The organism is Pseudomonas sp. FP198 (assembly GCF_030687895.1).
Classification (GTDB): domain Bacteria; phylum Pseudomonadota; class Gammaproteobacteria; order Pseudomonadales; family Pseudomonadaceae; genus Aquipseudomonas.
Genome location: NZ_CP117452.1, coordinates 5,244,187 through 5,301,857, shown reverse-complemented (window position 1 = coordinate 5,301,857; position 57,671 = coordinate 5,244,187). Strand labels below are relative to the sequence as shown.

At 62.4% G+C, this 57,671-nt stretch carries 47 protein-coding genes and 1 riboswitch (2 of these 48 only partly in view); of the genes, 35 read left to right on the top strand and 12 right to left on the bottom strand.

Annotated features, from left to right (window positions below):
- From PSH78_RS24105 to aceE, 4 genes are all read right to left on the bottom strand, one after another.
- Positions 1-1,248: the 5' portion of a bifunctional diguanylate cyclase/phosphodiesterase gene (locus PSH78_RS24105; RefSeq protein ID WP_305497286.1), read on the bottom strand. The gene continues 1,446 nt to the left of window position 1, outside the view; the window shows 1,248 of its 2,694 coding nt (coding positions 1-1,248); it begins with the start codon at positions 1,246-1,248; its stop codon lies off the left edge, out of view.
- Between the two features lie 194 nt (positions 1,249-1,442).
- Entirely contained in the window at positions 1,443-2,834 is a 1,392-nt protein-coding gene (locus PSH78_RS24100) for an alkaline phosphatase D family protein (RefSeq protein ID WP_305497284.1), read from the bottom strand.
- Between the two features lie 401 nt (positions 2,835-3,235).
- Positions 3,236-4,879, bottom strand: a complete 1,644-nt coding sequence (aceF, locus tag PSH78_RS24095) for a dihydrolipoyllysine-residue acetyltransferase (RefSeq protein ID WP_305497283.1) — start codon at positions 4,877-4,879, stop codon at positions 3,236-3,238.
- A gap of 11 nt (positions 4,880-4,890) precedes the next feature.
- Positions 4,891-7,536 carry a pyruvate dehydrogenase (acetyl-transferring), homodimeric type gene (gene aceE / locus PSH78_RS24090; protein ID WP_305497281.1) on the bottom strand — a complete coding sequence of 882 codons (2,646 nt, stop codon included), beginning with the start codon at positions 7,534-7,536 and terminating at the stop codon, positions 4,891-4,893.
- Between the two features lie 382 nt (positions 7,537-7,918).
- On the opposite strand from aceE, the gene glnE reads away from it, so the two are divergent.
- The 11 genes from glnE (at position 7,919) to PSH78_RS24035 (ending at position 22,892) form a co-directional block, all read left to right on the top strand.
- The gene (gene glnE, locus PSH78_RS24085; RefSeq protein WP_305497280.1) at positions 7,919-10,858 is read left to right on the top strand and encodes a bifunctional [glutamate--ammonia ligase]-adenylyl-L-tyrosine phosphorylase/[glutamate--ammonia-ligase] adenylyltransferase; all 2,940 of its coding nucleotides are present in this window, start codon (positions 7,919-7,921) and stop codon (positions 10,856-10,858) included.
- Between the two features lie 765 nt (positions 10,859-11,623).
- The gene (gene waaF, locus PSH78_RS24080; RefSeq protein ID WP_305497279.1) at positions 11,624-12,658 is read left to right on the top strand and encodes a lipopolysaccharide heptosyltransferase II; all 1,035 of its coding nucleotides are present in this window, start codon (positions 11,624-11,626) and stop codon (positions 12,656-12,658) included.
- A gap of 1 nt (position 12,659) precedes the next feature.
- Positions 12,660-13,718 (top strand): lipopolysaccharide heptosyltransferase I, encoded by a 1,059-nt coding sequence (gene waaC / locus PSH78_RS24075; RefSeq protein WP_305497278.1) that lies wholly within the window; start codon positions 12,660-12,662, stop codon positions 13,716-13,718.
- Positions 13,718-14,839: a glycosyltransferase family 4 protein gene (locus tag PSH78_RS24070; RefSeq protein ID WP_305497277.1), complete on the top strand. Its 1,122-nt coding sequence runs from the start codon at positions 13,718-13,720 to the stop codon at positions 14,837-14,839. The genes waaC and PSH78_RS24070 overlap by 1 nt, the downstream gene beginning before the upstream one ends.
- Entirely contained in the window at positions 14,839-15,645 is an 807-nt protein-coding gene (rfaP, locus tag PSH78_RS24065; RefSeq protein WP_305497275.1) for a lipopolysaccharide core heptose(I) kinase RfaP, read from the top strand. Before PSH78_RS24070 ends, rfaP begins: the two co-directional genes overlap by 1 nt.
- Positions 15,645-16,379, top strand: coding sequence for a lipopolysaccharide kinase InaA family protein (locus tag PSH78_RS24060; protein WP_305497274.1), 735 nt, complete (start codon positions 15,645-15,647; stop codon positions 16,377-16,379). Before rfaP ends, PSH78_RS24060 begins: the two co-directional genes overlap by 1 nt.
- Entirely contained in the window at positions 16,376-17,128 is a 753-nt protein-coding gene (locus PSH78_RS24055; RefSeq protein ID WP_305497273.1) for a lipopolysaccharide kinase InaA family protein, read from the top strand. Before PSH78_RS24060 ends, PSH78_RS24055 begins: the two co-directional genes overlap by 4 nt.
- On the top strand, positions 17,128-18,588 hold the full coding sequence (locus PSH78_RS24050; protein WP_305497271.1) for a lipopolysaccharide kinase InaA family protein: 1,461 nt from the start codon (positions 17,128-17,130) through the stop codon (positions 18,586-18,588). Before PSH78_RS24055 ends, PSH78_RS24050 begins: the two co-directional genes overlap by 1 nt.
- Positions 18,589-18,962: 374 nt before the next feature.
- Positions 18,963-20,711 (top strand): carbamoyltransferase, encoded by a 1,749-nt coding sequence (locus tag PSH78_RS24045; RefSeq protein WP_305497269.1) that lies wholly within the window; start codon positions 18,963-18,965, stop codon positions 20,709-20,711.
- Entirely contained in the window at positions 20,704-21,609 is a 906-nt protein-coding gene (locus PSH78_RS24040; protein ID WP_305497267.1) for a glycosyltransferase family A protein, read from the top strand. Before PSH78_RS24045 ends, PSH78_RS24040 begins: the two co-directional genes overlap by 8 nt.
- A 23-nt stretch (positions 21,610-21,632) precedes the next feature.
- Positions 21,633-22,892, top strand: coding sequence for a capsule biosynthesis protein (locus PSH78_RS24035; RefSeq protein ID WP_305497265.1), 1,260 nt, complete (start codon positions 21,633-21,635; stop codon positions 22,890-22,892).
- 16 nt (positions 22,893-22,908) lie between these two features.
- On the opposite strand, the gene PSH78_RS24030 is transcribed toward PSH78_RS24035, so the two are convergent.
- Positions 22,909-23,541 (bottom strand): toluene tolerance protein, encoded by a 633-nt coding sequence (locus tag PSH78_RS24030; RefSeq protein WP_305497263.1) that lies wholly within the window; start codon positions 23,539-23,541, stop codon positions 22,909-22,911.
- Between the two features lie 154 nt (positions 23,542-23,695).
- Between PSH78_RS24030 and PSH78_RS24025 the strand changes: the two genes are divergently transcribed.
- The 7 genes from PSH78_RS24025 to hldE all read left to right on the top strand — a co-directional run bounded on the left by PSH78_RS24025 (position 23,696) and on the right by hldE (position 31,746).
- Positions 23,696-24,457, top strand: coding sequence for a hypothetical protein (locus PSH78_RS24025; protein WP_305497261.1), 762 nt, complete (start codon positions 23,696-23,698; stop codon positions 24,455-24,457).
- A complete protein-coding gene (locus PSH78_RS24020; RefSeq protein ID WP_305501379.1) occupies positions 24,393-24,818 on the top strand; it encodes a hypothetical protein in 426 nt (141 codons plus the stop codon). Before PSH78_RS24025 ends, PSH78_RS24020 begins: the two co-directional genes overlap by 65 nt.
- A gap of 77 nt (positions 24,819-24,895) precedes the next feature.
- Positions 24,896-25,978 (top strand): O-antigen ligase family protein, encoded by a 1,083-nt coding sequence (locus PSH78_RS24015; RefSeq protein ID WP_305497259.1) that lies wholly within the window; start codon positions 24,896-24,898, stop codon positions 25,976-25,978.
- A 73-nt stretch (positions 25,979-26,051) separates the two neighbouring features.
- Positions 26,052-27,842: a lipid A export permease/ATP-binding protein MsbA gene (msbA, locus tag PSH78_RS24010; RefSeq protein WP_305497257.1), complete on the top strand. Its 1,791-nt coding sequence runs from the start codon at positions 26,052-26,054 to the stop codon at positions 27,840-27,842.
- Positions 27,839-28,738 carry a GNAT family N-acetyltransferase gene (locus tag PSH78_RS24005; RefSeq protein ID WP_370871024.1) on the top strand — a complete coding sequence of 300 codons (900 nt, stop codon included), beginning with the start codon at positions 27,839-27,841 and terminating at the stop codon, positions 28,736-28,738. Before msbA ends, PSH78_RS24005 begins: the two co-directional genes overlap by 4 nt.
- 37 nt (positions 28,739-28,775) lie before the next feature.
- On the top strand, positions 28,776-30,209 hold the full coding sequence (locus PSH78_RS24000; RefSeq protein WP_305497255.1) for a PIG-L deacetylase family protein: 1,434 nt from the start codon (positions 28,776-28,778) through the stop codon (positions 30,207-30,209).
- 115 nt (positions 30,210-30,324) lie between these two features.
- Positions 30,325-31,746, top strand: coding sequence for a bifunctional D-glycero-beta-D-manno-heptose-7-phosphate kinase/D-glycero-beta-D-manno-heptose 1-phosphate adenylyltransferase HldE (hldE, locus tag PSH78_RS23995; RefSeq protein ID WP_305497253.1), 1,422 nt, complete (start codon positions 30,325-30,327; stop codon positions 31,744-31,746).
- Between the two features lie 165 nt (positions 31,747-31,911).
- Here the strand turns inward: hldE and PSH78_RS23990 are convergent, their stop codons facing one another.
- From PSH78_RS23990 to PSH78_RS23975, 4 genes are all read right to left on the bottom strand, one after another.
- Positions 31,912-32,877, bottom strand: coding sequence for a metal ABC transporter ATPase (locus PSH78_RS23990; RefSeq protein ID WP_305497250.1), 966 nt, complete (start codon positions 32,875-32,877; stop codon positions 31,912-31,914).
- Between the two features lie 33 nt (positions 32,878-32,910).
- Positions 32,911-33,723: an aldo/keto reductase gene (locus tag PSH78_RS23985; RefSeq protein WP_305497249.1), complete on the bottom strand. Its 813-nt coding sequence runs from the start codon at positions 33,721-33,723 to the stop codon at positions 32,911-32,913.
- Positions 33,720-34,895 carry an FAD-binding oxidoreductase gene (locus tag PSH78_RS23980; protein ID WP_305497248.1) on the bottom strand — a complete coding sequence of 392 codons (1,176 nt, stop codon included), beginning with the start codon at positions 34,893-34,895 and terminating at the stop codon, positions 33,720-33,722. The genes PSH78_RS23985 and PSH78_RS23980 overlap by 4 nt, the downstream gene beginning before the upstream one ends.
- Before the next feature lie 217 nt (positions 34,896-35,112).
- Positions 35,113-35,445 carry a multidrug efflux SMR transporter gene (locus tag PSH78_RS23975; protein WP_305497247.1) on the bottom strand — a complete coding sequence of 111 codons (333 nt, stop codon included), beginning with the start codon at positions 35,443-35,445 and terminating at the stop codon, positions 35,113-35,115.
- A gap of 103 nt (positions 35,446-35,548) precedes the next feature.
- On the opposite strand from PSH78_RS23975, the gene PSH78_RS23970 reads away from it, so the two are divergent.
- Together PSH78_RS23970 and waaA are read left to right on the top strand one after the other, a co-directional pair.
- Entirely contained in the window at positions 35,549-36,439 is an 891-nt protein-coding gene (locus tag PSH78_RS23970) for a LysR family transcriptional regulator (RefSeq protein ID WP_305497246.1), read from the top strand.
- 22 nt (positions 36,440-36,461) lie between these two features.
- Positions 36,462-37,736: a lipid IV(A) 3-deoxy-D-manno-octulosonic acid transferase gene (waaA, locus tag PSH78_RS23965; protein WP_305497245.1), complete on the top strand. Its 1,275-nt coding sequence runs from the start codon at positions 36,462-36,464 to the stop codon at positions 37,734-37,736.
- 159 nt (positions 37,737-37,895) lie between these two features.
- On the opposite strand, the gene PSH78_RS23960 is transcribed toward waaA, so the two are convergent.
- Positions 37,896-39,335 carry a TolC family outer membrane protein gene (locus PSH78_RS23960; protein ID WP_305497244.1) on the bottom strand — a complete coding sequence of 480 codons (1,440 nt, stop codon included), beginning with the start codon at positions 39,333-39,335 and terminating at the stop codon, positions 37,896-37,898.
- Between the two features lie 157 nt (positions 39,336-39,492).
- Positions 39,493-39,598: riboswitch (TPP riboswitch) on the top strand.
- Positions 39,599-39,773: 175 nt separating this feature from the next.
- Here PSH78_RS23960 and thiC point away from each other — a divergent pair.
- The gene (thiC, locus tag PSH78_RS23955) at positions 39,774-41,663 is read left to right on the top strand and encodes a phosphomethylpyrimidine synthase ThiC (protein ID WP_305497243.1); all 1,890 of its coding nucleotides are present in this window, start codon (positions 39,774-39,776) and stop codon (positions 41,661-41,663) included.
- 191 nt (positions 41,664-41,854) lie between these two features.
- Complete coding sequence (gene cytX / locus PSH78_RS23950) at positions 41,855-43,147, top strand: putative hydroxymethylpyrimidine transporter CytX (RefSeq protein WP_305497242.1); 1,293 nt, start codon at positions 41,855-41,857, stop codon at positions 43,145-43,147.
- On the opposite strand, the gene PSH78_RS23945 is transcribed toward cytX, so the two are convergent.
- Complete coding sequence (locus PSH78_RS23945) at positions 43,116-43,862, bottom strand: DUF3298 domain-containing protein (RefSeq protein ID WP_305497240.1); 747 nt, start codon at positions 43,860-43,862, stop codon at positions 43,116-43,118. The genes cytX and PSH78_RS23945 overlap by 32 nt on opposite strands.
- 214 nt (positions 43,863-44,076) lie before the next feature.
- On the opposite strand from PSH78_RS23945, the gene PSH78_RS23940 reads away from it, so the two are divergent.
- The 12 genes from PSH78_RS23940 to PSH78_RS23885 all read left to right on the top strand — a co-directional run bounded on the left by PSH78_RS23940 (position 44,077) and on the right by PSH78_RS23885 (position 55,655).
- Positions 44,077-44,694: an NUDIX domain-containing protein gene (locus PSH78_RS23940; protein ID WP_305497238.1), complete on the top strand. Its 618-nt coding sequence runs from the start codon at positions 44,077-44,079 to the stop codon at positions 44,692-44,694.
- On the top strand, positions 44,685-45,137 hold the full coding sequence (locus PSH78_RS23935) for a DUF1249 domain-containing protein (protein WP_003186471.1): 453 nt from the start codon (positions 44,685-44,687) through the stop codon (positions 45,135-45,137). The genes PSH78_RS23940 and PSH78_RS23935 overlap by 10 nt, the downstream gene beginning before the upstream one ends.
- A 99-nt stretch (positions 45,138-45,236) precedes the next feature.
- Positions 45,237-46,052 (top strand): 3',5'-cyclic-AMP phosphodiesterase, encoded by an 816-nt coding sequence (cpdA, locus tag PSH78_RS23930; RefSeq protein WP_305497236.1) that lies wholly within the window; start codon positions 45,237-45,239, stop codon positions 46,050-46,052.
- 470 nt (positions 46,053-46,522) lie between these two features.
- A complete protein-coding gene (locus tag PSH78_RS23925; protein WP_305497234.1) occupies positions 46,523-46,882 on the top strand; it encodes a DUF6124 family protein in 360 nt (119 codons plus the stop codon).
- Positions 46,883-47,088: 206 nt separating this feature from the next.
- On the top strand, positions 47,089-47,277 hold the full coding sequence (locus tag PSH78_RS23920; protein ID WP_305501437.1) for a nucleoid-structuring protein H-NS: 189 nt from the start codon (positions 47,089-47,091) through the stop codon (positions 47,275-47,277).
- A 712-nt stretch (positions 47,278-47,989) separates the two neighbouring features.
- Positions 47,990-48,196, top strand: a complete 207-nt coding sequence (locus PSH78_RS26770) for a DUF6124 family protein (RefSeq protein WP_370871023.1) — start codon at positions 47,990-47,992, stop codon at positions 48,194-48,196.
- Positions 48,197-48,439: 243 nt separating this feature from the next.
- Positions 48,440-49,048: a YqiA/YcfP family alpha/beta fold hydrolase gene (locus tag PSH78_RS23910; RefSeq protein WP_305497232.1), complete on the top strand. Its 609-nt coding sequence runs from the start codon at positions 48,440-48,442 to the stop codon at positions 49,046-49,048.
- A 41-nt stretch (positions 49,049-49,089) separates the two neighbouring features.
- Positions 49,090-50,994: a DNA topoisomerase IV subunit B gene (gene parE, locus PSH78_RS23905; protein ID WP_305497230.1), complete on the top strand. Its 1,905-nt coding sequence runs from the start codon at positions 49,090-49,092 to the stop codon at positions 50,992-50,994.
- The gene (locus PSH78_RS23900; RefSeq protein WP_305497228.1) at positions 50,994-51,980 is read left to right on the top strand and encodes an esterase-like activity of phytase family protein; all 987 of its coding nucleotides are present in this window, start codon (positions 50,994-50,996) and stop codon (positions 51,978-51,980) included. The genes parE and PSH78_RS23900 overlap by 1 nt, the downstream gene beginning before the upstream one ends.
- Positions 51,977-52,498 (top strand): TIGR02281 family clan AA aspartic protease, encoded by a 522-nt coding sequence (locus tag PSH78_RS23895; RefSeq protein ID WP_305497227.1) that lies wholly within the window; start codon positions 51,977-51,979, stop codon positions 52,496-52,498. Before PSH78_RS23900 ends, PSH78_RS23895 begins: the two co-directional genes overlap by 4 nt.
- 10 nt (positions 52,499-52,508) lie before the next feature.
- Positions 52,509-54,773 carry a DNA topoisomerase IV subunit A gene (gene parC, locus PSH78_RS23890; RefSeq protein ID WP_305497226.1) on the top strand — a complete coding sequence of 755 codons (2,265 nt, stop codon included), beginning with the start codon at positions 52,509-52,511 and terminating at the stop codon, positions 54,771-54,773.
- 177 nt (positions 54,774-54,950) lie between these two features.
- Positions 54,951-55,655 carry a membrane integrity-associated transporter subunit PqiC gene (locus PSH78_RS23885; protein WP_305497225.1) on the top strand — a complete coding sequence of 235 codons (705 nt, stop codon included), beginning with the start codon at positions 54,951-54,953 and terminating at the stop codon, positions 55,653-55,655.
- A gap of 236 nt (positions 55,656-55,891) precedes the next feature.
- Here PSH78_RS23885 and PSH78_RS23880 read toward each other — a convergent pair whose 3' ends face one another.
- Positions 55,892-57,409, bottom strand: coding sequence for an AhpA/YtjB family protein (locus PSH78_RS23880; RefSeq protein ID WP_305497224.1), 1,518 nt, complete (start codon positions 57,407-57,409; stop codon positions 55,892-55,894).
- A 133-nt stretch (positions 57,410-57,542) separates the two neighbouring features.
- Between PSH78_RS23880 and serB the strand changes: the two genes are divergently transcribed.
- Positions 57,543-57,671, top strand: partial view of a phosphoserine phosphatase SerB gene (gene serB / locus PSH78_RS23875; RefSeq protein ID WP_305497223.1) — the beginning only. The gene runs 1,086 nt beyond the window's last position; 129 of the gene's 1,215 nt are visible here — the first part of the coding sequence; it begins with the start codon at positions 57,543-57,545; its stop codon lies off the right edge, out of view.

Genomic DNA, 57,671 nt, shown 5'->3' with positions numbered 1-57,671 from the left:
CTGCCAACTGTTGCTCTGGGCCAGGGCCGACGGTGCGTCGAAGAGCAGTTCGCTGAGATTCTCCAGGGCCGGCAACTCGGACAGGCGCTGACCGTGGACTTCTTCGGTGGTGTACTGAGTGATGGCGGTGAAGCTCGGGTTGACGTATTCCACCACGCCGTCGCAGTTGACCAGCAGAAACGCGTTGGCGCTCTGTTCCACCGCGCGCTGGAACAAGTGCAGGGCACTGGTGGCGGTGCGCCGGTTGTGGTTGTTGATGACCTGGGCGAACTGGTCCGCCAGTTCGCCGGCGAAGGCGATTTCGTCCGATTGCCAGGCGCGGGTGACGCCTACTTGCTCAAGGCACAGGACGCCCACCACCTGGCCGTCGATACGGATACTGGCGTCGAGGATCGCGTTGACGTCGCGGGCGCGCAGGTTCTCGGCCATCTCGCGGGTGCGCGGGTCGCGCATCGCGTTGTGGGCGTCAATGGCGCGGCAGGTCTGCAAGGCCTCCATGTAGGTTGGAAACTCGCTGGCATTGATCACTTCCGGCAGGAAATAGTCCTGGGAGGCGCGGTTATAGGCCGAGATCGGCAGCAGTTTGCCGTCCTCCAGATTCCAGATGCTGGCGCTGTCGATCTGGTAGATATCGCAGGCGCTGCGGGTAATCAGCTCGGCGGCTTCCTGCAACGAATTGTTGGCGCTGTAGCGCTGGCGGGTCAGCAGCAGGATCAGGTCTTGTTGGGCGCGCACCCGGTCAAGATGCTGGAGCTGCTCCTGCTGGGCGCGCTGGTTCAGTTCCAGAGCGATCTGCAGGCGCGAGTTCTGGGTTTCCAGATCGAGCGCCGGCACGGAGGGCTCGGTCGGCAGCAGGCTGTCCACCACCAGCAGATAGCCGCGCAGCAAATGGCGGTTGTGCTGTTTGTAGGTTTCACCTGTTTCCAGGAGGTGCAACGGTCCCCTGGCGGTGTGCAGTGTGTAGCTGATCTGGTAATGAGGGGCCTGGGTCAACTGCTGCTGGATCGCGTCGTGCAGCTGGTAGCGTGCTTCCGGCTCCATGAGGCTGGCGTAGGGCGAACTCACCAGCGAGCACAGCTCGACGGCCGGCAGGCCAAAGTAACGTTCGCAGTTGGGATCGAGAAACAGCAGCGCCCAGCTTGCTTCATTCAGCCGTTCGAAACGCAGCATACCGAGCCGCGAGGGCACCGGTAACTGCGTCACTACCTCGGCCGCCATACGGCTGGCGGCATCGGGTTGGCTTTTCATGAGGGAAACTCGCTTCGAAGATGCTGATCGCGCCGGGCTGACGCCCTCGTTATTACGGATTGCCGCAAGGTTGCATCATTGCGGCACTGGCTGACAAGAGACATGAAGGCCAAGTGCTATAAACCTTTTATCGGCCGAACAGCGGATTTCTCCAGTGGCCGGCCGATCAGAGGCATTTGTTGTGCCACCGCTGGTCAGCGCAACGGTATATCGACGACCTCCAAGAGGCCGCCGTCACGGTCATGAAAGGTCACTTGGATGCTCTGGGTCGTTACTCGCAGCTGAGCAAAATTGTCCTGGCTGATGACCTTGCTGGTCAGTTCATATCGATATTCGCCGCCCGCTGCCTTGGCCATGGGCTCGCCGATAATGAAACTCGAGGCTGTGGCGTAGGGCAGCAGCAGGCTGTTGCACAGCGGCGAGGAAACGATGGTGTGAACTACGAAATCAGGATCCTGGCTGTGAACCAGGCGGCTGGTCAGGGAGCCGTGCACGTCGCCGGAGACGAAAATCACGTTTTTGATCCGGTGCGTGCGGATGGCTTCGATCAGGCGCAGGCGTTGCTGCGGGAAGGCTTGCCAGGCGTCCCCGTCATCAAGTCTGCGATCGGGGTAGAACATGACGCTGGTCACGACAAACTTGACCCTGGCAGTGCTGCCGATGAGCCATTCGAGCAGCGCCTGCTCCTGTTCTTGATCAAGGATGCGCCGGTCAGCCGCCGACAGGTTGCGTCGGGTCCGGCTGTCGGTGACGAACCATTGGATATCCCCATGAGCGAACAGGTACCAGAATCGTCGCGGCGGTCGGCCTGGGCTTGCGTCGTCCAGGTCTTCGCCAGCCGGGCCATGGCTGGCCTGATACAGCGCATAGGCATCCAGGGCGTTGGCGTATAGACGCTCATCGTCCGGTTCTTTATTGGCGGGCCAGTTGTCCTCTATTTCATGGTCATCGAGGATCATGTAGGTCGGTACGCTGGACATCAACCGCCTGATATGCGGCTGGGAAAAGGCCGTGCGGTACTTGAACAGAATGTCCCGGGCGCTGCGGTCCGGGGCGACCTTGTTCAGGTCATCGAGGTAGACCTGGTCACCGGTCATCAGCACGGCACTGATCGGCGGATCAGCCCGCTTCACGAGGTGGTTGATGCTCGCGAAGATGCGGTCACCGAGCCCGGGCAACAACGGCACGTCGCCGGCAATCTGCAGATAACGACAGGAGCCCACGATATAGCTGCGCGCAGCGTTATCCGTGACGGACGGCGTGCGCAAGTGGTAAACCTCCCCGGGCCATGGCAATGGCAACTGCTGCACGGTCGCCGTGGTATGGGTCGGGCGCAGGGGGCTGAACCAGCCCGCCTGGTATTCGTAGGCGGTATCGGCGCGAAGACCCTTGAGCACGATCACAGCGGTCATGTCGCGGTAAGCCTTCAATTGCACGAACTGGCCTTGCGACCAGCGGGTGTCACCTTGGCGCCTGTGGCGAATCCCGGCGAAGACCCTGTTGTTGGCGTGGTCGCCTCGCAGGAATATCCGGGCGTGATGGGACGTGGTATGGCCGACGATAGGGCCGACGGTAGGTTTGAACATATTCGAATCCATTCGAAGTTTTAATGGGGCACGTATCAAGATGCCTTGGCGGTTCGATGCTAAGGCCCTGCGCGCGGAAAATGTTGATGGGGAAGGGGGCGCAGGTTGTGGGGAATAAGCAGCAGAGGGCGTAGTCATTCAATGCTTGCGGGGTAGGAAGATTGCCGCGATGCCTGACATTCCGCCATCGCGAGCAGGCTCGTTCCCACAGGAGTAGTCCTTCAGACCGTGCAAGCCCCACCGATCCATTGTGGGAGCGAGCCTGCTCGCGATGGGGATGGCAACTGCCTGACTTGAATCGCAGACAAAAAAAGCCCCGCCAGACGGGCGGGGTTGAGGTACGAGCGTGGCGCTCGGAAAACGAATTCCAAAGGGCCCTCCGTGAGGAGGGCCATTCGGTGTCACAGCAGGATGGTGCGGATGTCGCCCAGCAGGTCGCTCAAGCGCTTGGTGAAGCGTGCAGCGGCCGCACCATTGATCACACGGTGATCGTAGGACAGCGACAGCGGCAGCATCAGCTTGGGCTGGAAGGCTTTACCGTCCCAGACTGGCTGGATGGTGGCCTTGGAGACACCCAGGATCGCCACTTCCGGCGCGTTGACGATCGGCGTGAAGCCGGTGCCGCCAATGTGGCCGAGGCTGGAGATAGTGAAGCAGGCGCCCTGCATGTCGTCGGCGGTGAGCTTTTTGTTCCGGGCTTTTTCGGCCAGGGCAGCGGCTTCGCCAGCCAGTTGCAGCAGGCTCTTCTGGTCGACGTTGCGGATGACCGGTACCAGCAGGCCTTCCGGGGTGTCGACGGCAAAGCCGATGTGCACGTACTTCTTGCGGATCACAGCCTTGCCGCTTGGGGCCAGGGAGGCGTTGAAGTCCGGCAGTTCCTTGAGCAGGTGCGCGCAAGCCTTGAGCAGCAGCGGCAACACGGTCAGCTTCACGCCGGCCTTTTCGGCCACGGCTTTCTGTGCGACGCGGAAGGCTTCCAGTTCGGTGATGTCAGCCTGGTCGAACTGAGTCACGTGTGGAATGTTCAGCCAGCTGCGATGCAGGCTCGACGCGCCGATCTGCATCAGGCGGGTCATCGCGACTTCTTCGGTTTCACCGAAGCGGCTGAAGTCCACCGCCGGAATCGGCGGGATACCCGCGCCGCCAGTGGCGCCTTCGGCCGGTGCGTTCTTGGCCTTCTGCATCATGGCCTTGACGTAGGCCTGCACGTCTTCCTTCAGCACGCGACCGTGAGGACCGCTTGGGCCGACGGCCGACAGCTCGACGCCGAACTCACGGGCCAGCTGACGCACGGCTGGGCCGGCGTGCACCTTGGCGCCGCTTGGCGCAGGCGCAGCGGCGACGGGGGCTGGAGCCGCTTCGGCCTTGGCGGCAGGCGCGGCGGCTGGAGCCGGAGCCGGGGCCGACTCAGGCTTGGCAGCAGGCGCAGCCGGGGCTGGCGCGGCAGGTGCCGAGGCACCGGCTACCTTCAGCTTGAGGATCAAGTCACCGGTGCCGACTTCGTCGTCCAGCTTGACCTCGACGCTTTCCACCACGCCGGCAGCCGGCGAAGGGATTTCCATACTGGCCTTGTCGGATTCCAGGGTGATCAGCGACTGGTCGGCTTCGACGGTGTCGCCAGCCTTGACCAGTACTTCGATGATCTTGGCCTTGCCCGACGAACCGATGTCCGGGACATGAATGTCCTGGACAGAGGCTGCCGCAGGTGCAGCCGCGGCCGCCGGAGCGGCTTCTGCAGCCGGTGCAGCGGCAGGCTTTTCAGCCGCCGCCGGGGCCGCAGCGGGCGCTGGCGCTTCAGGTGCCGCAGCGGCGCCTTCGACTTCCAGTTCCAGCAGCTCGTCGCCCTCTTTCAGGCGGTCGCCCAGCTTCACTTTCAGGCTCTTGATGACACCGGCCTTCGGCGCGGGCACTTCCATGCTGGCCTTGTCCGATTCAAGCGTCAGGATGCTCTGGTCGGCTTCGATACGGTCGCCGACCTTCACAAACAGTTCAATTACTTCACCTTCACCGCTGCCGATGTCAGGTACGCGAATGAGTTCGCTCACGAAAATTCTCCTCAGCAGTCCAGTGGGTTGCGTTTTTCCGGATCGATGCCGAACTTGACGATGGCCTCGGCCACCACCTTGGGTTCGATATCGCCGCGGTCAGCCAGTGCTTCCAGGGCTGCCAACACAACGAACTTACGGTCGACTTCGAAGAAGTGACGCAGCTTCTTGCGGCTGTCGCTACGGCCGAAACCGTCGGTGCCCAGTACCTTGAATTCCTTGGACGGAACCCACTGGCGGATCTGCTCGGCGAACAGCTTCATGTAGTCGGTAGAGGCGATGACCGGCCCTTTGCGACCGTTCAGGCATTCTTCGACGTAGCTCAGTTTCGGCTTCTGGCCAGGGTGCAGGCGGTTGCTGCGCTCTACAGCGAGGCCGTCGCGACGCAATTCGTTGAAGCTGGTGACACTCCAGACGTCGGCGCCGACGTTGAATTCTTCGCGCAGGATCTTCGCCGCTTCACGCACTTCGCGCAGGATGGTGCCGGAGCCCATCAGCTGGACGTGGTGCGCCGCTTCGCGGGTGTCTTCCTCGAGCAGGTACATGCCCTTGACGATACCTGCCTCGACACCGGCCGGCATGGCTGGCTGCTGGTAGGATTCGTTCATCACGGTGATGTAGTAGAAGACGTCCTGTTGCTCTTCGATCATCTTCTTCATGCCGTCCTGGATGATCACCGCCAGCTCGTAGCCGTAGGTCGGATCATAGGTGCGGCAGTTCGGGATGGTCCCGGCCAGCATGTGGCTGTGGCCATCTTCGTGTTGCAGGCCTTCGCCGTTCAGCGTGGTCCGGCCGGCGGTACCGCCGATCAGGAAGCCACGGGTACGGCTGTCGCCAGCGGCCCAGGCCAGGTCGCCGATACGCTGGAAGCCGAACATCGAATAGAAGATGTAGAACGGCAGCATCGGCTGGTTGTGGCTGGAGTACGAAGTACCGGCGGCAATGAACGAGCTCATGGCGCCCGCTTCGTTGATGCCTTCTTCGAGGATCTGGCCCTTCTTGTCCTCGCGGTAGAACATCACCTGGTCTTTATCGACTGGCTCGTAGAGCTGGCCGACGGACGAGTAGATGCCCAGCTGGCGGAACATGCCTTCCATACCGAAGGTACGGGCTTCGTCCGGGATGATCGGAACGATGCGCTGGCCGATCTCCTTGTCCTTGACCAGTTGTGCGAGGATCCGCACGAAGGCCATGGTGGTGGAGATTTCACGGTCGCCCGAGCCGTCCAGGATCGCCTTGAGGGTTTCCAGTGGCGGGGTCGGGATGCTGAAGCTCTTGGCGCGGCGCTGCGGCACGAAACCACCCAGGGCGGCGCGGCGCTCGGCCAGGTAACGGGCCTCGGCGCTGCCTTCTTCCGGCTTGAAGAACGGCAGGTTTTCCAGCTCGCTGTCCTTGACCGGAATGTCGAAGCGATCGCGGAACAGCTTCAGGCTCTCTACATCGACCTTCTTGGTGTTGTGCGCGGTGTTCTTCGCTTCGCCGGCACCGGTGCCATAACCCTTGATGGTCTTGGCCAGGATGACGGTCGGTTGCTCTTTGTGGTTGACCGCCTGGTGGTAGGCCGCATAGACCTTGTACGGGTCGTGGCCGCCACGGTTGAGCTTCCAGATCTCGTCGTCGGACAGGTCGGCAACCATCGCCTTGAGTTCAGGCGAGTTGAAGAAGTGCTCGCGGACGAACGCGCCGTCCTTGGCCTTGTAGTTCTGGTACTCGCCGTCGATGACTTCGTCCATGCGACGCTGCAGGATGCCGTCGACGTCCTTGGCCAGCAGTGGGTCCCAGAAACGGCCCCAGATGACTTTGTTGACGTTCCACTGGGCGCCACGGAACACGCCTTCGAGTTCCTGGATGATCTTGGCGTTGCCACGAACCGGGCCGTCGAGGCGCTGCAGGTTGCAGTTGATGACGAAGATCAGGTTGTCGAGCTTCTCGCGGCCGGCCAGGGAGATTGCGCCGAGGGATTCCGGCTCGTCGCACTCGCCGTCGCCCATGAAGCACCAGACTTTCTGCTTGCCTGGCTGGATGAAACCACGGGCTTCCAGGTACTTCATGAAGCGTGCCTGGTAGATCGCCTGGATCGGGCCCAGGCCCATGGATACGGTCGGGAACTGCCAGAAGTCCGGCATCAGCCAAGGGTGCGGATACGAGGACAGGCCGTTGCCGTCCACTTCCTGGCGGAAATTGTTCATCTGGTCTTCGGTAATGCGGCCTTCCATGAACGCACGGGCGTAGACGCCTGGCGATGCGTGACCCTGGAAGTAGATCAGGTCGCCGCCGTGTTCGTCGGTCGGGGCCTGGAAGAAGTAGTTGAAGCCGATGTCATACAGTGTCGCGCTGGAGGCGAAGCTGGAGATGTGACCGCCCAGGTCAGAATCTTTCAGGTTGGTCCGCACGACCATGGCCAACGCGTTCCAACGCACCAGCGAGCGAATGCGGCGTTCCATGAACAGGTCGCCAGGCATGCGTGCTTCGTGGGTAACGGGGATCGTGTTGCGGTACGGCGTGGTGATGGCGTAGGGCAGTTGCGAACCGCTGCGGGTGGCGAGTTCGCCCATACGGGTCATCAGGTAATGAGCACGGTCTTCGCCTTCTTTGTCGAGAACCGATTCCAGGGCGTCCAGCCATTCCTGGGTTTCGACGGGATCGAGGTCTTGCATGGCTTGCTCCAGGGCGGAAAGGCTACCAGAATCGGTTGCCTGAGTTTGCGACTGGCCTTGTGGGCAGACGATATAAATTCTTGGATTGCCGAAGGTTGTTTCGGCGGCGTGTAGTTTTACTACAAATCGTTGGCCGTTTCAGCCTTTCGAATGTATAGACGAGTAGTAAAACTACACATGAGCGGCTTATGGCCCCTCGTTTCGTTGTGAGAATAATCGTTACTGTTGGTCTTTAGCCAACTCAAACAGGTAAAAACTTGATGCCGGCTGCCAATAAAATCAGAAAATCAGCTATTTATCATCTTTGTTCGACAGTCGATCAGGTAGTGGCTTTTCAAAAAACACTACATCCAGCCTTTCCCGCGCCGATCAAGGATAGACCATGAGCCTGCCCTCGCTTGCCGAAATTCCGGCAATTCTCCAGTCATTGGTCAGTCGCGCCGAGCAGTCGTTCCGCGCGGCGGTCGCTTCCCTGGACGACGATCACGGGCTGTCCGCCTGGACGCCGCAGCGTTGGGCCGAGTTCAACCGCGTCGCCGCCGCCAGTGACTTTGTCATCGAACAAAGTGTACGGGATCCTGTAATGCTGCTGGAACTGGTGCGCAGCGGTGAGCTGGACCGCAGCCTGGCGCCGGGTGAAATGTGCGGGCAGATCGCCGCTGCCGTACGAGCCGCCGAGAGCGAGGACGAACTGGGTCGCGTACTGCGGCGCCAGCGCACCCGTCAGCAGGTGCGGATCATCTGGCGCGACCTGACCCGCCAGGCCGATCTGGTACAGACCTGTCGTGATCTCTCGGACATGGCCGACACCTGCATCGACCAGGCGTATCAGTGGTTGTATCAGCGCCTGAGCCAGCAATTCGGCATCCCCACCGGCCGGCGCAGTGGCGAGCCGCAGCAGATGGTCATCCTGGGCATGGGCAAGCTGGGTGCGGTGGAACTGAACCTGTCGTCGGACATCGACCTAATCTTCGCCTACCCCGAAGGCGGCGAAACCGTTGGCGCAAAGCGGCCGCTGGATAACCAGGAATTTTTCATCCGCGTCGGCCAGCGCCTGATCAAGGCCCTCGACCCGATGACCGTCGACGGGTTCGTGTTCCGCGTCGACATGCGCTTGCGCCCCTACGGCTCGGCCGGTGCGCTGGTATTGAGCTTCAACGCGCTGGAGCAGTATTACCAGGATCAGGGCCGCGACTGGGAACGCTACGCCATGATCAAGGCGCGGGTGGTGGCCGGCGACCAGGTGGCCGGCGCGCAATTGCTCGACATGCTGCGCCCGTTCGTCTATCGCCGTTACCTGGATTTCTCTGCCATCGAGGCGCTGCGCACCATGAAGCAGCTGATCCAGCAGGAGGTGCGGCGCAAAGGCATGGCCGACAACATCAAGCTGGGCTCGGGCGGCATTCGCGAGGTGGAGTTCATTGCCCAGGCGTTCCAGCTGATCCATGGTGGTCGTGACTTGAGCTTGCAGCAACGACCGTTGTTGAAAGTATTGAGCACCCTGGAAGGCCAGGGCTACTTGCCGGCCAAGGTCATTGATGAGTTGCGCCAGGGTTATGAATTCCTGCGGTACACCGAGCATGCGATCCAGGCCATTGCCGATCGCCAGACCCAGATGCTGCCGGATAACCCCCAAGACCAGGCGCGCATTGCGTTCATGCTGGGCTTCGTCGATTGGGTGGCGTTCCACGAGCAGTTGATGTACTGGCGCGGTCGGGTGGCGTGGCATTTTGGCCAGGTCATCGCTGACCCGGATGAGGACGAGGGCGGCGAAGGCGAAGTGGTGGTTGGCGGCGAATGGTTGCCATTGTGGGAAGACAGCCAGGACGAGGAAGCGGCGTGTCGCCAGTTGGAGGAGGCCGGGTTTGCCGATGCACCCAGGGCGCTCAAGGCCCTCGCTGTCCTGCGTGCCAGCCCGCAGCTGCGCGCCATGCAGCGCCTGGGGCGCGAGCGCCTGGACGCGTTCATTCCGCGCCTGCTCGCCCAGGCGGTGGAACATGCCGACCCGGACCTGGTGCTCGAACGGGTATTGCCGCTGGTAGAGGCCGTCGCCCGCCGTTCGGCCTATCTGGTGCTGTTGACCGAGAACCCCGGCGCCCTGCGGCGTTTGTTGACGCTGTGCGCGGCGAGTCCGTGGATCGCCGAACAGATCACCCGGTTCCCGCTGTTGCTCGATGAATTGCTCAATGAAGGCCGTTTGTTCAAGCCGCCCCTGGCGCCTGAGCTCGCGGCGGAGTTGCGCGAGCGTCTGACACGAATTCCCGAGGACGATCTTGAGCAGCAGATGGAAGCCTTGCGGCATTTCAAACTGGCGCACCGCTTGCGGGTGGCCGCCTCGGAAATCGCTGGCAGCCTGCCGCTGATGAAAGTCAGCGATTACCTGACCTGGCTGGCCGAAGCGATTCTCGAACAGGTGCTGGCCCTGGCCTGGCGCCAGACGACCGCCAAGCATGGGGTACCACTGCGCACCGACGGCAGCCTGTGTGATCCGGGCTTTATTATTGTCGGTTATGGAAAAGTCGGGGGGCTGGAACTGGGGCATGGTTCCGACCTGGATCTGGTGTTTATCCACGACGGCGACCCGCAGGCCGAAACCGATGGTCCGAAACCCATCGACGGCGCACAGTTTTTCACCCGGCTTGGCCAGCGGATCATTCATTTGCTGACGGCCCAGACCAACTCCGGGCAGCTGTATGAGGTGGACATGCGCCTGCGACCTTCCGGGGCGTCGGGCTTGCTGGTCAGTTCCCTGGGGGCGTTTGCCCGCTACCAGGAAAACGAAGCCTGGACCTGGGAGCATCAGGCGCTGGTCCGTGCCCGGGTGCTGGTGGGCAGCCAGGATGTGGGCCAGGCGTTCGAAAAAGTCCGCGTTCAGGTACTGGGACGCTCGCGTGACTTGCCGACATTGCGCCAGGAGGTCAGCGAGATGCGCGCCAAGATGCGCGATAATCTCGGCAGCAAGGCCACCGCCGCCGGAACCGCGCCAAATGCCTTCGAAGCCACGGCACCCTTCGATCTCAAGCAGGATGCCGGAGGTATCGTCGATATTGAATTTATGGTGCAATACGCGGCCCTGGCATGGTCCGAGGAACATCCATCGCTGGTCCGCTATACCGACAACATCCGCATCCTGGACGGTTTGCAGGAGGTCGGGTTGCTGCCCGCCGAGGACGCCACGCTGCTGCGCGAAGCCTACAAGGCCTACCGCTCCGCCGCCCACCGCCAGGCTCTGCAGAAAGACGCCGGGGTGATCGCAGGCGATCAGTTCGTCGAGGAGCGTCGACAAGTGATGCGGATCTGGCGGGAGTTGGGGCTGGGCTGAAGGTTTATGAGCTGAAGATACAAATGTGGGAGCGAGCCCGCTCGCGAAGACGGAGTGCCAGGCGCCATGGATGTTGGATGTGCCGGCCTCTTCGCGAGCAAGCTCGCTCCCACACTGGATTTGTGGTGCTGCGCAGTAATTGAAACTTGTGCAGGCCCCCTGTGGGAGCGAGCCTGCTCGCGAAGGCGGAGTGTCAGGCGACATTGATACTGGATGTGCCGGCCTCTTCGCGAGCAAGCTCACTCCCACACTGGATGTGTGGTGCTGCGCAGTAATTGGAACTTGTGCAGGACCCCTGTGGGAGCGAGCTTGCTCGCGAAGGCGGAGTGTCAGGCGACATTGATACTGGAAGTGCCGGCCTCTTCGCGAGCAAGCTCGCTCCCACACTGGATTTGTGGTGCTGCGCAGTAATTGAAAGTTGTGCAGGACCCCTGTGGGAGCGAGCTTGCTCGCGAAGGCGGAGTGTCAGGCGACATTGATACTGGAAGTGCCGGCCTCTTCGCGAGCAAGCTCGCTCCCACACTGGATGTGTGGTGCTGCGCAGTAATTGGAACTTGTGCAGGACCCCTGTGGGAGCGAGCTTGCTCGCGAAGGCGGAGTGTCAGGCGACATTGATATTGGATGTGCCGGGCTCTTCGCGAGCAGGCTCGCTCCCACAACAGATCGGTGGTGTGTTGTAGATTAGGGCAACAGGCAGCGACCTAAGCCACAGTGATTCTCGAGGCGGGGAGGCGTAGGCCTCCCCGTAGCGTTTTTGGAAAGCTCATGAATATTCTGATCGTTGGGCCCAGTTGGGTCGGTGACATGGTGATGGCGCAGACACTGTTCCAGTGTCTCAAGCAGCGTCATCCGCAGTGCGAAATCGATGTCCTGGCCCCCGAGTGGAGCCGGCCGATTCTTGAGCGCATGCCACAAGTGCGCAAGGCCTTGAGCTTCCCGCTCGGTCATGGCGTGCTTGAGCTGGCTACCCGCCGGCGCATCGGCAAATCCCTGGCCGGTCAGTACGACCAGGCGATCCTGCTGCCCAATTCGCTGAAATCGGCGTTGGTGCCGTTTTTCGCCGGCATCCCCAAGCGCACCGGCTGGCGTGGCGAATTTCGCTATGGCTTGCTCAACGATGTGCGCACGCTGGATAAAGATCGTTATCCGCTGATGATCGAGCGCTTCATGGCCCTGGCCTACGAGCCGGGCGCCGAGTTGCCCAAGCCTTATCCGCGACCGAGCCTGCAGATCGACCCGGTGACGCGCGAAACGGCCCTGGCCAAGTTCGGCCTGACCCTGGACCGGCCGGTATTGGCGCTGTGCCCGGGTGCCGAATTTGGTGAGTCCAAGCGCTGGCCGGCCGAGCATTACGCCCAGGTGGCCGAGGCGAAGATCCGCGAAGGCTGGCAAGTCTGGCTGTTCGGTTCGAAAAACGATCACTCCGTGGGCGAGGACATCCGCTCGCGGCTGATCCCGGGCCTGCGGGAGGAGTCGACCAATCTGAGCGGCGACACGTCCCTGGCCGAGGCCATTGACCTGTTGTCCTGTGCCGATTCCGTGGTGTCCAACGACTCTGGCCTGATGCACGTCGCGGCGGCGCTGAATCGCCCTCTGGTGGCGGTCTACGGTTCCACCTCGCCGGGCTTCACGCCGCCGTTGGCCGACAAAGTCGAAGTCGTGCGCCTGGGCATCGAATGCAGCCCATGCTTCGACCGGACCTGCCGCTTCGGCCATTACAATTGCCTGCGCCAGCTCATGCCGCCGTCGGTGAACGAGGCCCTGGAGCGATTGCAGGGCTCACCCGTGGAGGTCCGGTAACTTGCGGGTATTGCTGATCAAGACCTCCTCCCTGGGGGATGTGGTCCACACCTTGCCGGCGCTGACCGATGCGGCGCGGGCGATTCCCGGCATCCGCTTCGATTGGGTGGTGGAAGAGGGGTTCGCCGAAATCCCTACCTGGCACCCCGCGGTGGGCAAAGTCATCCCGGTGGCGATCCGGCGCTGGCGCAAGAATATCTGGCAAACCATCAAGAGCGGCGAGTGGCGCCGGTTCAAGCAGAACATGCGGGCCGAGAAGTATGACTTGGTGATTGACGCCCAGGGCTTGCTGAAAAGCGCCTGGCTGACTCGCTACGTCAAGGCCCCGGTGGCTGGCCTGGATAAGGATTCTGCACGCGAGCCCCTGGCAGCGCGGTTTTACTCCCGGCGCCTGGCGGTGGCCCGTGGTCAGCATGCGGTCGAGCGCGTGCGCCAGCTGTTTGCCGTGGCGCTGGGCTACGACTTGCCGCAGACCCAGGGCAACTATGGCCTCGACATCGACCGCCTGGTGGAATTGCCGCGCCCCTATCCCTATGTGGTTTTCCTGCATGGCACGACCTGGGACTCCAAGCACTGGCCCGAGCTTTACTGGCGCCAGCTCACCGAGCGCATGGGCCAGTACGGCGTGGTGGTGAAACTGCCGTGGGGCAACCCTGCCGAAAAGGCCCGCGCCGAGCGCATCGCCAGCGGGCTGCGCAATGCCCTGGTACTGCCGAAACTGAACCTCGGCGGCATGGGCAAGGTGCTCGCCGGTGCCCAGGCCTGCGTGGCCGTGGACACTGGCCTCGGACACCTGGCCGCGGCCCTGGACGTGCCGACCGTTTCGCTGCTCGGCCCGACCAACCCGGTGCTGACCGGTGCCTACGGCAAGGGCCAGATTCACCTCGCCAGTGATTTCCCCTGCGCGCCCTGCATGCAGAAACAGTGTACTTATCCACCGACCGCCGAAGATGCCCGTCGGTTTGACCTTAAACGCGAGCAGCCCCTGTGCTTCACGCGTGTAAACCCCGAGCGTGTTGCCAGCCACTTGAGCACGTTATTGGCTGAGGAGCCGCGCTGATGCAATTGGCTTTTGTCCTTTACAAATACTTTCCCTTCGGTGGCCTGCAGCGTGACTTCATGCGCATCGCCCTGGAATGCCAGCGGCGTGGCCACCAGATCCGCGTCTATACGCTGATCTGGGAGGGCGACGTGCCGCCCGGCTTCGAGGTCCTGGTGGCGCCGGTCAAGGCGCTGTTCAATCACCGTCGCAACGAGAAGCTCAGCGCCTGGATGGAGGCTGACCTGGCCCAGCGCCCGGTGGATCGTCTGATCGGTTTCAACAAGATGCCTGGCCTGGACGTGTATTACGCCGCCGACGGCTGTTTCGAGGACAAGGCACAGAACCTGCGCAATTCGCTGTACCGGCGCTGGGGCCGCTATCGGCATTTCGCCGAGTACGAGCGGGCGGTGTTCGCCAAGGATGCCAAGACCGAAGTCCTGATGATTTCCGAAGTCCAGCAGCCGCTGTTCATCAAGCACTACGACACGCCGCTGGAGCGCTTCCACCTGCTGCCGCCGGGCATCGCCCAGGACCGTCGCCGGCCCGCCGACGCCGACGAGATCCGCGCCGCGTTCCGGGCCGAATTCCAGCTGGCCGACGATGACCTGCTGCTGGTGCAGATCGGCTCCGGTTTCAAGACCAAGGGTGTGGATCGCAGCCTCAAGGCCCTGGCCGCGCTGCCGGCCGAATTGAGAAAACGCACCCGGCTGTTTGTAATCGGCCAGGACGACCCCAAGGTATTCCAACTGCAGAGTGCCGCGCTGGGTCTGGGCGACAATGTGCGGTTCCTCAAGGGCCGCAGCGATATCCCGCGTTTCCTGCTGGGCGCTGACCTGTTGATCCACCCGGCCTACAACGAAAACACCGGCACGGTACTGCTCGAAGCGCTGGTGGCCGGGTTGCCGGTGCTGGTCAGCGCGGTGTGCGGGTACGCCCATTACATCGCCGAGGCCGACAGCGGCCTGGTGCTGGATGAGCCGTTCGAGCAGGCGCAACTGACCGAATACCTGGGACGGATGCTCGGTGATTCCGAGGCAAGGGCGGCCTGGAGCCGCAACGGTCTGGCCTTCGCCGAGACGGCCGATCTTTACAGCATGCCGCAGCACGCGGCCGATGTGATATTGGCGGAGCACGCTTGATGAAATTGATGCTGGCCGAACCGTTCAAGAGCCTTTGGGCCGGACGCGATGCGTTCGCCGAGGTCGAGGCGCTCAAGGGCGAGGTCTACCGTGAACTCGAAGCCCGGCGCACCTTGCGTACCGAGGTGGACGGTCGCGGCTTTTTCGTGAAGATCCACCGTGGCATCGGTTGGGGCGAGATTTTCAAGAACCTGCTGACCGCCAAGCTGCCGGTACTTGGCGCGGGACAGGAATGGAAAGCCATCCAGCGTCTGCAGGAAGTCGGCGTGCCGACCATGACGGCCGTCGCGTATGGCGAGAAGGGCAGCAACCCGGCCGACCAGCATTCGTTCATCGTCACCGAAGAACTGGCGCCCACCATCAGCCTTGAAGATTACAGCATCGACTGGGTCAGGCAGCCGCCACAGCCCAGGCTCAAGCGGGCGCTGATCGCTGAAGTGGCGCGCATGACCGGCATGATGCACCGCGCCGGGGTCAACCATCGCGACTGCTACATCTGCCATTTCCTGCTGCATACCGACACACCGGTGACGGCCGACGGTTTCAAGCTCTCGGTGATCGACCTGCACCGCGCCCAGACCCGCCCGGCCATCACCACGCGCTGGCGCAACAAAGACCTGGCCGCGCTGTATTTTTCGGCGCTGGACATAGGCCTGACTCGCCGCGACAAGCTGCGTTTCCTCAAAGGTTATTTCCAGCAGCCGTTGCGCCAGGTACTGGCTGAAGAAGCGTCGCTGCTGGCCTGGCTCGAAGGCAAAGCCAACAAACTGTATGCCCGCAAGCAGCGGTATGGGGATGCGCTCTGATGTCAGGTTGGACACTGGAACCGGCCTACGCCGAACTGGCGGCGGATTTCGGTAGCCTGGACGCGGTGTTCGCCCTCCAGGGCGAGCGTCTGACGCGCGACCCGCTGTCGGAGGTGATTCGTGTGCAGCGCAACGGCGTAAATTATTACGTCAAGCGCTACACCGGCGCCGGCAAGGGCTTGCGGCGTTACCTGGGCAGGCCGCGGGTCAAGTCCGAGTGGCAGAACCTCAAGCGCTTCGCCAAATGGGGGATCCCGACCGCGCAAATTATTGCCTGGGGACTGGAGCGCAACGGCGCGGCCTTCGCCCGTGGTGCGATGATCACCCGCGAGTTGCCTCGCACCGAAGACCTCTCGGCCCTGGCCGAACGTCGCGACCCCAGGCTGGCGGATCGCGCCTGGGTCGACGGTGTGAGCCGGCAGTTGGCGGGTTACACGCGGATCATGCACGAGCAGCGCTTTACCCATAACGATTTGAAGTGGCGCAACCTGCTGATCGACGATCAGTCGCGGTTGTTCCTGATCGATTGTCCGAACGGTGATTTCTGGCGCGGCTTCTGGCTCAAGTACCGGATCATCAAGGACCTGGCGTGCCTGGACAAGGTCGCCAAATATCACCTGTCGGCCACTCAGCGCCTGCGTTTTTACCTGCAATACCGGCAGCGCGACCGGCTGGATGCCCTGGACAAGAAGCGTATCCGGCACGTGGTGAAATTTTTCGAGGGGCGTGAATGACTGATTTTCTGGCCGATGAAGACCGCGCGTTGCTGCAACGCCATGGCCTGGACAGCTTCGAGGCCTTGTGGGCACGACAACTGGAAGCGGTGGACGAACCCAACACCTCGGGGGAAGGCTGGAGCAGCGTGTTCCGCCTGGAACTGGAAGGGCAGGGGTACTACCTCAAGCGTCAGAGCAATTACCTGACCCGAACCTTGTCGCATCCGTTTGGCGAGCCGAGTTTTTCCCGGGAATTTCGTAATATCAGCCGTTATCGGCAGTTGCGCATCCCCGCGCTGCAAGCCGTGTTCTACGGCCAGCGCAAGGTGAACGGCGAGGCCCGTGCGGTTCTGCTGACGCGTGCGCTGGACGGCTGGGATGACCTCGATTCATTGCTGCAGCGCTGGTCGACGCTGAGCGGCGCACAGCGCACGGGCATCCTGCAGGCCTGCGGGCACCTGGCGCGGCGCCTGCACGATGCCCATCAGATGCATGGTTGTTTCTATCCCAAGCACATTTTTCTGCAAGCCGGCGACAGCGGCTACCAGGCGCAGTTGATCGACCTGGAGAAGACCCGGCCGCTGCTCTTCGGCCAACGTGACCGGATCAAGGACCTGGAGCCGCTGCTGCGCCGGGCAGGCGCCTGGAAGGGCAATGACGTGCGCCAATTGCTGGCTACTTATCTGGAGCAGCCGCTGGACAGCGTTCTGGTCGACAGCTGGATGACACGCGTGGCCGCCCGCCGTAACGACAAGGAGGCGCGTTGATGCTTTTGTCCGAACTGAAAAATGCCGGCCGTAGCCCTGGCCTGCCCTTGAGCCTGGAACTGGCGGACGCCGCCGGACCGGCGCAATTGCAGTTGCTGACGCTTCTGCGCGTATTGCCGGGGCAGCGTTATGTGGGCGCGGGTGTCTGGCGCGGTCGTCCGGTACTGGCGAAATTGTTGGTTGGCGCCAAGGCGGCTCGTCACTTCCAGCGTGAGCTGCAAGGCGTGCGTCTGCTGGCGGAACAGGGCCTGACCACACCGCTGTTGCTGGTGGACGGCTTGAAGGACGGCGAGGGTGGCTGGCTGCTGTTCGAATTGCTCGAAGGGGCTCAAAGCCTGGGCGACGCCTGGCGGCAAGTCGAGCAATTGCCACCGTTGGTCGATGAGCAGGCCGCAGTGCTGGCGGAGGCCCTGGGTGCCATTGCACAACTGCACGCCAAGGGCCTGTGGCAAGAGGATCTGCACCTGGACAACCTGCTGCGCCACGATGGGAAACTCTACCTGATCGATGGCGCCGGTATTCGGGCCGAAACCGCAGGGCAGCCGTTGTCGCGGCAAAAAGTGCTGGAGAATCTCGGCGTGTTTTTCGCCCAGTTGCCCAAGTCCCTGGCGCCGTTCACCGAAGAGTTGCTGGTGCATTATCTGCTTGGCAATGCCGAACATGCGTTGCCGATGGAGGCGTTGCAAAAACAGATCGACAAGGTGCATGCCTGGCGCCTGAAGGATTACCTCGAAAAGGTCGGGCGAGAATGCAGCCTGTTCAGCGTCAAGCGTGGGCCCTTCGGCCTACGGGCTATCCGCCGTGATGAAGAGGCCGCGATAGTGCCCGTGCTTGAGCAGGCCGATGCCCTGCTGGACCAGGGGCATCTGTTCAAGACCGGCGGCGCGGCGAGTGTCGGCAGGGTGGTGGCGAGCGGCCGTACGCTGATCATCAAACGCTACAACATCAAGGGCTTCGCCCATTGGCTCAAGCGCTTCTGGCGTCCGAGCCGTGCCTGGCATGCCTGGCGCGAAGGTCATCGCCTGGCCTTCCTCGGCATTGCCACGCCCAAGCCGCTGGCACTGCTGGAAAAGCGTTTCCTGTGGCTGCGCCGTGGTGCGTATCTGGTCACCGAGTACTTGCCGGGCCCGGACATCATCGAACGCTTTGCCCCATACGTGGAGACCGGTGAAGCGCCCGAAACAGAATTGCTGGCGCTGGATCGCTTGTTCGCCGACCTCGTCCGCGAACGTATCAGCCATGGCGACTTCAAGGGCCACAACCTGTTCTGGCAACACGACCGCTGGGCGTTGATCGACCTCGACTCCATGTGCCAACACCGCACCCAGGCCAGCTTCGCCCAGGCCTACGCCCGGGATCGCGCGCGGTTCATGCGCAACTGGCCGCAGGATAGCGCGTTGTATAGGGTGATTGACGAACGCTTGCCCAAGAATGTCGAAAGCACCCTCTCGGTGTTGTGACCGATCACCGTGGCGAGGGAGCTTGCTCCCGCTGGGCTGCGCAGCGGCCCCAAGGCCATTCAACACGGTGTGCCAGGAAAAAACAGTTGTCGGGTTTACGACTGCTGCGCAGCCGAGCGGGAGCAAGCTCCCTCGCCACGGATCGGGTAAATCTAGGGGTTAGGTGTAGATTCGTTGCCGCCTTCGCGAGCAGGCTCGCTCCCACGGGTGTTCAGGTCCTTCAGGTAAGCTTCGTCACTTGCTCGGCGCTAGAGGTTTGCCGGCGCTTTTAAGCTATAATCCCGCCCTTTAGCTGCCCAGCGCCCTTGGCGCGCGGCACATCAATTCTTCGCGGCGCTTGTCGCCCGTATGCAGACATAAGAGGCTAGACCCCTGTGGCATTGACGATTCTTGGCCTGTCCGGCGCCCTTAGCCATGATCCTTCCGCAGCGCTGTACATTGACGGCAAGCTGATCGCGGCGGCCGAGGAAGAGCGCTTCGTACGCGATAAACATGCAAAGAACCGCATGCCCTACGAGTCGGCGAAGTTCTGCCTGGAGCAGGCCGGCATCAAGCCGTCCGATGTTGATGTGGTGGCGATCCCGTTCGCCCCGATCAGCCTGTTCGGCGAAGCGCGCTGGCACTACGCCAAGCGTTACTGGTACGCCCCGGATCGCGCCCTTGATGCGATCCTGATGGGCAACCGCCGCTACAAGCGTTATCGCCGCAAGATCGTCTGGTGCCTGGAGCAACTGGGCTTCGATCCGAAAAAAATCAAGATCGAACCGGTCGAACACCATCTGGCTCATGCCTCCAGCGCCTATCACTGCTCGGGTTTCCAGGAAAAAACCGCGATCCTGGGTATCGATGGCAAGGGTGAATACGCCACGACGTTCTTCGGCTACGGCGAAAACGGCAAGATCCACAAGATCAAGGAATTCTACGATCCGGACTCCCTGGGCGGTCTGTATGGCGCGATCACCGAGTTCCTCGGCTTTGAAATGCTCGACGGCGAATTCAAGGTCATGGGCATGGCGCCGTATGGCGATGCCAGCAAATACGATTTCTCGCGCCTGGCTTCGTTTGAAAACGGCGAACTGGTGATCAACACCGACTACGCCAACGTGATCGGCCTGCGCCGCTATAAAGAGAAAGGCAAGGGCTTCTACTTCTCGCCGAAGCTGATCGAATGGCTCGGTCCAAAGCGTGAAGGCGACATCGCCGACGAGCCGTACATCCATTACGCCGCTAGCATGCAGGCGCTGTTCGAGAAGCTCGCGCTGCAGATGATCGACCACTACCTGGGCGACGTGCTCAAGGAAACCGGCAAGCTGGCCTTCGCCGGCGGCTGCGCACTGAACGTCAAGCTCAACCAGAAGATCATCGCCCGTGACGACGTCAAGGAGCTGTTCGTGCAGCCGGCCTCCGGCGACGCCGGCACCGCGGTTGGCGCGGCGGCTTATGTGTCCCATGCCCGTGGCGTGCCGGTGGAGAAGATGGAGCACGTCTACCTCGGCCCGGCATACAGCAACGAAGACGTGATCGCCGCGTGCGCCCGTCATCCGAGCAAGCCGGTATGGCGCAAGATCGACAACACCCCCGAGCGCATCGCCAGGATCATGGTCGACGGCAACCCGGTGGCCTGGTTCCAGGGGCGCATGGAGTTCGGCCCGCGTGCCTTGGGCGGTCGTTCGATCATCGGTTGTCCGAGCGCCAGTGGCGTGGCCGACCGCATCAACGAGCAGATCAAGTTCCGCGAGCGCTGGAGGCCTTTCTGCCCGTCGATGCTCGACACCGTTGCCCCACAGATGATCAAGGTCGATCACCCGGCGCCATTCATGACCTTTACCTTCGAAGTGGCCGAGGAATGGAAGACCCGCGTGCCGGAAGTGGTTCACGAAGACGGCACTTCCCGGGCCCAGGTGCTCAAGCGTGAATACAACCCGCGCTACTACGACATGATGAAGGCGCTGGAAGTCCTGACCGGCAATGGCGTGTCGCTGAACACTTCGCTCAACCGTCGTGGCGAGCCGATGATCTGCTCGCCGACCGACGCGCTGAACATGTTCTTCGGCTCTGACCTGCAGTACCTGATCATGGAAGACATTCTGGTCGTCAAGGACGGTGTGGACGCTTATGACTGAGGTGCTGATCAGTGTCGTCATCCCGGCCTACAACTACGCCGAGACCTTGCCGCGTGCGGTGAACTCGGTCATCGCGCAGTTGGGCGAAGCCCAGGCCGAGCTGTTGGTGATCGACGATGGTTCCACTGACGCAACGCCGCAGGTCCTGGAGCAATTGCAGGCCGAACATGCCGGGCTCTTCCGGGCCCTGCGCAAACCCAATGGTGGTTTGTCGTCGGTACGCAATCGCGGGATCGAGGAGGCTCGGGGGCAATACCTGATCTTCCTGGATGCCGATGACGAGATGGCGCCGGGCGCGCTTGCCGCCGTGACCCGGCATGTTGCCAGTCATCCCGAAACTCGCCTGGTCATCGGCGGTCACTGGTCGGTGTTCCCTGACGGGCGTCGCGTCCAGCATGCGGTTAAGCCGTTGCCGGCCACGCCGCGTGAGCGCGTCCGGGGCTACCTGCTGGACAAGACTGTGACCTTGTCCAACGGCGCCTGTGCCATGCACCGCGAGGTGTTCGGGCCGGGTAACTATCCCGAGCATTTGCGTAACGTCGAAGACATCCCGGTGTTTGCCCAGGTGCTGGCGCGCTTTCCATGCACCGTGCTCGATCAGCCGCTGGCGCTGATCTACAAGCATGGCGACAGCATGCGGCATGACCTCAGGCAAAGCCTGGCGGCGGGCGTGGGCATGGTCGACGAGGTGTTTTCCCCGGCGCGCATGCCGCAGTCGTTGCAAGATTTGCGCAAGGCCTTCATGGCCCAGCGTTGCCTGTCGTTGTTCCGCGATTGCTACAGCGCCGGTGACTACGCCAATGCCAAGGCTTTTTATGCCCAGGCCGTGCGTACCGATGTTCGCTCGATCACGCGCTGGTCCTATACGCGCAAGGCTATCCGGTTGTTGTTCAAGTGAACGCCGCAAGGTCTGACGACAGCATGTTCCAGGCCGACGGAAGCTGGGCTCGAAAGGCCCGTGAACTGGACCGCTACCGCTGGAAACTGCTGCGCGAGCGCCATGGGCGCCTGGGCAGCCTGTTGCGCCTGGTGCGTGACGTGCTGGTGGATGTAACGATTGGTTTGCGTGCCAAGGCGTGCTTGAAGCATGCGACCGACGCGCTACCTTGCGAAGTGCTGCTGCTGCATTCGGCGCCCAAGTCCATGGCGCTGCAGCGCAAGAACATCCTGATCGATGCCCTGCGCAAGCGCGGTCATCAACTGACGGAAGCTGCGCTGCGCGCTCCCGCCGATGCCTGTGCCCAGCGCATGCTGGCGCCGCCGCCACAGTCCGTGCCGCTGCGTTACCTGGTCTATGCCGCCCACGCCCAATGGCTGGTGATGACCTATCAACCAAAAGTACTGATCAACGAGCGCAATGGCAGTCTCCACGCGCCGTTCCTGCGCCTGGCGCTGGCTGCACGGGGTGCCCGCCTGCTGCACCTGGCGCATGCCACGACGCTGGAATCGTCCCGCCGGCTGGGAATGAACGACTACGATTATTACGGCGTCTTCGGCCGCAGTTCGCTGGAAGCACTGCAACAGCGGACGCTGCGGTTCGGTGAGTCGACGGTAGTGCTGGTCGGTTCCTACCTTGCCGACGAAACCTATGACCTGCCCGTCGCTGATCCAGCTATCAAAACGCTGCTGGTGCTGGGGGTAGGGCCTGATCGGGAGAAAGAAACCGGTTATCAGGACACTTACCAGTTGCTGCGCGATTGGACCGGGCGCAACCCGGATTATCGCGTGCTGTTCAAGCGCCATCCGCGCAGCAAGGCGCAGTTCTGGCGCGACGCTGCGACGCGATTCGCCAATATCGAGTTGCTGGATGTGGAGTGCTCGCTGGCACAGGCGCTCGCCCAGGCCAGCGTGGTCATCAATATCATGTCCAATGCCGGCATCGAGGCTGGGCTGGCGGGGCGGCCGGTGATCCATGTGAATGCCGGCCGCGATGTGGATATCTTTTCCCACGCGTTGTTCTTCGGGCCGCAAGTGCGCGATGAGCGGGCGTTTTCCCAGCAGTTGCACGCGCTTGAGCAGGACTATCCGCAGTGCGTGGCCAAGGCCCGTGGCTTCGCCGACTACCATCTGGTGCACGGCTCCAGGGGGTTGGCAAAAACCGTCGAGCTGGTCGATGACTTGCTGCGTGGCAGAAACCCTGCAGAAAATTTCGAAACCTTCAGCCTGCCTGCCGTCGGCTGACGTCGCAGCCTGCCGCTCAAATGCCGAGCGCGAGCCTCAACTCCCGCTCGTTGCACACCTTCTGATGACTCAGATAATGCTCCAGGAACTGGTTGTCCTGGAGCAGCCATTCGCGGTCCTGGCGGTAGCGCAACATGTGTTTGAAATTGCGCAGGCGCAGCCCTTTGCGCAGCGGCTTGCGATAGACCTTCAGGTCGGCGACATCGATCAGTCCCAAGGTGTTTCCAGGCGTCAGCACCACGTTGCCCAGGTGCGCAGAGCGAAAGTAGATACCGTTCTGATGCAGGCGAGCGATGAACTCGCCCAGTCGTGACCGAAGGTCGATAGAAGTGTCCGCGCCGAGCAATTGACGAAGGGTGCTGCCGGGCAGCGGGTCGTAATGCACGGCATCACGCTCGATGGCGGGAATGCGGTAGACCTGGCGAATGCGCGGGCATTCGATGTCGCGCGCCTGCAAGGTCTGGCAGTTGTCGGCAAAGCGCTTGGCATACGGTGACCAGAGCGCGGAGGTCAGCAGGCGTTTGCGGCGAAACAGCTTGAGCATCGAGCCATCGGCCAGGCGCAGCACCTTATCCCCTTGGCGATCGGCCTCAAGGACATCGGCACCTTCGCGCAGGCTGAAGTAAACATTAGGGTCGAGCGTTTGCATCAAGGCTCCAAGGCTTGGCCCGCTGGGAGGGGCAGCCGGGTATGTTAGCGCAGTGTGCAGGCGGCAAAAACCGCTGTGGTATAGTCGCGTCAATTTTTCCCAGGGTGTTCGCCCTGTTTGCGGGCCTGCCTGGCGCCGTCTTTCTGGACATTCCATGACAAAAACGCTGTTCATTTCCCTGGCCAAGCACCAAGGCCTTTATTTCAACCGCTTGCTCAACGAAACCGAGCTGCAGGGTAAAGTCGTTTCTCCTCAACAAATGCCTTGGCCCGGGTTCCGGCGGATCTCCAAGGTTGTTTCGCGCATCGATTGGCCGAGCCTGATCGAGGAAAAGTGCGCGGAACGTCGAGTCAAGAACAAGAACAATGGCGCGCTGTATCGCCTGTTGCTGCGCCTCGAACTTCTCTGGATGGCCCTGCGCGCCCAGGCCTTGCTTGATCGGGAACGCCCCGATGCGTTGGCGTTCTGGAACGGTTCCCATCGTTACTGCCGGTTGCTCACGGCGCTGGCACCGAGTGGCTGCAAGACGTTCTTTTTCGAGAACGGCCTGTTGCCCGACACCACGACCGTGGACCCGCGCGGGGTGAACTACCTGAACGCGGTTCCTCGCGATGCCGGTTTCTACCTCGACTACCCGTATCCGGTGCCGGAAAACCAGGCTGCACCGATGCTGATTCCCCGGGCGCCACGCAGCGCCGGCCCGGCGCCGATCGAGCTGCCGGCGCAATTCGTGTTCATTCCGTTCCAGGACGATCGTGACAGCCAGGTCCGGCTGTTCTCGCCGCTGGATCAGCAACATGCGCGAGATGTTTGCCTTGGGCGAGCGACTCGCCGAGGAGACGGGCTTGACGGTGGTGTTCAAGGAACACCCGTCCAGCCGCGAGACGTACCCCGAGCTGCACGAACGGACCCATGAGCGCCTGCTCTTCGCCAACGGCAATGCCACGCAGCAGTTGATCGAGGCCAGTCAGTTCGTAATCACGATCAATTCGACCGTGGGCCTGGAGAGCCTGTTGCTGGGCAAGCCGGTGCTGACCCTGGGCCAGGCGTTTTTTAATATCGAGGGGCTGGTGATGCACGCCGACGATGCCGATCAGGTCGTGTCATTGGCTCGTGCGTTCCCGCAATGGCCGCTTGATGAGCGCTTGCGACGCAACTTCTTCCATTACCTTTCCGAGCGCTATTGCATCAAGGGTGGCTGGAAGAATGCCGATCAGGCTCAGTTGCAACGGGTCGCCGACAGGCTATTGGGTAAAGACCAATGCCCATCTGCCTGAGGCGGCTGGTCGATAGAAACAATCTGACGATATGGGCATCCATCGGCTTCCTTGTGCTGTTGTGTGGAGCATGGGTGTTGCCCAGCAACAAGCTGTACCACCAATTGCTGGTTTTCCTGTTGTGGTTGCCCGCTTTGTTGGGGCTGCTGCATCGGGATTTCCGCTCGATGCTCAAGCAACCCGAGTGCACACTCTTCGCCATGTTCGTGGTCTGGACGCTGGTGGTGCTGATGGTCGAGGGCGGCGATAACGCCTTGGGCAAGAGCAAGGTGGTTCTCTACGTGACGTTGACCCTGGCAGGCGTGCTGCTGGCTGCGCAGAATCGCCACTGGCGACTGGAGTCCATGGTGCTGGGGGCGTCGATTCTCGGCGGGTTATTCGCAGCCGCGTCCTGGGTGTATTTCTACGGGCTCAGTGCCCGGCCTTTGAGCGACCGGTTGATTGCCATCGGCCTGTGGGATACGCCGATCATGGCTGCCCATGCGGTGGGGAGCCTGGCGATCATGGGTGTTTTCACCTGGCGATCCAGGCATCTGAAACCGGCTTTGATGGCGCTGCTGTTGATCGCGGCGCTGGGCTACCTGTTATTTCTGGGTTCCAACCAGACCCGTGGGGTGTGGATCGGGCTGGGCGCCTGTCTGCTGGTGATGGCGATGGCGCGACCTTCACGCCTGGGTGGCGCGCTGGTTGCCCTGGTCGTGGCGGGGGTGGCCCTGGTTGCCGCATTCGAGCCGGAAATCCTGTCGCAGCGGGGCCTGTCTTATCGTCCCCAGCTGTGGCAGGGCGGTGTTCAATTGATGCTCGATCACTGGACGATGGGCGTGGGGTTCCATCAGTACCTGATTCCCGTCCCTGAAATTGGCCAGGCTTTCAAGCATCCGCACAATCTGTTCCTGGATACCGGTGTGCGCCTCGGCGTGCCAGGCCTGCTGCTGTTTGGCGGGCTGTGGCTGGTCGCAGGCTGGAGAGGCTGGATGTGTCGCGCGCAACCGCTGGGCCAGGTGTTGTTGGCGCTCTGGGTCTTCTCATCGGTTTCCTTGATGACCGACGGCATTGGCTTGTGGCTCAAACCCAATGCGGACTGGTTGGTCACCTGGCTGCCCATTGCGTTGAGCATCGTGCTGGCTGCCCGAGGTCGCGCTGCAGGGACTTCCTCCTGACTGAACCGATGTAATTGGTTCGCTGTTACAATCCGCAGCTTGTCTGTCTTTTCAAACGTGCGAGGCGCACCGAATGGCCAATTCCGACCAGCAATCGAGCATGAAGATTTACTTGCGATTGCTGAAATACGTTCTCCCGTATTGGGGCGCTTTCGCCGTCAGTATCGTTGGCTTCGTGTTGTTTGCATCCAGCCAGCCGATGCTGGCGGACATGCTCAAGCATTTTCTCGACGCGCTGCAAAAGCCCAATGACACCCGCTTCATGGGGGTCTCGCTGGTGCTCGGGGTGCCGCTGCTGATCGTGCTGATCGCGGTTTACCAGGGGATCGGTTCGTTCCTGGGCAACTACTACCTGGCCAAGGTCGCCCGGGGCGTCGTCCATGACTTGCGTTGCGCGCTGTTCGACAACCTGCTGACCTTGCCCAACCGTTATTTCGACAACCATAACTCCGGCCACCTGATTTCCCGTATCACCTACAACGTGACCATGGTCACCGGCGCCGCCACCGATGCCATCAAGGTTGTCATCCGGGAAGGCCTGACCGTGGTGTTCCTGTTCGGCTACCTGCTCTATAGCAACTGGAAGATGACCCTGGTATTGCTGGCAATCCTGCCGGTCATTGCTGTGCTGGTGAGCAGCGCCAGCAAGAAATTTCGCAAGCAGAGCAAGAAGATTCAGGTGGCAATGGGCGATGTGACCCACGTGGCGTCGGAAACCATCCAGGGCTACCGCGTGGTGCGCAGTTTTGGCGGCGAACACTACGAAATCGAGCGGTTTCACAAGGCCAGTGCCGATAACATGAACCGCAGCCTGGGCATGACGCGGACCCAGTCGATCTACACGCCGATGCTGCAACTGGTCATCTATATCGGCATGGCCGTGTTGATGTACCTGGTGCTTTACCTGCGTGGCGATGCATCGGCAGGGGAACTGGTCGCCTACATCACCGCCGCCGGTCTGCTTCCCAAGCCTATCCGCCAGTTGTCGGAAGTCAGCGCCACGATCCAGAAAGGACTGGCCGCGGCGGAAAGCATTTTCGAGCAGCTCGACGAAGAGCCCGAAATCGATACCGGCACCCAGGAAATGGTCCGGGTCAACGGTCGCCTGGAAGTGCGCAACCTGAGCTTCCAATACCCGGGTACGGAAAAGCTGGTGCTCGACGATATCTCCTTCACCGCCGAAGAGGGCCAGATGATTGCCCTGGTAGGGCGCTCGGGCAGCGGCAAGTCGACCCTTGCCAACCTCATCCCGCGGTTCTATCACCACGACAAGGGCCAGATATTGCTCGACGGCGTGGATGTCGAGCAGTACCGGTTGACCAACCTGCGTCGGCACATCGCCCTGGTGAACCAGCAGGTCACGCTGTTCAACGACAGCGTCACCAACAACATCGCCTATGGCGATCTCGCCGGCGCACCGTTCGAAGACGTCCGCAGGGCTGCCGAAGATGCCTACGCGGCTGAGTTCATCGAGCAGATGCCCCAGGGTTACGACACCCTGGTGGGCGAGAACGGCGTGCTGCTGTCCGGCGGCCAGCGCCAGCGCCTGGCGATTGCGCGGGCATTGCTCAAGAACGCTCCGCTGCTGATCCTCGATGAAGCTACGTCGGCGCTGGACACCGAGTCCGAGCGGCACATCCAGGCAGCCCTCGACCAGGTGATGAAAGGGCGCACCACGTTGGTCATCGCCCACCGGTTGTCGACGATCGAGAAAGCCGACCTCATCCTGCTGATGGACAAGGGCCGCATCGTCGAGCGCGGTACCCACGCCGAGCTGTTGGCGCTGAATGGCTTCTACGCACGCTTGCACGAGAAGGATTTCGTCGAGGCTGCCGACGAGGTGGCGAAGGAGACCTTCGTTTGATCCTGGGTTACTGGCGGGCCTGGCGCGAAAACGGTTGGACCCCCATAGACGCCGTGGCATATGCCCAGGCCTGGCATCAATTCGGTGGCAGCGTGGCGACACACCCTGATGTGGTCGAGCGCCTGGCCGGACTGGTGGGCATTCCGGTGCGCTACCTGGGCTGGCTCGTTGACGGCCAGCTGTGTGCCGCTATGCCTACCTGGGGTCGGCATGTGGCGCTGTCCAAGGATGTGCTCAAGCGTGAAGGCAAGCGTGGCATGCTCGACCTCGGCAATGCCGAGGTCATCCTGCCCGTCAGCCAAGGCGCCCAGGTTCGCCTGCGGCACCGCATGCGGTATGTGTCCGAACTGAATGCGCCGCACATCATCGGTCTCGCCGAACAACCCGAAGGCCTGGCGCTGGCGCGGGAGCCCGAGGACTACAGCAAGAAGTTTCGCTACAACCAGCGCCGCGAGCAGCGGCTGCTGGAAGACGCCGGTGGCAGTATCCGGCCAATGCTCGACCTGAGCCCCGGCGAGCAGGCTGCGGTGTATGCCGACCTGTTCCAGCGTCGCTGGAATTTCGAAGCCCCCGGCAAGACGCATCTGGCCGAGGTGTTCAGCCTGATGCGCGAATTCATGACCGGCTCGCTGATCTATTTGAATGACGAACCGGTGGCAATCCAGATTCTGTATCGGGTCGAGGCGCCCGGCTGGTTCAGCCTGGAATATATCAATGGCGGGGTCGACCCGCAGAGCCGCGATTTCAGCCCGGGCAGCGTACTCAGCTTCGTCAACACCCAGGCACAATGGGAGCACGCCCGGGCGGCGGGCAAACCGTTGCGCTACTCGTTCGGTCGCGCCGATCGCGAATACAAGGATCGCTGGTGCAACCGGGTTCCGGTCTACCAGGTTTGAGCGAGGACGCGCAGCTGATGAACGAGGGAACAGCACCGTGAGCGCACGCAAGCAGCAACTGCTCAAACGCCACCGTCAACGCAAGCGCCTGGTTCTGGCCGGCGCGCTGCTGGCGGCGCTGGTGCTCGGCTTCACGGTCTCGTGGTGGTCGTTGCCGGTGTTTCTCCTGTTGGGCTGGGTGGCTCATGAAGCGTGGTTCTCCGACCATCTGTTCTATGCCCCGAGTGATGATTATCGCTATGACTTCCCGCCAGGTACGCCACAAGTTCCCGTCACGCTGAGTGGCGGACGCCTACAGGTCACGGGTCAGTTCGATGCCCGGCAGACGCTGATCCTGCAGGTGCGGGTGAAAAGTCATTGGCTGGGGCGGTTCCTCGATCCACAGGTGTGGATCGGTGAGGATCGCCAGGATCTTGAACGGGGCGTCTGTGGCGAGCGCTTCCTCAATCTGTCCGGGCAAGAGGCGGCGCTGTCGGCCGGAACCCTGGCCTTGCGCGGACGTTTTTGCAGCCTGGTTCCCGAGGCAACGTTGCATGTACTGAGCAACCCGGATTTCGCCCGGCAGCGCCTGCTGATCGTCGCGCCCCATGCCGATGACGCCGAACTCGCGGCGTTCGGGCTGTACAGCCGTGCCAGCGCGGTTGCGATCGTTACGCTGACCCAGGGTGAAATCGAGGCCGAGCGTTATCGCGACATGGGCCTGGATCCCGCCGAGGCCGCTCGTCTCAAGGGTCGCCTGCGCAGTTGGGACAGCCTGGCCGTGCCATTGTGGGGGGGCGTGGCGCAACAGCAGTGCGTGCAGCTGGGTTACTACTGCCTGCAATTGGCGGCCATGGCCAAGACGCCGGACCAGGCCTTTGGCTCGCGGGAGTCGGGCGAGAGCGATATCCGCCAGGTTCGTCGGTTCAATGCCTTGAACCTGCCGGGTGACGCGGATGGCCTGCCGACGTGGCGCAACCTGGTGGCCGACCTTGCGCGGCTACTCGAACATCACCGGCCCGAGGTGGTGCTGACGCCGCACCCCGAGCTGGACCCGCACAGCGATCATGTCGCCAGTACCCGGGCGCTGATGGAGGCGATCGAACTCAGCACCTGGCGGCCACAGACATTGCTGCTCTATGCCAATCACCTGCACGACAACGACCGCTGGCCGATGGGCCCGGCAGGCCATGGCATTGCGCTGCCGCCGGCCATCGAACCGTTGCCGGCCGATGGGTTGTGGAGCCCGTCGCTGGACGCCTCCACCCGCATGGACAAGGCCATGGCCCTGGGCATGCAGCATGACTTGCAGGGCCGACCTCCATTCAAGCGACGGCTGCGCCGTATCATCCAGCGACTGCTGGCCGGGCGCCGCTGGCCCAGCACCGGAGAAGACGAATTTTTCCGCAAGGCGGTTCGGCGCCACGAGCTTTTCTGGGTCCGGCGGCTGAATGGGACGCCGCCGGAGGACGACCAGGCCCGTCGACCTTGAACCGTCGAGGTGCCTCGGCCAGCCCGTGCATCTCATCCGATAACCGCCATGGACGAGCCTTCCCCAACCCTGTGCTAATATCCCGCCCCTGTTCATTTTGTATGTGGGATGCTCCATGAAGTTGTCCATGCCGCGATTCGATCAAGCCCCTGTATTGGTGGTCGGCGATGTCATGCTCGACCGCTATTGGCATGGCGGTACATCACGCATTTCCCCCGAGGCGCCGGTGCCTGTGGTCAGGGTCGAGCACATCGAGGATCGGCCCGGTGGCGCCGCCAACGTCGCCTTGAACATTGCCGCGCTCGGCGCACCGGCGTCCCTGGTCGGCGTGACCGGCGACGACGAAGCCGCCGACAGCCTGGCCAACAGCCTCAAGGGCGCGGGCGTGCGGGCGATATTCCAGCGCATTGCGCACCAGCCGACGATCGTCAAGTTGCGGGTCATCAGCCGTCATCAGCAACTGCTGCGGATCGATTTCGAAGAACCGTTCGCCACCGATCCTTTGTCTCTTGGCGCCGAGGTCGATCAACTGCTCGAAGGTATCAAGGTGCTGGTGTTGTCGGACTACGGCAAAGGCGCCTTGAAAAATCACCAGACGCTGATCCAGGCGGCCCGGGCCCGGGGTATTCCGGTGTTGGCCGACCCCAAGGGCAAGGATTTTTCCATCTACCGTGGCGCGAGCCTGATCACCCCGAACCTCAGTGAATTCGAAACCATCGTCGGTGGCTGCGCCGACGAGCACGAGCTGGTAAGCAAAGGCGCACAGCTGATGCACGACCTGGAACTCGGTGCGCTGCTGGTCACCCGGGGCGAGCATGGCATGACCCTGTTGCGTCCTGATCATCCGGCGCTGCACCTGCCGGCCCGTGCCCGTGAGGTATTCGACGTGACGGGGGCCGGCGATACGGTGATTTCCACACTGGCGGCGGCCATCGCCGCTGGCGAGGAGCTGCCCCACGCGGTGGCCCTGGCGAACCTGGCGGCCGGTATCGTGGTTGGCAAACTGGGTACGGCGGCCATCAGCGCTCCGGAGCTGCGTCGCGCCATCCAGCGTGAAGAGGGTTCCGAGCGTGGCGTGCTCGGGCTGGAGCAGTTGCTGCTGGCCGTCGACGACGCCCGTGCGCACAACGAAACAATCGTGTTCACCAACGGTTGCTTTGACATCCTCCATGCCGGCCATGTGACGTACCTCGAACAGGCCAGGGCCCAAGGCGATCGCCTGATCGTCGCGGTCAACGACGATGCCTCCGTGAGCCGTCTCAAAGGGCCGGGCCGGCCGATCAACAGCGTTGACCGCCGCATGGCGGTGCTGGCCGGCCTTGGCGCGGTGGACTGGGTGATCAGCTTCAGTGAAGGCACGCCGGAAAACCTGCTGCGTCAGGTCAAGCCGGACGTGTTGGTCAAGGGCGGTGACTATGGCATCGACCAGGTCGTCGGTGCCGATATCGTTGCGGCCTATGGCGGCACCGTGAAGGTGCTGGGGCTGGTGGAGAACAGCTCGACGACGGCGATTGTGGAGAAGATCCGCAATAACTGAGCCGGCTCAAGCTAACGCAGTTGTGAGCGAGGGCTCTTGTGGCGAGGGGATTTATCCCCGCTGGGCTGCGAAGCGGCCCCGTTTTTTGCGGTTGCTGCGCAACCGAGCGGGGATAAATCCCCTCGCCACAGGTCCTGCAATCGACCATTGTTACCGCTGCCTTGACTAACGCACCACCTTGCGTGGCACGATCTTCTTGAGCAACTGCCGGGCCTTGCCCTTCAATCGGGTCAGCCCGGATTCTTTTCCTGGCGGCGTCAGCCCTTGCTGGCGCAGCCAGTCCTTCCAGCGAATCCGCTCCTCGCGCACCAGCCAACCGTCCTGCCGGGCGAAGCTTTCGGCCAGATACAACCCTCGGGTGCTGGCCGGGTATAACTGGTCCTTCTTCAACGTATACAGCTCGGGCAAGGGTTGCCCGTCCTGCAGCGGCATCAGGTAGAGATCGGGCCGCTTGCGGTCCAGGCGCGCGACCAGTTGGTCGCCCTCCAGCCGTTCATCGACATGGAAAAGGCTCAGGGACTTGGCTTCCTTGGGTACATCCAGGCGCAAATCGTAGATCAACTGCAGCGATGCCGTGGGCAAATGGACGTAGGCCCTTGGGCGTTCGATCAGTTGCAGGTTGGCGCAGCGCACCGGGCGAGCCGAGCCCGATAGCGGGGCCAGCCGAAACGGCAAGGCCTCACGGTAATGCAGGGCGCTTGAATAGGGCGCCGGCAACCACGTGTCGTTGAAACGTCCGCCGAGCCAGCCTTCAGGGGTTTCCAGCAGGCATTCTTCGGCAATTTCGTTGATCGCGGTGAGCAGCGGCAGGTTCAGTTCATGGGCCGGGACGTAGCCGGAAATCAGCTTGAGCACTACATCGCCGCGATCCTGTCGGCGTTGACGCACGAGCACCCAATAATCGCGGTTCTGCCAATGCAGGGTCAGGCGCACCGAGACGCCCAGGTTCGCCAGCTCCACGGAAAAACGCTCGGCATCGTCGACTGTCACGGGGCGGCGGCGCTGCAAGGTCTGGGCGAAATTCAGCGGCATGCCCACGCTCTGGTATGTCAGGCCTTCGGGCGTTGCTTCGACAGCGAGGGGCAGGGTCTTGAAGTTGCTCGGGTTTTTTCTGATGAGCGTACGCGGCATGTCGGCTCCTTGCTTAAGACCGCGTAGGCGGCGTCAGTTTTTACGCAGGACCTTGGCTACGGTCGCGACGTTATGGGCGAGGTGCAGCGGATTGATGGTGCCGACAATAGCACTGGCAACCCCGGGATGCTCAAACAACAGTTCGAAGCTGGTGCGAACCGGGTCTTCGCCGGGGCTCAGGCAGACGTGACCGCTGGCCAGGGCTTTTTTTACCAGGATCGCCTTGCCGTGCTCGCTTGCGTAGTCAATGACCGCCTTTTCGCTTCGTTCGTTCAGATTGTAGGTGACCATCGCACAATCACCTTGCTCCAGCGCTTTTAAGCCACCGGCGACGGTCTTGCCGGAGAAACCGAAGCCACCGATCTTGCCCTCGCGCTTGAGGGCCGCCAGGGTCGGGTAGACCTCGCTGTCGTTGAGGATCGCCAGGTCGTTGCCGTCCGAGTGCACCAGTACCAGGTCGATATACTCGGTTTCCAGGCGTTTGAGACTGCGCTCCACCGAAAACCGCGTATGGGCGGCGCTGAAGTCGTGGCGCGACTGACCATCACTGAATTCTTCACCGACCTTGCTGACGATCACCCAGTCGTGACGCTGGCCGCGCAGCAGCGGGCCGAGGCGTTCTTCGCTGTGCCCATAAGCCGGCGCGGTGTCGATCAGGTTGATGCCCAGGTCGCGGGCCAGCTTGAGCAGCATGCGCGCTTCGCTGTCATCCGGGATGCGAAAACCGTTGGGGTACTTGACGCCCTGGTCGCGGCCGAGCTTGACCGTGCCCAGGCCCAGCGGGGAAACCAGCGGGCCGTTATGGCCCAGCGGGCGATGCAGGTCGTGCAGTGTCGGTAGGCTCATGGCAACAATTGCTCCCAGGCGGGGACGCCCATGGGCGGTTTCGGCAGGGCCGGCAGCGGGGCGGGGTGGCTGGGCTGAATGCCGTCGCGTTGCAGCGCGGTGATTACCCGGTCGGAAAAATCCGGGGCCAGTGCCAGCTTGGTCGGCCAACCCACCAGCAGGCGTCCCTGCTCGGCGACAAAGGCATTGTCCGGACGGGTCAGGCCCGATTGCAGCGGTTCGGCGCGCGCGACCCGCAGGGTGGCCCATTGCGCCGTACTGAGGTCGATCCACGGCAGCAACTGGCTGATTTCTTTCTGGGCGACGGCAATCTGCGCGGCGGGTTCGCGGGCGACGGCATCGCCCTCGGCGAGGTCGCCACCCAGGTACCAGACCCACTGGCCGTCGGCTGCCGGGTGGGTGGTCACGGTGACGCGCGGCTTCGGTCCGCCGCCCAGGCAATGCGCATACAACGGCTTGAGGCTCGGCCCCTTGACCAGCACCATGTGCAGCGGCCGGGTCTGCATGGCCGGCTGATCCAGGCCAAGGGCCTTGAGCAAGTCGGCAGTGCCTCCGCCAGCGCTGAGGACAATGCGTTGGGCGCGGATCTCGCGGTCGTCGACCTTCAGCCCGACCAACTCGCCCTGTTCGTGCAATGGTTCGATGCGCTGCCCGGCCAGCAGGCTGTCACCGGCCAGGTCCGCCAGGCGTGCAATCAGGCTGGGAACGTCCACCACCAGCTCGGCCAGGCGGTAGACCTTGCCCTTGAAGCGCTTGTCCTGTAGGGCCGGTGGCAGTTGCTCGCCCTTGACCTGGTCGACGCGACCGCGCACGGCCTTGCTGGCGAAGAAACTGGTCAGGTTGCCGGCCAGGGTGCCGGGAGACCAGAGGTAATGAGCGTCGGATAACATGCGTACGCCGGACAGATCCAACTCACCGTCGCCCTTCAGGGCTTCGCGCCAGCGGCGCGGCATGTCGGCGATGGCTTCCGAGGCGCCGGTCAGGGCTCCGTGCAGCGCGTATTTGGCGCCCCCATGGATGATGCCCTGGGATTTGACACTCTGCCCGCCACCGAGGCTGGCGCTTTCCACCAGCACGGTTGAAAACCCTTGGCGGCGCAAGCGCGCGTTCAGCCAGAGGCCGGCGACTCCGGCGCCGACAATCAGGATGTCGGTGGAAATAACGGATGGCATGCAGCGACCTCAGTGTTCAAGACGAGGGCGCAGTATACAGACTCGGTGCGGGTGGAATTTGCTGATGGTCAACGTGACAAGTTGCAAAAGGCTTTTGTGGCGAGGGAGCTTGCTCCCGCTGGGCTGCGTAGCGGCCCTGAAGGCTTGGGACCGCTGCGCGATCCAGCGGGAGCAAGCTCCCTCGCCACGATGCATTCCAGTCCATAAACGGTGTGTTTCAGTGCCCGGCGGTTTTTGAAAACAACTGAATCACCACCACCCCCAGCACGATCAACGCCATCCCCAGCATCGCCGGTACGTCGAGTTTCTGGCCGTAGATGAACAGCGCCGCCACGCTGACCATGACGATGCCCATCCCGGCCCAGACCGCGTAGGCGACGCCTACCGGTACGGTGCGCACCACCAGCGTCAGCATCCAGAACGCAATGCCGTAACCGGCGACGACCAGCAGCAGGGGCAGCGGCGTGCTCAAGCCTTTGACCGCTTTCATCGAAACGGTGGCGATCACTTCAGCGCAGATGGCGATGGCCAGGTAGTAATAGGCGTTCATGGGCAGATCCTCATTGACGGTTGCGTGTTTCGATGGGGCCATTCTAGAGAACGAGCAAGTGCGGTAAAGTCATTACCTATCGGTAATCGAGATAGGTTGCGCCATGAATGTTCAATGGAATCTGGAGCAGTTGCGGCTGTTTGTCGGGGTGGCCGAGAAACGCTCGTTTTCCGCTGTGGCTCGGGACCAGCGCAAGGCGCAATCGGCCATCAGCAGCGCGATTGCCCTGCTCGAAGCCGACCTTGGGGTGAACCTGTTCGAGCGCAGCAGCGGTCGCCAGCCCCGGCTCACCGATGCGGGCGAGACGCTGCTGGAAGAGGCGCGGGAAGTGTTGCGCCAATGCGAGCGGCTCAACGGTCGAGCCCTGGCCTTGATGCGCGGGCAGGAGGCTTCGCTGCGCCTGGCCCAGGATGAAGCCATGCCCTATCAACCGGTAATCGATAGCCTGGTGGCGCTGGCCGAGCAGTTTCCAACGCTCGAAGTGCAGCTGGCCAGCGCCGCCCAGGGCGACGTGGCGCGCAAACTGGTGGAACGTCGCGCCGATCTCGGCTTGCTGTTCTATCACGACCAGATCCCCGAGGCGCTGGAGCGGCGGGTGCTGGGCAGTGTCGAGATGGTCACGGTGTGTGGCCGGGGCCATCCACTGGCGCACCACGGCTATGTGTCGTGCCGGGAAATGGCCCGGCACCGGCAGTTGCTGATGGCGACCCAGACCAGCGTCTACCCCGGCAGCGAGCAGGCCAGCCCGCAGGTCTGGCGCGCCGACAGTTTCTACGTGCTGGCCGAATGGCTGAGGAGTGGCCTGGGTTGGGCCTGGCTCCCTCGCCACGTTGTGCAATACCCGGCCTATCTGGGAGATATGGTCGAGCTGAGCAGCGAATGGACCCCGCCGGCCCTGGTGGTGGAGCTGGTCTGGCGTCGCGATGAACCGCTGGGCCCGGCCGCGCGCTGGCTGGCGGAACGTTTTGCCGTGCAGTTGCAGGCGATCGGCTGAAAAACCGATAAACTCCGCCGCCATGAACAGAACTCTCTATAGCGCATTGTTTTATCTGGGGCTGCCGCTGGTGGCGATTCGGCTGTGGTTGCGGGCACGCAAGGCCCCGGCATATGCCCGCCGCATCGGCGAGCGGTTTGCGTGGGGCTTGCCGGCACTGGTTCCGGGCGGCATCTGGGTCCACGCGGTGTCGGTGGGCGAGAGCATTGCCGCCGCGCCGATGATCCGCGCCTTGCTGCAACGTTATCCACAGCTGCCGATCACGGTGACGTGCATGACACCCACCGGTTCGGAGCGGATCAAGGCGTTGTTCGCCGAGGAGCCGCGCGTCCAGCATTGTTATCTGCCTTATGACCTGCCTTGCGCGGCCAAGCGTTTTCTCGATCAGGTTCGCCCGAAACTGGCGGTGATCATGGAAACCGAGCTGTGGCCCAACCACATCCATCAGTGCGCCAGGCGCGGTATCCCGGTGGCGTTGGCCAATGCCCGGCTCTCGGAGCGTTCGGCGCGCGGTTATGCGCGCTTCCCCAGGCTCACCCGGCCGATGCTCGGCGAAATGAGCCTGTTCGCCGTGCAGACCGAAGCCGAGGCCGAGCGGTTTCGCCAGTTGGGCGCCCGCACGGACACCGTCGAGGTGACCGGTTCGATCAAGTTCGACCTGACCATCGACCCGCAACTGCTCGAAAGCGCCAGCGCCTTGCGCCGCCAATGGCAAGCCGTGGACCGCCCGGTGTGGATCGCCGCCAGCACTCATGAAGGCGAGGATGAAGTGGTTCTGGCAGCCCATCAACGGCTGCTCGCCAGTTATCCCGATGCGTTGTTGATCCTGGTGCCGCGTCATCCGGAACGCTTCGATTCGGTGGCGCAGTTGTGTGCGTGTGAAGGTTTCGCCACGGTCCGGCGTTCCAGTGCGCAACCGGTCACTGCACAGACATCGGTGCTGCTGGGCGACACCATGGGCGAGCTGCTGTTTCTCTACGCGCTGGCCGACAGTGCTTTTGTCGGCGGCAGCCTGGTGCCCAATGGCGGGCACAACCTGCTCGAACCGGCGGCACTGGCGAAACCGGTCCTCAGTGGGCCACACCTGTTCAACTTCCTCGAGATCGCCGCGCAACTACGGGCGGCCGGGGCGTTGCAGGAAGTCGAAGATGCCGAAAGCCTGGCCCTGGCGGTACAGCGCCTGTTCGAACTGCCCCGCGATGCCCAACGCATGGCCGAGGCCGGGTTGAAGGTGATGCGCAGCAACCAGGGTGCATTGCAGCGATTGCTGGACGGGTTGGGGCGGTTGCTCGGTTGAGCTTTTGTGGCGAGGGAGCTTGCTCCCGCTCGGCTGCGAAGCAGTCGTAAAGTGGGCACTACGGTTCTGGCTGGCAGAACGCGGTGACTGGTTTTGGGCCTGCTTCGCAGGCCAGCGGGAGCAAGCTCCCTCGCCACAGGGGGATTGCTTGCAGGTGTGTTACTGCGCCGGCCGCGAGCGCAACTGCTCTGCTGCCGCCTGTGCCAGGTCCGGCGGCAGGAAGTCCTTGTCCGGGTTGTAGTCGGGCTTGAGATAGCGTGACAGGGCTTGCAGGTCTTCCGGGCTCAACGTCCCGGCGGCCTGCTTGAGGCGCAGGTTGTCGAGGATGTAGTCGTACCGGGCGTTGTTGTAATCGCGCACCGAAGTGTACAGCTGGCGCTGGGCGTCGAGCACATCGACGATGTTGCGGGTGCCCACCTGATAGCCGATTTCCGTGGCGTCCACCGCGCTCTGGTTGGAAATGATCGACTGGCGCCGGGCCTGGACCTGTTCCACATCGGTGTTCACCGCGCGGTGCAGGTTGCGGGTGTTTTCCACCACCTGGCGGCGCAGGCCTTCGCGCTGCTGCTCGGTCTGGGTGAGTTGCGAGTAGGACTCGCGCACCTGGGAGCTGGTCAGCCCGCCGCTGTAGATCGGAATGCTCAATTGCAGGCCGATGGTGCGTTGCTCGGCGTCGCCACCGTAGCGCTGGCCGGTGGGGTTCGGGTTGGTAAAGCCGAGACCGTCGTTGTCACCTTTGCGGTATTGCGCGATGGCGTCGAGGGTTGGCGCGTGGCCGGCCTTGCGCTGGCGCAGGGTGTCTTCGGCGGCGGTGACGGCGTAGTTGCTGGCCAGCAGGTTGAGGTTCTGCCGGGCAGCGGTGTCGACCCAGGCCTTGGCGTCGTTGGGCGCCGGCGGCAGGATCGGCAGGGTGTGGACGACGCCCTGGATCGCATTGTATTGGCGGTTGGTCAGGGTGATCAGCGCTTCGAAGGCATCTTCGACCTGGCGCTGCGCGATGATCCGGTTGGCCCGGGCGGTATCGTAGCTGGCCTGGGACTGCAGCACGTCGGTCTTGTCCGAAAGACCGACATCAAAGCGTTCGTTGGACTGGTCGAGCTGGCGCTTGAACGCGGCTTCCTCGGCCTTGGTCGAGGCCAGGTTGTCCTGGCTGCGCAGCACATTGAAATAAGCTTCGGCGCTTTGCAGGATCAGGTTCTGCTCGGTGGCCGACAATTGCAGCGAGGCTTGTTCATTGACCGATTTGGCCGCCTGCAACTGGAACCAGCGGTCGGCGCGGAAAATCGGCTGGGACAAGGTGGCCTGGTACACCGTCGAGCTGCGGGTGGCGGTCATCGCCGGCTGGTCGAGCTCGGTGCGGGTGTTGTTCAGGTCGGCTCCGGCCGAAAGATTGGGCAACAGCCCGGCGCGGGCCTGGGGCACCACTTCTTTCTGGGCGCCGTATTGGGCGCGGGCGGCGGCCAGGTCGGCGTTGTTGTCCACCGCTTCCTGGTACACGCTGACCAGGTCGGTTCTGGTGGATAACGGGGCTTCGGCGGCCCAGGCCATTCCATTGGTCGCACAAGACACGGCAAGGGCCAGTGAGAGTTTGCGCAGCATGAGGCGATCCCTACGTTCAAGATTGAATGCGCATAACAGGCGCGCGGCGTAGCGAGTGTAGTTGCGCCTACGCACGGCAACAATCCTGTATATGCGCCATTCATCACGGCTTTTGCCCTGGCGATGGCGTTCTGCGCCGGTTGTGTCTAGACTGGCCGGGTTCTTGTCGGGGTGCCTTGCTATGAGGCTGAGATCGAATAATTTCGGATCCCGTTGAACCTGATCAGGTTAGCGCCTGCGTAGGGAACAAGATTTCTCGTCACCCGGCGAGTCCTCTTGTGCTTCGTCCGGGATGTTGTTCGACAATCGACTTTCGATCTTCGAACAGGCTCGAGCAGCAAGCACAGCGTTCGCACTTTCGTGCAGGGACGCGTCCATTCGCCACAGGTTCGCTCCGACAAAAATCCACTGCCTGGATGTGTGTCTGGAGAGCCCGTGATGACGACAAAATCTAAAAACGCGACCAACCTCAGTGAATCGGCCCAGGTCGATCAGCAGTCGGTCCAACCGTTTACCCGCTCGCAAAAAATCTATGTCCAGGGCAGTCGCCCGGATATCCGCGTGCCGATGCGCGAAATCAGCCTCGACGTGACCCCCACCGACTTCGGCGGCGAAATCAACGCGCCAGTGGTGGTGTACGACACCTCGGGGCCCTACACCGACCCGAACGTGATCATCGATGTGCGCAAGGGCCTGGCCGATGTGCGCTCGCCGTGGATCGAAGCCCGTGGCGACACCGAGCGTCTCGCCGGCCTGAGTTCCAATTTCGGCCAGGAACGCCTGGCCGATCCCGAGCTGACCAAGCTGCGCTTCGCCCATGTAAACAACCCGCGTCGCGCCAAGCCGGGCGCCAACGTCAGCCAGATGCACTACGCGCGCCAAGGCATCATCACCGCCGAGATGGAATACGTCGCCATCCGCGAAAACATGAAGCTGGAAGTGGCCCGCGCCGCCGGCCTGCTGGACCAGCAACACGCCGGTCACAGCTTCGGCGCCAGCGTGCCGAAAGTCATTACCCCGGAATTCGTCCGTGACGAAATCGCCCGTGGCCGCGCGATCATTCCGGCCAACATCAACCACACCGAACTGGAACCGATGATCATCGGCCGTAACTTCCTGGTGAAGATCAACGGCAACATCGGCAACAGCGCGCTGGGTTCGTCCATCGAAGAAGAAGTGGCGAAGCTGACCTGGGGCATCCGCTGGGGTTCGGACACGGTCATGGACCTGTCCACCGGCAAGCACATCCACGAAACCCGCGAGTGGATCATCCGCAACTCGCCGGTGCCGATCGGCACCGTGCCGATCTACCAGGCCCTGGAAAAAGTCGGCGGCGTGGCCGAAGACCTGACCTGGGAGCTGTTTCGCGACACGCTGATCGAACAGGCCGAGCAGGGCGTCGACTACTTCACCATCCATGCCGGCGTGTTGCTGCGTTATGTGCCGATGACCGCCAAGCGCGTCACCGGTATCGTCAGCCGTGGCGGTTCGATCATGGCCAAGTGGTGCCTGGCGCATCACAAGGAAAACTTCCTCTACACCCACTTCGAAGACATCTGCGAAATCATGAAGGCCTACGACGTCAGCTTCTCGCTGGGCGACGGCCTGCGTCCGGGCTCGATTGCCGACGCCAATGACGAAGCGCAGTTCGGCGAGCTGGAAACCCTCGGCGAGTTGACCAAGATCGCCTGGAAGCACGACGTGCAATGCATGATTGAAGGCCCGGGTCATGTGCCGATGCAGTTGATCAAGGAGAACATGGACAAGCAGCTGGAATGCTGTGACGAGGCGCCGTTCTACACCCTCGGCCCGCTGACCACCGACATCGCGCCGGGCTACGATCACATCACCTCCGGCATCGGCGCGGCGATGATCGGCTGGTTCGGGTGCGCGATGCTCTGCTACGTCACGCCGAAGGAACACCTCGGCCTGCCGAACAAGGATGACGTCAAGACGGGAATCATCACTTACAAAATCGCCGCGCATGCTGCCGATCTGGCCAAAGGGCATCCGGGCGCGCAGATCCGTGACAACGCCTTGAGCAAGGCGCGGTTCGAGTTCCGTTGGGAAGACCAGTTCAACCTCGGCCTCGACCCGGACACCGCCCGCTCGTACCACGACGAAACCCTGCCGAAGGACTCGGCCAAGGTCGCGCATTTCTGTTCGATGTGCGGGCCGAAATTCTGCTCGATGAAAATCACCCAGGAAGTGCGTGAGTACGCGGCCAACCAGCGCATTGAAGCGGTGGATGTCGACGTCGCCCAAGGCCTGGCGGAGCAGGCGGAGCGGTTCAAGAAGGAAGGTAGTCAGCTTTACAAGAAAGTCTGATCTGAGCGGCGCTCACCCCGTGGCGAGGGAGCTTGCTCCCGCTCGGCTGCGAAGCAGCCGCAAAACCAATCACCACCATTCTGGCTGCCAGAACGCGGTGACTGGTTTTGGGCCTGCTACGCAGGCCAGCGGGAGCAAGCTCCCTTGCCACATCAGCGACCCAAAACAATAATCTCCCCTGAGATATCTCTGTGAACATCCAACCCAGCACCTACTCCCCAGACACCGCCGTGCCCCTGGACAAACGCGTCTTCGGCGCCCGCGATCTGTTTTCCCTGTGGTTCTCCCTGGGCATCGGCCTGATGGTCTTGCAGGTCGGCGCCTTGCTCGCGCCGGGCCTGGGCCTGAGCGGTTCGTTGCTGGCGATTTTCCTCGGCACGCTGATGGGCGTCCTGCTGCTGGCGGCGGTCGGGGTGATTGGCAGCGACACCGGCCTGTCGGCCATGGCCGCGCTCAAGCTCAGCCTCGGCGGCAAGGGCGCGAGCGTGCCGGCGGTGTTGAACCTGCTGCAGCTGATTGGCTGGGGCTCGTTCGAAATCATCGTCATGCGCGATGCGGCCAGCCTGCTCGGCGCCCGTGCCTTCAGTGAAGGCAGCTTGGGCACCAACCCTTTGCTGTGGACCTTGTTCTTCGGTGCGTTGGCGACCTTGCTCGCGGTCAGCGGACCGTTGACCTTCGTGCGCAGGGTCCTGCGCAAATGGGGCATCTGGTTGCTGCTGGCGGCTTGCATCTGGCTGACCTGGAACCTGTTCGCCAAGGCTGACCTCGCCGCGCTGTGGGCCCAGGCCGGCGACGGTTCGATGTCGCTGGCGGTGGGTTTTGACATCGCCATCGCCATGCCGCTGTCGTGGTTGCCGCTGATTGCCGACTACTCGCGTTTCGGCAAGCGCGCCAAAAACGTCTTCGGCGGCACGGCCGTGGGGTTCTTCATTGGTAACGTCTGGCTGATGAGCCTCGGCGTGGCCTACACCCTGGCGTTCGCGCCGAGCGGTGAGGTCAATGCGTTGCTGCTGGCCCTGGCCGGTGCCGGGTTGGGTATTCCGTTGCTGCTGATCCTGCTGGACGAGTCGGAAAACGCCTTCGCCGACATCCACTCGGCGGCGGTGTCGACGAGCATGTTGTCGGGGCTGAAGGTCGAGCACCTGGCCTTGGCGATTGGTGTCATCTGCACCGTGATCGCCTGCTTCGCGCCGCTGGCTCAGTATCAGAATTTCCTGCTACTGATCGGCTCGGTGTTCGCGCCGCTGTTCGGCGTGGTGCTGGTGGATCACTTCATCCTGCGCAAGCGCAGCAGCCAGGTGCGCTCAGTCGCGTTGCGCTGGCCGGCGTTGTTGGCCTGGCTGGGCGGGGTGAGTACCTACCACCTGCTGGCCAACTTCTATCCGGACATCGGCGCCACCCTGCCGTCGCTGATCCTGGCAGGGTTGCTGCAGCTGTTGCTGGGCCGGGCTTTCAGCTACGGCCGGGAAACAGCTCGGGCTTGAGGATGCCGTTGAGGCGTGGGTAGGCGATCTTCAGTTCGATGTGGCCCAGGGCGTACGGCGCAATGGTGCTCACTTCGTATTTGAGGATCACCCCGCCGTAGGTCAGCGCGATGTGCGGGGTTTTCTGGAAGGACCACTGTTTCAGGAATTCCGGTTCCTGATCCAGCTTGGTGCTGATCAGCCAGCTGTTGTGGGCCACTTGCGCGGCTTTCCAGAAGGCTTCTTCCTGGCCGGGCAACAGCATGTCCGACAGCGCCAGCACCTTGTGCTGCTGGCGCGAATAGTTGATGAAGCCGCGACCTGGGGTGCCGTGAGCGCCGCTAGTGTCCAGGTAGCTGGACAGTTCGATGATCACCAGGCCGTCATGTTGTTCACGTACCTTGGCCTGCAGATAGCTGCTGTTGCGCGGTGCGGCGCTGCGCAGAAACTGTTCGCGATAGGCGGCCAGGGTCGGTGCCACCGGGGCGTCCGGGGTCGTGCGGGTCATTTGCAGCAGACGTTTTTCGATGATCCCGTCCAGCGCGGGCTCAGTGGGGAAATGCAGGGTGTCGATGTTGACCAGCGGGCAGTCGGCGCTGGCGCAGCCAGGCTGTAATTGCTCCGACGCATCGCGAGTGGTCTCCAGCGGGGCGCGGTAATTGGGTTGGAACAGGCTCTGGCAAGCGCCCAGGATCAGGGCAATGGCGGCCAGCGAAGCAATCTTGAAAAGCGACATGGGCGTCCTTCGTGAAACAGGGAAAGGCAAAAAGTTACCCGCTTCGACTGTCGGCAGGGCAATCAGTTCGCCACTAAGCTCATTAGAGTTCTTTCACCTTCTGCCGTCCATCCCGATGAGTGGAAAGGGGCTGCATCAAACGGTACGGGCGCGTTAGGATGGCGCGAAGCCGAGGTTGGAACCTCGCATCGTTCCACTGCACACGAGGATTGTCATGACCGATTTCGCCAACGCCACACCGAGCAACGTGGACATCGTCAAGCGTGAAACCTGCTTCAAGGGTTTCTATAAGCTCGACCGCCTCGTCTTGCGCCACGAGCTGTTTGCCGGTGGTATGAGCCGTGAGATCAGTCGTGAACTGTTTGTACGTCATGACGCGGTGTGTGTGCTGCCCTACGATCCGCAGCGTGACGAAGTGGTATTGATAGAGCAGTTTCGCGTGGGCGCCATTGGCAAGGCCGCCAATCCCTGGTTGGTTGAACTGGTGGCCGGTCTGATCGACAAGGACGAGCAACCGGAAGAAGTTGCTCATCGCGAAGCGCAGGAGGAAGCTGGGCTGGTGTTCGCTGCGCTCTGGCCGATGACCAAGTATTTCCCGTCGCCGGGCGGCAGCAATGAGTTCGTGCATCTTTACCTGGGGCGTTGCGACAGTACGGGGGCCGGCGGCCTGCATGGCCTGCTGGAAGAAGCTGAAGATATCCGCGTGAAGACCTGGCCTTTCGAAGACGCCCTGCAAGCGGTGCGCGACGGACGTATCTGCAACGCGGCGAGCATCATTGCCTTGCAATGGCTGGCCTTGAATCGAGATGAAGTGAGGGGGCTATGGTCCTGAACAAGCTGCGCGATCGTTATCGCGTCGACCTGGTGGGGTTGCAGGCCGCCTGCGAGGCCAACTACGCCCGCCTGATGCGCTTGTTGCCGGACATGCGCAACGACCCGGCACCGCGCCGCATCGCCGTGACCCACGGCGACCAGATGCTCGGCGTACTGGCCCTGGAAGTGCTGCAGACCTGTCCCTACACCACCACGTTGCAAGTGCGCCAGGAACACAGCCTGCCCTGGTTGCCGGTGCCGCAGCTGGAAGTGCAGGTCTATCACGATGCACGCATGGCCGAAGTGGTCAGCGCCGAACATGCACGACGCTTTCGCGGCATCTATCCTTACCCCAATGCGTCAATGCACCAGCCGGACGAAAAGGCCCAGTTGAACCTGTTCCTGGGCGAGTGGCTGAGTCATTGCCTGGCGCTGGGCCACGAGTTCGAAGTCGTACGGTAGTTGTGAACCGGTTCCGGTTCGCGGGTTTCCCCTTTCGATCATCCCCCAGCATAATTGCCGCTTCATGCAACGGCGTGATTGCGCCTGGGAGAAAGCGATTTGCCGAGCGTATCCAGCTTGACCACTGCCGACGCGGCGCTGCTGGTCCAACTGTCTGACAGTCATTTGTTCGCCGAGGCCGATGCTTCGTTGCTGGGCATGAACACCCGTGACAGTTTGCGGGCGGTCGTTGACCTGGTACTCCAGCAGCAACCGGAGATTGACCTGATGCTCGCCACCGGCGACTTGTCCCAGGACGGTACGCTGCAATCCTACGAGGCATTTCGGCAACTGACTGCGCGTATCGACGCGCCGGCGCGGTGGATTCCGGGCAATCATGATGAGCCGCAGGTGATGCTTGAGGCGGCGGTCCAGAGTACGTTGCTCGATCCGGTGGTGGACATTGGCAACTGGCGAGTCACTCTGTTGGATTCAGCCGTGCCGGGTTCGGTGCCGGGTTTTTTGGCCGAGGAGCAGTTGATTCTGTTGGCCAATGCCTTGAGCGAGGCGCCGGAGCGGCATCATCTGGTGTGCCTGCATCATCATCCGGTGTCGATTGGTTGTGCGTGGATGGAGCCGATCGGGTTGCGCAATCCGGAGGCGCTGTTTGCAGTGCTGGATCGGTTTCCGCAGGTGCGGGCGGTGTTGTGGGGGCATGTGCATCAGGAAATAGACCGGGTGCGTGATGGGGTTCGTTTGTTGGCTTCGCCTTCGACCTGTATCCAGTTTGAGCCGGCGAGTGAGGATTTTGCGGTGGGCTCGCAGGCGCCAGGGTATCGGTGGTTGCGGTTATTGCCGGATGGGCGCTTGGAGACGGGGGTTGAGCGGGTGGTTGGGTTTGCGTTTACGCCTGACTACGGATCCAACGGCTACTGAGTTCGATCAAGCTGGACTGACCCCTAACTGTGGGAGCGAGCCTGCTCGCGAAGGCGGCTTTACAACCGGCATATCTTTACCGGTCGTACTCCGATTCTATTGTGGGAGCGAGCTTGCTCGCGATGGCGGCCTTGCAGTCGGCCAGGATTGTTGACCGGGGTACATATCCATTGCTGCGGTAACGGCTGCTTGGGGTTCCGCCGGGTGGGAAGGGCTGTCGGTAGTCTTTTTCCGTCGCTGCAAATTCAGCGACCGGGCTTGGAAACCCGATAAGTAAACTGCGCGAAAGCGCTCTCCATAACGTATGCTTCGGTCGTTTTTTGACCATGCTTCTGTTATGGCAGCTGTGCGCGGGAGACCTTCGGGTCTGCCGGGCTCGTTTACCTCGGTTTTCCAACCTGCGTACGGCTGCCACCCCCTCGCTTGGAAACGAATGTGGCAGCTCCAACCTGTAGACGAGAGTTACCCTCATGCCCAAGATTACGCCCAACCCGCCAGAAACAACCCACTTGTCAGCCCACGCTGAAGACAATCCGCAAAGTCTCGATGAAACCGCCCAGCGCGCCCTCAACTCCTATCCCGACCCAAAACCCAAAGCCAAACAGAAACCCTCCCCAGACCAGTTATTCTCCGTCGTGCAAAGCGCTGACGCCGAATGTGTATTGGCCAACCTCAGCGAAACCCTTGCCTCTGCCAACGCCATGCTCAGTGACCTGGCCTTCAGCCTGGAAGGTTCGAACCGGCATTTCGCGTTCGGTGTCCAGCAGATGATCGAACTCAGTGAGTTGTTGGCGAATCGGGCGCTGGACATCGTCGAGCCGAGACAATGACGTTTTAACGGCCGACAAGGTCCCCTGTGGTGAGAGCTTGCTCGCGATGGCGGCCTTGCAGTCGACCAGGGTTTTGTTGACTGGGTAGATATCCGTTGCTGCGGTAACGGCTGCTTGGGGTTCCGCCCTTACGGCGGGTCACTTTTGGAAAGAGCCGGGAGCCGGACCAGCCAAAAGTAACCAAAAACGCTCTGCCCCACCACTCGGTGCCTCGCCAAGGCTCGGCATGCCCTCACTCCGGCATTGCTCCGTGGGCCCGCCGCGAAGGGCCGTCCCTGGCCCAGCGCGGCTATCCCGGCATCCATGCCGGGATGCCCACTGCACAATGCCTGCGTTCGGCCAGCGTGGTTAACGGGGCGTCTCAGATCAAGATCAAGATCAAGATCAAGGTCTAAAGCGAGGCGGCCTGGCAGCCGGCCTGATTCTCGCGAGGGGCGCCGGTTTCAATGTGGGAGCGAGCCTGCTCGCGAAGGCGGCGGCACATTCAATGCCGATGCAAGCTGACCCACCGCTTTCGCGAGCAGACTCGCTCCCACAGGGGGATTTTTGCTGTGCCGGAAAATCATAATGACCACGGATTCGTGTGGGAGCGAGCTTGCTCGCGATGGCGGGCGGCAGCCTGCCAGGGTTGTGGGAGCGGTCGGAAGACCTTTCTGACGCAAGCGGATTTTTCCGACGAGTGCTGGCGGTTGCCGGGTGGGAAGGGGTGTCGCTAGTCTTTTCCCGTCGCTGCAAAATTCAGCGGCCGGGCCTGGAAACCCGATAGTAAGGACGCTTCAGCGCACCACATGAGATACTGCAGCGCTTTTTTTGCGTGTGCAGTTCTGCGTTATGGCGGCTGTGCGCGGGAGACTTTCGAGTCTGCCGGGTTTTGCTCCTTTACTCCGGTTTTCCAGCCCGCGCATAGCTGCCACCCTCTCGCCTGGAAACGGGAGATGGCGGTTCCCCTACGGAAAAAAGGAACTGCACCATGTTCAAAGCCACGCCCAACCCCCAGAAGCAACCCCCTCGTCAGCCCGCGCTGAAGACAATCCGCAAAATCCCGACGAAGCCGCCGAGCGCGTCCGCAACTCCCATCTCGACCCAAAACCAGAAGCCAAAGACCACTTGTTCTCCGTCGTGCAAAGCGCTGACGCCGAGTGTGTACTGGCCAACCTCAGCGAAACCCTGGCTTCTGCCAACGCCATGCTCAGCGACCTGGCCTTCAATCTGGAAGGTTCGAACCGGCATTTCGCGTTCGGTGTCCAGCAGATGATCGAGCTCAGTGAGTTGTTGGCGAATCGGGCGCTGGACATTGTCGAGCCGAGACAATGAAATTTTAACGGCTGACAAAGCCCCCCGTGGCGAGGGAGCTTGCTCCCGCTGGCCTGCGAAGCAGGCCCAAGACCGGGCACCGTGTTCTATCAGTCGGAACGGGCGTTGCTGCTCCAGGGGCTACTGCGTAGCCCAGCGGGAGCAAGCTCCCTCGCCACGAAGACGGAGGGGTATTCGAAACCGCCCAACTTCCACAAACTCCCTGTAAACTCCGGCCTTTGCCCAGCACCCAGGGAGTTGCCCATGTCGGGTTCGATCCTTTATATCCATGGCTTCAACAGCGCCCCGGCGTCGACCAAGGCCTGTCAACTGACCGAAGTGATGACGCGCCTCGGGCTGGGCGACCAGTTGCGGGTGCCGGCCTTGCATCACCATCCGCGCGAGGCGATTGCTCAGTTGGAGCAGGCGATCACAGAACTGGGGCGGCCGCTGCTGGTCGGCAGCTCGCTCGGCGGCTACTATGCGACTCACTTGGCCGAGCGCCACGGCCTCAAGGCCCTGTTGGTCAATCCGGCGGTCAGTCCGCATCGGATGTTCGACGGTTATCTGGGCACGCAGAAGAATTTGTACACCGACGAGACCTGGGAGTTGACCCACGACCACGTGACGGCCCTGGCCGAGCTGGAAGTGCCGGCGCCCCGGGATCCGCAGCGGTTTCAGGTATGGTTGCAAACCGGTGACGAAACGCTGGATTATCGCCACGCCCAGCAGTATTACCGTGCCTGCGCATTGCGTATCCAGGCCGGCGGCGACCACAGTTTCCAAGGGTTTGCCCAGCAGTTGCCGGCGCTGTTGAGTTTTGCCGGCATTGGCGCCGATTTGTACCAGGCGATCGACTTCACCTCACTGTGAACCATTGCCTCTATTTCACTGAACACTGACGACGAGACCCCATGGCCACTCCCAGCGCTAGCTCCTATAACGCAGACGCCATCGAAGTCCTCTCGGGCCTCGACCCGGTGCGCAAGCGCCCCGGCATGTACACCGACACCAGTCGGCCGAATCACCTCGCCCAGGAAGTCATCGACAACAGCGTCGACGAAGCCTTGGCCGGGCACGCGAAGTCGGTGCAGGTCATCCTGCACGCCGATCATTCATTGGAAGTCAGCGATGACGGCCGCGGCATGCCAGTGGACATTCACCCTGAAGAGGGTGTGTCGGGCGTCGAGCTGATCCTCACCAAGCTCCACGCCGGCGGCAAGTTTTCCAACAAGAACTACCAGTTCTCCGGCGGCCTGCACGGGGTGGGTATTTCCGTGGTCAACGCCTTGTCGACCCAGGTGCGGGTGCGGGTCAAGCGTGACGGCAACGAATACCAGATGACCTTTGCCGACGGCTACAAGGCCACCGAGCTGGAAGTGGTCGGCACCGTCGGCAAGCGCAACACCGGCACCAGCGTGTATTTCGCGCCGGACCCGAAGTATTTCGATTCACCGAAGTTTTCCGTCACTCGCCTCAAGCACGTCCTCAAGGCCAAGGCGGTGTTGTGCCCGGGGCTGCTGGTGAGTTTCGAGGACAAGGCCACCGGCGAGAAGGTCGAATGGCACTACGAGGACGGCCTGCGCTCGTACCTGGTCGATGCGGTCAATGGTTTCGAGCGCCTGCCCAACGAGCCGTTCTGCGGCAGCCTGGCCGGTAACAAGGAAGCCGTGGACTGGGCGCTGCTGTGGCTGCCCGAGGGCGGCGAAAGCGTCCAGGAAAGCTACGTCAACCTGATCCCCACCGCCCAGGGCGGCACCCACGTCAACGGCTTGCGCCAGGGCCTGCTCGATGCGATGCGCGAGTTCTGCGAATTCCGTAACCTGCTGCCCCGTGGCGTCAAGCTGGCGCCGGAAGACGTCTGGGAGCGCATCGCCTTCGTATTGTCGATGAAGATGCAGGAGCCGCAATTCTCCGGCCAGACCAAGGAGCGCCTGTCGTCCCGCGAGGCGGCTGCGTTTGTCTCCGGGGTGGTCAAGGATGCGTTCAGCCTGTGGCTCAACGCCAACCCGGAAACTGGCCTGGCCCTCGCCGAACTGGCGATCAGCAACGCCGGCCGTCGCCTCAAGGCAAGCAAGAAGGTCGAGCGCAAGCGCATCACCCAGGGGCCGGCACTGCCGGGCAAGCTCGCCGATTGTGCCGGGCAGGACCCGATGCGTTCCGAGCTGTTCCTGGTGGAAGGTGACTCCGCCGGCGGCTCGGCCAAGCAGGCGCGAGACAAGGAGTTCCAGGCGATCCTGCCGCTGCGGGGCAAGATCCTCAACACTTGGGAAGTCGACGGCAGCGAAGTGCTGGCCAGTCAGGAAGTGCATAACATCGCGGTGGCCATCGGCGTCGATCCGGGCGCCGAGGACATGAGCCAGCTGCGTTACGGCAAGATCTGCATCCTCGCCGACGCCGACTCCGACGGCCTGCACATCGCCACCTTGCTCTGCGCCTTGTTCGTCCAGCATTTCCGCCCGCTGGTGGATGCCGGTCACGTCTATGTGGCGATGCCGCCGTTGTACCGTATCGACCTGGGCAAGGAGATCTACTACGCCCTGGATGAAGCCGAGCGCGACGGCATCCTTGATCGGCTGGTGGCCGAAAAGAAACGCGGCAAGCCACAGGTCACCCGATTCAAGGGCCTGGGCGAGATGAACCCGCCGCAGTTGCGCGAAACCACCATGGACCCGAACACCCGTCGGCTGGTGCAGTTGACCCTGGATGATTTCGAAGCAACGTCGGAAATGATGGACATGTTGCTGGCGAAAAAACGCGCCGGCGACCGCAAGAACTGGCTTGAATCCAAGGGTGATCTGGCCGAGGTCCTGGCCTGATGCGCAACGGTTTCGCCCTGGCGTTGTTGCTGTGGGCGGGGGTGGTAGTCGCAGCGCCAGCGCCGGAACTGAAGTTGCTGTCCGAGCATGTCGTCGATGGCATGCGCGGCGGCAATCTGTCCGGGCTGGCCCTGTGTGGCAACGAGATGTGGACGGTATCCGATCGCGACGATGAGCGGATTTATCGGCTCCAACCCTCCGATGCCCGGGCCTGGCAGGCCGAGGCCGTCGGTATCGAGGTGCCGGCCGTGCCGGAGAATGATTTGCCTTGGGGCTTGCAGTCGCGGACCTGGGCGGCGTCGTTCGTGCGCGGTGGCGAACTGGACTACGAAGGCATCAGTTGCGACAGCGCCGGTCAGCGTTATGTGGTCAGTGAGTCCCACGCCGCCGTGCTGAGAATATCGCCGGCAGGCGAAGCGTCCTGGCTGAAAATCACCCCGACCATGCTCCGCCAGGCCCGGGGCAGCGGCATGCTGCTGCATTTTAATGCCCTGTTCGAAGGCGTGGCGGTCAACCCGGCCGGCGATCAGCTATGGCTGGCCGCCGAACGGGAGCGTCGTGGCCTGGTGTTGCTCAAGCGCCAGCAAACGGTGTGGGACTGCGACGGCAATTGCGTATTGTTGAGCGAAGCGGGGCAAGAGATGCAGCCGGCGCAGTTTCCCAAGGCCAAGGCGGTTTCCCGGGATTTCGCCGATCTGTCATTGTTCAACGGCAAGCTGTTTACCCTGGAGCGAAACGCCTACCAGATCTGCCGGCGTGACCCGCAGACCGCCAAGGTCGAGCGCTGCTGGTCGTTTGCGGCAGAGGCATTGCAGGAACAGCGCCGTTATCCACAGCCCTTCGGCCTGGTCGAAGCGCTCATCGTTGACGCCGACGGCGCCTGGATCGGCGTGGACAACAACGACGGTGCGCGGGCTGACGGCGAGCGGCGGCCGGTTATCTGGCGCTTCGCCGCGCCCGAGGGTGGCTGGGGTGCCGCGCCATGAGCCAGCAGCCACCGGGCAAGCGCGCCGGCCGGGTACTGATGATCCTGGCCTGGTGCGCGGCGCTATTTCTGGCAACGCGGTTTTTTGCCCAGTGGGAACAGCGTGAGCTCAACCCCAATGCCGAGGTGCATTCGCAGAAGGGCGAAGGTTTTATCGAGGTGAAGCTGGTCGGCAACCGGCAGGGGCATTTTGTCGCCAGCGGCCAGATCAACGGCCAGCCGGTGGATTTCATGCTCGACACCGGTGCCACCGACGTGGCGATCCCGCAGGAATTGGCCGAGCGCCTCAAGCTGGAAAAAGGTCCTGGCGTGAGGTTGAGCACCGCCAATGGTTTGAGCGAGGGCTACCGCACCCGCATCGACCGGCTGCAATTGGGTGACATCGTGTTGCGCGATGTCCGTGCCCTGGTGGCGCCAGGCCTGGAAGGCACGCAAGTGCTGTTGGGCATGAGCGCCCTGAACAAACTTGAATTTACCCAGCGCGACGGCACCATGCTGCTGCGCCAGACAACGAACTGATGAGGCCCGCATGAGCGACATTCTTGCAGACAGCTTGGACGGCGTAGAACGCCGATCGCTGGCTGACTTCACCGAAAATGCCTACCTCAATTACTCCATGTACGTGATCATGGACCGCGCCTTGCCGCATATTGGCGACGGTCTGAAGCCGGTCCAACGGCGGATCATCTATGCCATGAGTGAGTTGGGGCTGGACGCCGATTCCAAGCACAAGAAGTCGGCGCGTACCGTCGGTGACGTGCTCGGCAAGTTCCACCCCCACGGCGACTCGGCCTGCTATGAAGCCATGGTGCTGATGGCCCAGCCGTTCAGCTATCGCTACACGCTGGTGGACGGGCAGGGTAACTGGGGTGCGCCGGATGATCCCAAGTCCTTCGCGGCCATGCGGTACACCGAGGCGCGCCTGTCACGCTATTCCGAAGTACTGCTCAGCGAGCTGGGCCAGGGCACTGCGGACTGGGGGCCGAACTTTGACGGAACCCTCGATGAACCCCTGGTGTTGCCGGCACGTTTGCCGAATATCCTGCTCAATGGCACCACCGGCATTGCCGTGGGCATGGCCACCGACGTGCCGCCGCACAACCTGCGGGAAGTCGCCACGGCGTGCGTGCGCTTGTTGGACGAGCCGAAAGCCACGGTGGAACAGCTCTGCGAACATATCCAGGGCCCGGACTATCCGACCGAAGCGGAAATCATCACGCCGCGTGCCGATCTGCTGAAGATCTACGAGACCGGTCGCGGTTCGGTGCGCATGCGTGCCGTTTATCACGTCGAAGACGGTGACATTATCGTCACCGCGCTGCCGCATCAGGTTTCCGGGGCAAAAGTCCTCGAGCAGATTGCTGCGATGATGCAGGCAAAACCGTCGAAAGCGCCGCAGGTTGCTGACTTGCGCGACGAATCCGACCACGAGAATCCCTGCCGCATCGTGATCATTCCGGTGAACAGCCGGGTCGACCACGACGCGCTGATGCAGCACTTGTTTGCCAGCACCGATCTGGAATCCAGCTATCGGGTGAACATCAACATCATCGGCCTGGACGGCAAGCCGCAGCTGAAAAACCTGCGGGCACTGCTCGTGGAGTGGCTCGAATTCCGGGTCAAGACGGTACGTCGGCGCCTGCAATTCCGCCTGGACAAAGTCGAGCGTCGCCTGCATCTGTTGGACGGCTTGCTGATTGCCTACCTCAACCTCGATGAGGTGATCCACATCATCCGCACCGAGGAACACCCCAAGGCCAGCCTGATCGAGCGCTTCGCCCTCAGTGAAATCCAGGCCGACTACATCCTCGACACGCGCCTGCGCCAACTGGCCCGCCTGGAAGAAATGAAGCTGCGTGCCGAGCAGGACGAATTGCTCAAGGAACAGGCCAAGCTGCAAGCCCTGCTGGGCAGCGAAGCCAAACTGAAGAAACTGGTACGCACCGAGTTGCTCAAGGACGCCGAAACCTACGGCGATGACCGTCGTTCGCCGATCGTCGAGCGTGCCGAGGCCAAGGCCTTGAGCGAGCACGACCTGTTGCCGAACGAGAAGGTCACCGTCGTGCTGTCGGAAAAAGGCTGGGTGCGCTCCGCCAAGGGCCATGACATCGACGCTGCCGGACTTTCCTACAAGGCCGGGGACGGCTTCAAGGCCTTGGCGCCGGGGCGCTCGAACCAGTTTGCGGTGTTCATCGACTCCACCGGGCGCAGCTATTCGGTGCCGGCCCACACCTTGCCATCGGCGCGTGGCCAGGGTGAACCGCTGACCGGACGATTAACACCTCCACCGGGTGCAACTTTTGAATGTGTGCTGATGCCTGATGATGACGGGCTGTACGTTATCGCGTCGGACGCCGGCTACGGGTTCGTCGTCAAGGGTGAAGACCTGCAAGCCAAGAACAAGGCGGGCAAGGCGTTGTTGAGCCTGCCGAACAACGCCAAGGTCATTGCCCCGCGCCCGGTCAGCGATCGCGATAACAACTGGTTGGCTTCGGTGACGACCGAAGGTCGGTTGCTGGTGTTCAAGATCAGCGACCTGCCGCAGCTTGGGAAAGGCAAAGGCAACAAGATCATCGGGATTCCAGGCGAACGGGTGGCGAGTCGCGAGGAATTTGTCACGGATATTGCAGTGTTACCCGAAGGTGCCACGCTTGTGCTGCAGGCTGGAAAGCGTACGCTTTCACTGAAAGCGGACGATCTTGAGCATTACAAAGGTGAACGCGGTCGGCGGGGCAACAAGCTTCCAAGAGGTTTTCAACGGGTGGATGCACTGCTCGTCGAAAACCTCAATTGACCGTGCTAGAGGGCTCGGTCTGCGATTAAAAGCCGCAGATCGGAACTTTGGCGCTGGAGTCGGAACGCATATTCACGGATGATAGGCCCTTTCAAGCGCCGGCGTAGCCGAGCGTTCTTCATAATGACCGAGTATTTTCACTGTGGTAAGCCTTGTGGCTGCCACCTGGACGGGACGATGACTGCTCTGCGCCTACCTATTTTGTGGCTCGCCGGCCTGCTTGGCCTGGCGGGTTGCAGCATGCACCAGCCGGTGTCGCTGTATCAGCTGGACAGCGGTACCCCGGCCCAGCCTGCGCAAAGCACAGGCATGGCGGTTTTGCTGGGCCCTGTATTGATTGCCGACTACCTGCAACGCGAAACTCTCCTGCAACGCCAACCGGACGGCAGCCTGCAAGCCGCCACGGACGGTCGTTGGGCCGGCAGCCTGTCCTCGGACATCGACCAGTTGTTGCTGCGCCAGGTCGCCGGTCACCTGGACAGCCAGCGCGTGGTGCTGGCGCCGGCTACCCAAGGCTTCACCCCGGATGTGCAGGTCCTGCTGTCGATTACCCGCCTGGACTCGGGTGAATCACAACCGGCGGTACTCGATGCCCAATGGCGGTTGATTGACCGTCGCGGCAAGGTGCGTGAGAACCGCATCGTTCATCTGCAAGAGCAACACGCCGGCACCACGGCGGCGCAGGTTCAGGCCCAGGGTGTGCTGTTGCAACGACTGGCCGAACAGCTGTCCGTCTCGCTCAAGCCGCTGGCCAACCAGCCGCCTATCGCTGAAGTTCCACGCAAGCCCGCTCCCGCCCCGGCCAAGCCGGCAGGAAAGGAAAAGGACAAGATTCCGATGGCCCTGCCGATTCGGACGGACATGGAAGTGTTCCGGTTCTGACGGTTGGTATGGATGCAAGACAAAGCCCGCGTTGATGCGGGCTTTGTTGTTTCTGGCCCTTGGATTTCCGGTGATTGTCCTGGCCCTTTCGCGAGCAGGCTCGCTCCCACAGGGAGGGATGCGAGTCACAGATCCAGTGCGGGAGCGAGCCTGCTCGCGAAGAGGCCATCGAAGCCAATAAAAAAGCCCGCAGACGATCACTCATCTGCGGGCTTCGTTATTCCAGGCAGCGGAACTCAGGCCTGGCGCTCATGCATCCGCGCCAGTTGCCGTTCCAGCATCGACGGATAAGGCTCCATCAGTCGTTCCACACAGCAGGCGCCCTCGGGGCTGGCGATCGGACGGATGCGTGCGCGTTGGCGGATCAGCGCGTCGTCATTGATCTTGCGCTCCACCAGCAGCAGGTTGCGGCTGTGTTGGGAAAGGGCCAGGGCGTCCTGGGCGGTTTCGGTCAGCAGCAGGTCGATCTGGCTCAGGCCGAACAAGCCATCGCCCAGGGTCAGGCCCAGTTGCAATTGCAGAGTGATGCCGCTGTCGGCGACTTCGATCTGCAATTGATGACCCAGCGCCCGCAGCAATTCACCGCAGCAGATGGCGTTGGTCAGGTAGTCGTCGCCGCTGTCCTCGGTGTGGAACAGCATCAGCGTACTGCCGTCGTTCAGGGTGTGCAGCTCGCCTTGATAAAGCGATGCGGCCTGGTCGAGGCAGTCGCGATAGCGTTCGAGCAGCTCTTTCAGGCGGGCCTGGGGCAGGCGCCTTAGTTGGTCCTGGGCGCCCAGTTGTACGGCCAGAACGGCGCTGTGCTGGGGCTGGTTCGAGGCGACAGGGCGGGCGAGCGGTTGTGGTTCGCCGCCAATCGAATCGTCGCGCAAATCGGCAAAGGCCTCGTCGTCATCGTCGTCTTCGACGGTGCGCACCACATGTCGCGGCGCGGGGCGGGCAGCGGGCAGCGGCGCGCTTTCGTCGAACCCCGGGTCGCGCAGGTTGCGCACCGCGAAGCCCGGCTCCGCATCGTCCTCGTCAACGTAGTCGATGTCTTCTGGCTCCGGCACGGGTTCCGGCTCCGGCGCGAAGCTGGCGTGCAGCTGCCGGGCCAGGTCGCCGATTTCATCCTGGCGCTGGGTGGCTGGCGTGTGTTCGTCGATGTCTCGCAGCCAGACGCGCAACTGCAACAGCGGCGTGGATATATGCCGCCCCAGGCGCAAGCTCAACGCCAGGGCCAATGCCAGCAGGATCGCGCTGAGGATGCCCATGCTTTGCAGGCTGATGGTCATGGGTTGCTGGAACTGGTCCATGTCCAGGCTGATGCGCAGTTGGCCGGCGGTCACGTCCTGGAAGGTGATCTTGCTCTGGTACATGCCGCCGGTTTCGCCGAGCAAGCCTGGCTTGGGACGCTGGCCGGCCTCGGCGAGGATGCGGTTGTCCACGCTGTAGATGGCGGCGTGGGCCACCAGCTTGTTCTTGGTCAGGTTGTTGAGCAGCACATTGAGGCTGAGGATGTCGTTGGACACCAGCAGCTCGGTGGCGGACGTGGCGGTCTGGGTGGTCAGGCTTTCGCCCAGGGCATCCGCCTGCTCGTGCATGGCCTGCTTGAATTGCAGGCCCATCACGCAGGCATAGATGACCAGGGCCAAGGCGACCAGGATCACGTTATGGCTGGCAATGCGCAATGCGATCGGCACGCGGCGATGGCGCAATGCACGGAAGATCAGCAGGAAGAAGTTGTCGGTTTTGACTGGCGTGGGCCGGTTCACTGAGCTCGGCTCTTTGTCCGTGAAATTGACGCGCAGTATAGCGACAGCCCCATGACCGGCAAAGCACTGGCGGTGCCCGATGGTCACTGAATGTGGGTAGAATGCGGTTTTTTTCCACCTGCGGGGGTGCGCCTTGCGCGAAATCGTCCTGATAAACATCACTGGCAGCGACCGTCCGGGTCTGACTGCGGCCATTACCGGCGTTCTGGCCCAAGGTGGTGTGAACATTCTCGACATCGGTCAGGCGGTGATCCACGACACG

Coding starts and splice junctions, on each gene's coding strand:
- parE (WP_305497230.1), top strand. CDS start 49,090: ATGGCCACTCCCAGCGCTAGCTCCTATAACGCAGACGCCATCGAAGTC.
- PSH78_RS24040 (WP_305497267.1), top strand. CDS start 20,704: ATGACTGAGGTGCTGATCAGTGTCGTCATCCCGGCCTACAACTACGCC.
- hldE (WP_305497253.1), top strand. CDS start 30,325: ATGAAGTTGTCCATGCCGCGATTCGATCAAGCCCCTGTATTGGTGGTC.
- PSH78_RS24060 (WP_305497274.1), top strand. CDS start 15,645: ATGTCAGGTTGGACACTGGAACCGGCCTACGCCGAACTGGCGGCGGAT.
- aceE (WP_305497281.1), bottom strand. CDS start 7,536: ATGCAAGACCTCGATCCCGTCGAAACCCAGGAATGGCTGGACGCCCTG.
- PSH78_RS24100 (WP_305497284.1), bottom strand. CDS start 2,834: ATGTTCAAACCTACCGTCGGCCCTATCGTCGGCCATACCACGTCCCAT.
- PSH78_RS23935 (WP_003186471.1), top strand. CDS start 44,685: ATGGTCCTGAACAAGCTGCGCGATCGTTATCGCGTCGACCTGGTGGGG.
- PSH78_RS23885 (WP_305497225.1), top strand. CDS start 54,951: ATGACTGCTCTGCGCCTACCTATTTTGTGGCTCGCCGGCCTGCTTGGC.
- PSH78_RS23895 (WP_305497227.1), top strand. CDS start 51,977: ATGAGCCAGCAGCCACCGGGCAAGCGCGCCGGCCGGGTACTGATGATC.
- PSH78_RS23900 (WP_305497228.1), top strand. CDS start 50,994: ATGCGCAACGGTTTCGCCCTGGCGTTGTTGCTGTGGGCGGGGGTGGTA.
- waaA (WP_305497245.1), top strand. CDS start 36,462: ATGAACAGAACTCTCTATAGCGCATTGTTTTATCTGGGGCTGCCGCTG.
- thiC (WP_305497243.1), top strand. CDS start 39,774: ATGACGACAAAATCTAAAAACGCGACCAACCTCAGTGAATCGGCCCAG.
- PSH78_RS23945 (WP_305497240.1), bottom strand. CDS start 43,862: ATGTCGCTTTTCAAGATTGCTTCGCTGGCCGCCATTGCCCTGATCCTG.
- msbA (WP_305497257.1), top strand. CDS start 26,052: ATGGCCAATTCCGACCAGCAATCGAGCATGAAGATTTACTTGCGATTG.
- PSH78_RS24055 (WP_305497273.1), top strand. CDS start 16,376: ATGACTGATTTTCTGGCCGATGAAGACCGCGCGTTGCTGCAACGCCAT.
- PSH78_RS23990 (WP_305497250.1), bottom strand. CDS start 32,877: ATGCCGCGTACGCTCATCAGAAAAAACCCGAGCAACTTCAAGACCCTG.
- PSH78_RS23925 (WP_305497234.1), top strand. CDS start 46,523: ATGCCCAAGATTACGCCCAACCCGCCAGAAACAACCCACTTGTCAGCC.
- PSH78_RS24030 (WP_305497263.1), bottom strand. CDS start 23,541: ATGCAAACGCTCGACCCTAATGTTTACTTCAGCCTGCGCGAAGGTGCC.
- glnE (WP_305497280.1), top strand. CDS start 7,919: ATGAGCCTGCCCTCGCTTGCCGAAATTCCGGCAATTCTCCAGTCATTG.
- PSH78_RS23980 (WP_305497248.1), bottom strand. CDS start 34,895: ATGCCATCCGTTATTTCCACCGACATCCTGATTGTCGGCGCCGGAGTC.
- parC (WP_305497226.1), top strand. CDS start 52,509: ATGAGCGACATTCTTGCAGACAGCTTGGACGGCGTAGAACGCCGATCG.
- waaF (WP_305497279.1), top strand. CDS start 11,624: ATGAATATTCTGATCGTTGGGCCCAGTTGGGTCGGTGACATGGTGATG.
- PSH78_RS24050 (WP_305497271.1), top strand. CDS start 17,128: ATGCTTTTGTCCGAACTGAAAAATGCCGGCCGTAGCCCTGGCCTGCCC.
- PSH78_RS23985 (WP_305497249.1), bottom strand. CDS start 33,723: ATGAGCCTACCGACACTGCACGACCTGCATCGCCCGCTGGGCCATAAC.
- PSH78_RS24025 (WP_305497261.1), top strand. CDS start 23,696: ATGACAAAAACGCTGTTCATTTCCCTGGCCAAGCACCAAGGCCTTTAT.
- PSH78_RS23970 (WP_305497246.1), top strand. CDS start 35,549: ATGAATGTTCAATGGAATCTGGAGCAGTTGCGGCTGTTTGTCGGGGTG.
- PSH78_RS24035 (WP_305497265.1), top strand. CDS start 21,633: ATGTTCCAGGCCGACGGAAGCTGGGCTCGAAAGGCCCGTGAACTGGAC.
- rfaP (WP_305497275.1), top strand. CDS start 14,839: ATGAAATTGATGCTGGCCGAACCGTTCAAGAGCCTTTGGGCCGGACGC.
- PSH78_RS24070 (WP_305497277.1), top strand. CDS start 13,718: ATGCAATTGGCTTTTGTCCTTTACAAATACTTTCCCTTCGGTGGCCTG.
- PSH78_RS23960 (WP_305497244.1), bottom strand. CDS start 39,335: ATGCTGCGCAAACTCTCACTGGCCCTTGCCGTGTCTTGTGCGACCAAT.
- PSH78_RS23940 (WP_305497238.1), top strand. CDS start 44,077: ATGACCGATTTCGCCAACGCCACACCGAGCAACGTGGACATCGTCAAG.
- PSH78_RS23910 (WP_305497232.1), top strand. CDS start 48,440: ATGTCGGGTTCGATCCTTTATATCCATGGCTTCAACAGCGCCCCGGCG.
- PSH78_RS23975 (WP_305497247.1), bottom strand. CDS start 35,445: ATGAACGCCTATTACTACCTGGCCATCGCCATCTGCGCTGAAGTGATC.